Origin of the sequence: Arthrobacter sp. FX8 (assembly GCF_026723805.1) — a bacterium.
Lineage (GTDB): Bacteria > Actinomycetota > Actinomycetes > Actinomycetales > Micrococcaceae > Arthrobacter.
This window is the reverse complement of sequence record NZ_CP113505.1, coordinates 173,015-229,876: the sequence shown is the minus strand read 5'-3', so window position 1 is coordinate 229,876 and position 56,862 is coordinate 173,015. Positions and strand designations below refer to the sequence as shown.

The following is a 56,862-nucleotide window of genomic DNA, read 5'->3' as shown; positions in this document are numbered from 1 at the left end:
TCCACCCTGCTGAGGAAACCCTTTGTCAGGCCGGTGGCATCGGCAACCTGCTCGATGGTGAGCCGCTGGGACTGCCGGGCGGCCCGGATCCTTGAGCCGATGGCAACAGGGACGTTACTGGGCTCAACTGGCAGTGCCTTCATCTACGAACCTTTCATGGCCGGCAGTCCGGCTCCACTCTCGAGCCATACTAATCTGCGGCGCTTTTGTGACACGCGCATGCCACACGGGAGCGGCACCGGCGTTCCGATCCTTGACTGTTGCAGCCGTCACACTCTAGTCTTTGGAAACTCCTGTTGCCTATAAGGCAATACCAGGAACCCCTCTCCGTTCGTCCGCGGCGGTGCCGGGCGCCGTCGCCCCCGGCACCACACCCGGCCCACAGCTCCAAGGAGCCAACTATGGATGCAAGTGCCATCAACATCGCCATCGTGGTGGTGTATCTGCTCGCAATGCTGGCCTTCGGCTGGTGGGGCAAATCCCGCACCAGGAACAACAGCGACTTCCTCGTTGCCGGCCGTCGCCTGGGACCGTTCCTGTACACCGGGACCATGGCCGCCGTCGTCCTCGGCGGGGCGTCCACGGTGGGCGGCGTGGGCCTTGGCTACAAGTTCGGCATCTCCGGCATGTGGCTGGTGGTGGCCATTGGCGCCGGCGTCCTGCTGCTGAGCCTTCTCTTCGCCGGGACCATCCAGAAACTGAAGATCTACACCGTGTCCCAGATGCTCACCCTCCGCTACGGGAGCAAGGCCACCCAAGCCTCCGGCATCGTCATGCTCGCGTACACGTTGATGCTCTGCGCCACGTCAACCGGCGCCTATGCCACCATCTTCGTCGTGCTGTTCAACCTGGACCGGGCGCTGGCCATCGCCATCGGCGGCGCGATCGTCCTGGTGTACTCCACCATCGGCGGCATGTGGTCCATCACCCTTGCGGACCAGGTCCAGTTCGTGATCAAGACGGTGGGCATCTTCTTCCTCATGCTCCCCTTCACCCTGAACGCCGCGGGCGGCCTCGACGGGATCCGCAGCCGCGTGGATGCCAGCTTCTTCCAGATGGACGGCATCGGCGTCCAGACGATCATCACCTACTTCGTCGTCTACACCCTGGGCCTGCTGATCGGCCAGGACATCTGGCAGCGCGTGTTCACCGCCAAGACCCCAAGGGTGGCCCGTTGGGGCGGCGCCACCGCCGGCATCTACTGCATCCTCTACGGCGTGGCCGGTGCGCTGATCGGCATGGCCGCCAACGTGGCCCTGGCCAACGTCAAGATCGCGGCGAAGGACGACGTCTACGCCGAGGTGGCCCAGAACCTGCTCCCCGTCGGCATCGGGGGACTGGTCCTGGCCGCCGCCGTGGCTGCCATGATGTCCACCGCGTCCGGCGCCCTCATCGCCGCCGCCACCGTTGCCCGTGCCGACGTCCTGCCGTTCGTTGCCGGCTGGTTCGGCAAGGACGTCAACACCGGCGACACCGAAAACCCGGAGCACGACGTCAAGGCCAACCGCATCTGGGTCCTGGCGCTGGGCATTGTGGCCATCGTCATCGCCATCATCACCAAGGACGTGGTAGCGGCCCTGACCATTGCCTACGACATCCTGGTGGGCGGCCTGCTGGTGGCCATCCTGGGCGGCCTGGTGTGGAAGCGAGGCACCGGCGTGGCTGCCGCCGCGTCCATGGCTGTCGGTTCGGTCATCACCCTCGGCACCATGATCATCCTGGAAGTGAACGCCAACGCCCCGCTGGACGGGATATACGCCAACGAGCCCATCTACTACGGCCTGATCGCCTCCGCGGTTGTCTACATCACGGCTTCGCTGCTCACCCGCCCCACGGACCCCGCCGTCATGCGTGCCTGGCAGCTTCGTGTTGCCGGCCAGGAGCCGGAAGAAGCGCCCGAGGAAGTCCTCGCCGGCCGCTGACCTGACCAAGCATTAAGCACGACGGCGGCGCCTCCTTTCGCATTCACGCGCAAGGAGGCGCCGCCGTCGTAAGTCCTACCCTCCTGGGTCCCTACCCCTCAGTGTCGCGGGGCTCGTCGTCATCCAGCGGGACCTCGCGGTCCTCGGCGTCGATGACTATCGGTGGCGGCTGGACCACCGGTTCCCCTTCATCAAGGACCCCGTCCTCCGCGTCCGCATCGTCTACCGGTGCATCCTCGGCGTAATCGTAGGCGGGGTCCGCTTCCACGGCGTCCAGGTGCGGCATGTCCGGGTGCTGTCCGGTGGTGCTCATGATTCAACCTCCGTTATTCGCCTGACGTGCTCTTTAGGGTAGGGCGCAGGCTGCGCCACACCTTCATCACAGCACCCGCCGGGCGGACGGGTCAATAGTCGTGGCGGCGCCCGGAAGAGTGGCCAACGGGGGCGGTATCGGCCCCGGTTTTAAGGCAACCCGAAACTTCCCAGCGAGGTTTGCCAGCCAAAAAACCGCGGAAATACGCAGTACGCTGGCAAGGCAAAGGCGCGATAAACATGCCCTTTCCAGCCCAGGAGTTACCAGTGTCGCAGCACGCCCAGTCCAACAACGTCGGGTCCAATTCCCGGACCCCGCACCCGGAGGCCGCCGGCACCCCGCAAAGCCAGCCCTCGCCGTCGAACATCAAACGGTGGCGCCAATACCTGGCGGACGAGCGCGCGGAAGCAGCCGTCTACCGGGACCTCGCCCAGAACCGCGAGGGGGAGGAACGGGACATCCTCCTGGCCCTGGCCGAGGCCGAAGGCCGGCACGAGGCCCACTGGCTGGCCCTCCTGGGAGAGCACGCGGGCAAACCAAAGAGGGCCTCGGCGCGAAGCCGGTTCCTGGGGTTCCTGGCGCGGCACTTTGGCTCGGTGTTTGTGCTGGCCCTCGCCCAGCGCGCCGAGGGCCGCTCCCCTACGCCAAGGACCCCAACGCCACTCCGGCCATGGCTGCCGATGAGCAGATCCATGAGGAAGTGGTGCGCGGCCTGGCCACCCGCGGCCGCAACCGCCTGGCCGGCACGTTCCGGGCAGCGGTCTTCGGCGCGAACGACGGCCTGGTCAGCAACCTCTCCCTGGTGATGGGCATGGCGGCGTCCGGCGTGGCCAGCACCGTGGTGCTGCTGAGCGGCATCGCCGGGCTGCTGGCCGGTGCCATGTCCATGGGCGCCGGGGAATTCATCTCCGTGCGTTCCCAGCGCGAGCTGCTGGCGGCCACCCGCCCCACGCAGATCACGCTGGCGGCCGCGCCCCAGCTGGACCTTGAACACAACGAACTCCTCCTGGTGTACCTGGCCCGCGGGATGTCCCGCGAGGCGGCGGAACACCGGGTGGCCGAGCGCATGGGGCTGCTGTCCTGCGACTGCGACCCCAGCCTGTCCCTGCAGCCGGACCTGCCGGAGGAAGAGGACCAGCACGAGGCCGTGGGGACGGCCTGGGGTGCGGCGCTGTCCAGCTTCTGCTTCTTCGCCTCCGGCGCCATCGTGCCCATCCTGCCGTTCCTGTTCGGCCTGACCGGGGTCGCCGCATTGGTGGTGGCCGGGGTGCTGGTGGGCATCGCCCTGCTGGCCACCGGTGCCGCCGTCGGCCTGCTGTCCGGCACCTCCCCGCTGACCCGCGGCCTGCGCCAGCTCGCCATCGGCCTCGGCGCCGCCGGCATCACCTACCTGCTGGGCCTGCTCTTCGGCACGGCGGTCGGATAGGGCTCAGCCCCGGAGGACCTCCACGGCCTGATCCACCGTATCCACCAGGTGAATGTAGTCCGCCATGGGCCGCCCGGCGGCCAGGCTGCGCAGCATGGGCCAGGCCGGGTACTCCTGCTCCCAGTGGCGCCGCCCCACCAGCACCATGGGCGCCACTTTCTCGCGGGCGCCATAGTAGTTTTCGCAGGCGTCCTGGAAGATCTCCTGGACGGTCCCGGCTGCTCCGGGCAGGAAGACGATTCCGCCGTGGCACAGTTCCAGCAGGATGGCCTCCCGGATGGCGTTGGCGAAGTATTTGGCGATGTGCGTGGCAAAGTAGTTGGGCGGTTCGTGCCCGTAGAACCAGGTGGGGATCCCCAGGGATGCAGTCCCGCCCGGATGGCGTTCGACGACGGCCGCCGCCGCGCGTGCCCACGCCGACACCGAGGGACGGAAACCGGGGACCGCGGCAAGCGTGCCTAGCGCTGCGTCCAGGTCGCCGTCGGACGCCTGGCTCAGGTAAGCGCCCAGGTTGGCCGCCTCCATGGCGCCGGGCCCGCCGCCGGTAGCCACCGAATACCCCTGGAGGGCCAGGAGCCTGCCCAGCCGCGCCGCCTCCGCGAACTCCAGGCTGCCGCGCGGCGCAGCATGGCCGCCCATGACCCCGACGATGGAGCGGCGGGTCCAGGCCGCCGACCCCGTCAGCTCTTCCAGCGCGTCCCCGATGGCATGGTCGTGCAGGGCAGAGGCCAGGGTCGCATCCACGCGGCGCCGCTGGCCGGACTGGATGCTCCAGTGGTAGATGCGGGCGTCCGGCAGTTCCTCGTAGGGAGACGATGCCAGTCCGGCATACAGTTCAGCCGGGGAGTACAGCGATGCCCGGTAGGGGTCGAAGGGGACGCCTTCCAGCCGGGGAAAAATCAGGGCACCGCGGCTGCGCAGGTTGCCTTCCATGCCGTCGTCGAACAGGCAGCCGAGGAACATGGCACCTTCGACGGTGACGCTCTTCAGGGCGGCCGACCGGCCCCGCAGGTCCAGCGACTGCGCGTGCCAGCCATGCAGGTTAACTGCGCCGCCGGCCACCAGGCGGTCGAAGCTGGCCAGATCCTGGACCTCGAGGTTGCGGGGACGGGGACCAAGGCTTCCGGCGAAATTCACGGCTGCCGCCTTCCAGTCCACATCATGGAGTTAGCCTAGGCCACGCAACGCAACGCTGGCCGGACCTTGTTGCCTCTCAAATTCTCCCGGGGACCGGAAGCCTGCCACCCCGCCTGCTTCTGCCTGCCTCCCTTGACCCGGGAGTAGCGCCTGTTACGATCGTGGAAGAAGAGTATGTCCTATCAAGCGAACATATGGTGGCAGTGCGCCACTGGCGCAGGCGCCGGTCGGGCGGACGCGCAGACATGAACATGAGGGAACGCACCGTGGCGAACAATCTGGGACTCAGCATCGACCGCTCTTCTCCCGTGCCCCTGTACCACCAGGTGGTCCAGGGCATCGAAGCGGCCATCTACAGCGGGGTGCTGGAACCCGGAAGCCGGCTGGAGAACGAAATCGACCTGGCCGCCCAGCTCAACCTGTCCCGGCCCACCATGCGCAAGGCCATGGACGAGCTGGTCCGCTCCGGACTCCTGGTCCGTAAACGCGGCGTGGGAACCCAGGTGGTCTCCAGCCAGGTGCGCCGTCCGCTCGAGCTTTCCAGCCTCTACGACGACCTCACCAACGACGGCAAGAAACCCACCACCGAAGTCCTGAGCTTCTCCCACGTTGAAGCCGACGACGCCACCCGGGCAACACTGCAGCTTCCGGCAGGCTCAAAGGTCTATCACTTCACCCGGCTCCGGAAGGTAGGCGGCAATCCGCTGGCCCTCATGGAGAACTGGGTTCGGGACGACATCGCGGAAATGGATGAGGCCATGCTCGCCGCTGAAGGTCTGTATTCGATCCTCCGGCGCGGCGGGGTCAACTTCCGCCTGGCCAACCAGCGCATCGGCGCCGTCAATGCCAACGACTACCAGGCCTCCATGCTGGACACGACGCCGGGATCCGCGCTGGTCACCATGGAACGTACGGCCGTCGACGACACCGGGCGGCGCGTGGAAACGGGCCACCACGTGTACCGCGCCGATTCCTACAGTTTTGAAATGACTCTCGTACAGCGATAATCCAAGGAGCCAACTCCATGACCAACTGGGTTTACCCCCGGGGCACCGCCGCTGACGGCAAATGGGACATTTCGATCGGAACCTCCGACTCCTCCCTCGCCGTGGACGGCTGGGCGCACACCGGCCTGAAGGTAGCCACGGTGCCGGCCGGTGCCGCCGTCGAACTCTCCGCCGCGGACGAGGAACGGATCGTGGTGCCCCTCAACGGGGCCTTCACCGTGACGGTTGACGGCACCGACTATCCCCTGGCGGGCCGGCCCTCGGTCTTCTCCGGGCCCAGCGACGTCCTTTATTCCGGCGCCGGACGCGCCGTGCGGATCAAATCCGCCGACGGCGGCAGGGTGGCAGTGGCCACGGCCCCCGCGAAAGCCTCCTACCCCACCCGGCTGGTCCATGCCGCGGAGACCCCCGTGGAACTGCGCGGCGCCGGCAACTGCTCGCGCCAGGTCCACAACTTCGGCACCCCGGCAGCGCTGGAGGCCGACCGGTTCATCGTCTGCGAGGTCCTCACCCCCGCAGGGAACTGGTCTTCCTACCCTCCCCACAAGCATGACGAGGAAAAGGACGGCGAGACCCAGCTCGAAGAGATCTACTACTTCGAAACCCAGGTGGCGTCCGGCTCGGCAGCGCCACCAGACGCCGACGCCATCGGGTACCAGCGCGTCTACGCCTCCGATGAGCGGCCCATCGATGTGTCGGCCGAGGTGCGCACCGGCGACGTGGTCCTGGTCCCCTACGGCTGGCACGGCCCGGCGATGGCCGCGCCCGGCTACGACCTCTACTACCTCAACGTCATGGCAGGTCCGGGCCCGGTGCGGGAATGGCTGATCAGCGACGATCCCCACCATGGCTGGGTGCGTCAGACCTGGGAGACCCAAAACATCGACCCGCGGCTTCCGTTCGGTGCCTAAGGAACCCCGCCGCCTAGCGGCTGGCCAGCTCCTCGACAGGCACCGGCACCTGGCCTTCAAGCTGCCGTTCCCGCTTGGCCGCGGCGGCGGCGAACGCCATGACGGCCAGGCCGGCAACGGTGATCACGGCGCCCGCCCAGATGGGTGAGGTGTAGCCGAGGCCTGCGGTGATGGTGACCCCTCCCAGCCAGGCACCCAGGGCGTTGCCCACATTGAAGGCACCGATATTGGCGCCGGAGGCCAGGGTGGGAGCCCCGGAGGCATACTTCATCACGCGCATTTGCAGGCCCGGCACGGTGGCGAAGCCGAAGCCGCCCATCAGGACCAGCGACATGACCGTCAGGACAGGGCTGGCGGCCGTCAGAGCGAACACCACCATGACCACGGCCAGCGCGGCGAGCACCACCAGGAGCGTCCGGTCCACGTTGCGGTCTGCGGCTTTGCCGCCAAGGGTGTTCCCGGCGAAGAGGCCCGCCCCGAAGACAATGAGCAGCCATGGCACGGTGGAGGCCGCAAATCCGGACACCTCGGTGAGGGTGTACGCAATGTAGGTGAACGCGCCGAACATGCCGCCGAAGCCGAGGATGGTCACAAGGATGGAAAGCCACACCTGGCCGGAGCGGAAGGCCCGAAGCTCGGAGCGGAGGCTTCCCGCCTGCCCCGCTTCACGGGCCGGCTTGGGAACCAGGGCCAGGATGCCGGCGAGCGCAGCCACGCCAATGACCGTGATGGCCCAGAAGGTGGCACGCCAGCCGGCCGCCTGGCCCAGCAACGTCCCGAACGGCACGCCAAGGACGTTGGCCGCGGTCAGTCCCGTGAACATGAGCGCGATGGCGCCTGCCTTCTTGCTGGGCGGGACCATGCCGGCCGCCACCACTGCTCCGATGCCAAAGAAGGCGCCGTGCGAGAGGGCGGCAACAACGCGGCCCAGCATCATTGGCCAGTAACCGTCAGCAGTGGCGGAAAGCAGGTTTCCGGCAATGAACAGGACCAGCAGTGCGGCCAGTACGGGCTTGCGCTGGAATCGCGTCACGGCTGCCGTCAGGCCCAGCGCGCCCACCACCACGGAGAGTGCGTAGCCGGAGATGAACCAGCCGGCCTCCGCTTCGGTGACGCCAAAGTCGGTTGCCACCTGCGGGAGGAGGCCGGCGATGACGAATTCCGTGAGTCCTATGCCAAACCCGCCCAGGGCGAGTGCTATCAGGCCAACAGGCATGCGAATGCTCCTTTGAGCTGTACGTGTGGTTGTTCCGTGAAGTGGAAGGCGCCTAAGATAGTTGCAGGCGCGGTATTTATTGTTGCACATGCAAATATGCCGCGCAAGCAACTATCTCTACCCGCGGCTGCCGGAGGGCTCTCCCGCCGGGCCAATTCGTAAAGGAGCAACCATGGGCATCAAGGACGACGCCGTCGAGGTCCGCGCCCAGGGCTGGCGCACCCTGGCGGCCCTGCATGGGCTGATCGAAGGCGAGCTGGAGCGCTCCCTCCAGGCAGAGTCGAAGCTCTCCGTGGTGGAGTACACAGTGCTGGACGCCCTCAGCCGGCAGGACGGCTGGCACATGCGGATGCAGCAGTTGGCGCGTGCCACGGCGCTCAGCCCCAGCGCCACCACCCGGCTGGTGAACCGGCTTGAGGACCGCGGCCTCCTGACCAGGATCCTGTGCGACGACGACCGCCGTGGAATTTATACGGAACTGACGCCCACCGGCCTGAGCCTCCTTGAGGAAGCACGGCCCGTCCACGATGCCACGCTTGAGCGGGCCCTCGGCCGCGCGATGGCCATGCCGGAACTCGCACCGCTGGTTGACGCACTGCCCGGGCTGCATGCGCGCGCATAGGACAGCAGAGCCCCTTTGAGGATCCTCATAGGGGCTTTGCAAGGAGCAGCGGGGCGCTGGTCCGGTCAGGGAACCTTCGCCGCGGCGGCCCCGGCCTTGCTGCCGGCCACATTCTTTAAGTAGTGCTCCAGGTCCTCCAGGCTTTTGTCCTTGGTCTCGGGCACGTATTTGGCGGCAAAGGCGATGGCGCCAACACCCAGCACGGCGAACACGAAGAACGTGCTGGAGATCCCGATGGCCGCAAGCAGCTGCGGGAAGCCGAAGCCGATCAGGAAGTTCACGATCCACAGCAGGAAGGCCGACGCGCCCATGCCCAGCCCACGGATCTTCAACGGGGTGGAGGCCAGCCAGCGTGGACTCTCGGGCATGACGTTCATCCCGATCCACAGCGCGATGGCCGGCAGGGTGGCGATGACCAGCATCCAGCGCCAGATGCCGTGCGATTCGCCGAAGGAGTTGCCCAGGTAGGCGTTGAAAATGAAGGCCAGCAACTGCCCGGTGACGATCATGAGTTCGTTCTGGGTGACGATCCGGCCGCGCCGGTCGCGCGGCGATATCTCGGCCAGGTAGACCGGAACGGTAACGGATGCCCCGCCCACGGCAAGCCCCAGGATAAACCGCGCGGCGATTAACACTTCGGTGTTCGGCGCGAAGGTGCAGCCCAGGGTGCCCAGCAGGAAGACGACTGCCAGGACCATGATCATCCCGCGCCTGCCGTTGCGGTCTGCCAGGCGGCCGCCGAACAGGGCGCCAAACGCGGCGCCGAACAACAGGGACGAGGTCACCAGGCCCTCGGTCAGCGGGGTGAGGCCCAGATCCTGCTGCATATAGGGCAGCGCGCCGTTGATTACGCCGGTGTCGTAGCCAAACAGCAGGCCGCCAAAGGTGGAGATGATCGTGGCGGTCCGCAGGGCGCGCTGGTGGTTGCCGGGCTGCTGTATGGTCGTTTTCCCCTCCGTCCCCTTCTCCTGTCCTACTTGTAGAGGTCGGGCTTCGCAGCCAGCTTCACGGCGACCTTTTCGCCGTTCTTCTGCGCCTCGACGCCTGCCTCGCAGCATGCCGCGGTGGCGTACCCGTCCCAGGCGGAGGGGCCACCGATTTCGCCCCTCAGTGCAGCGTCCACCCATGACTGGATTTCGACGTCGTACGCGGCGCCGAAACGCTCTTCGAAGCCTGGGGTGACGCTGCCGCCCCAGCGGCCGGAACTGCGGGTGTAGGGACCCTTGTCGCCGCCGATGCTGACGATGCCGTCCTCGAAGGAGGCCTGGGTGGCCACCTCGTAACCGAATTTGGCGTTGACGTAGATCTCGACGTCCGCCAGGACGCCGGACTCGGTCTCGATCAGGACGTGCTGGGGGTCGTGCTGGCCGTTGGGAGCATTGCGGGTGGGCTTGCCCAGCCGGACCTGGATGCTGGTGATTTCCTCGCCGGTGAAGAACCGGATGGCGTCGAATTCGTGGACCACGGAGTCATTGATGAGCATCTCGTTGGTGAAGCCCTCAGGGGTGTTGGGGTTGCGGTGCTGGTGGTGCAGCATCAGCAGTTCGCCCAGCTCATGGTTGCGGATGATGGAGCGGAGCGCTGCGTATTCGGCGTCGAAGCGGCGCATGAAGCCCACCTGGATGCGCTGGTGGCCCAGCGCCACTTCGGCTTCGACAATCTTCCAGGAGGATTCGGCGTCCGGGGTCAGCGGCTTTTCGCAGAGGATCGGAATGTCCCTGGCGATGGCCTTGAGCAGGATGTCCTGATGCAGGAAGCCCGGGGTGGCGATGAGAACGGCGTTGACGTCGCCGTTGTTGAGGGCTTCGTCAGCGTCGGCCAGGGCGACTGCGCCGGGGATGTCTTCGACGGCGGCCTCGGCGCGGGCGAGGTCGACGTCGACGACGGCGGCCACTTCGGCGCCATGGATCCGCTTGTTGAGGCGCTGGATGTGGTCGGCGCCCATGCGGCCGGCGCCGATGACGGCGACGCGGAGGGTTTCAGTCATTGTTTGGTCCTTTTGGCGTTAGCAGGAAGAGGTCAGTTGACGGCGGTGCGGGAGCCGCAGGTCAGCAGGTAGTTGCGGGTGCGCTTGGCGATCGGCATCGGGACGTCGAAGGCCACCGGGTACATGTCCTGTTCCACGATCCCGAAGATGGGGCGGTTCAGGGCTTCCACGGCCTCGATGACGGCGCGGAGGTCGGGCAGCCCGCTCGGCGGTTCGGTCATGACGCCGGCGAGGTTGGCCGCGGCCCATGTCATGTTTTCCTCGTTGACTCGCCTGAGGATGTCCGGATTGATCTGCTTCAAATGCAGGTAGCCGATGCGGTCAGGGTAGTTCTTGATGAGCTCCAGGCTGGAGGCGCCGCAGTATTCCGCGTGGCCGGTGTCCAGGCAGAGGTTCAGGTACTGCGGATCGGTAGCTCCCAGCAGCGTTTCGATGTCCTCCTGCGCGCCAACGTGGGAGTCAGCGTGGGAGTGGAACTGCTGCTTCAGGCCGAAGTCCTCCAGCAGGGTCTTGCCCAGGCGGTTGTGGCCGGCGAACAGGTCGCTCCAGGCCTTGTCGCTTAGCGTGCCGCTTTCCACGGCCTCGCCGGTGACGTCGTCGCGCCACATGGCCGGAATGACCACGATGTGCCCGCCGCCCATTGCCGCGGTGAGTTCGGCGACCTTGCGGGCCGGCTCCCAGGCGGTCTCCCACTGGTCCACGCCGCGGTGGAAGGCGGTGAACACGGTGCCGGCTGTGACTTTCAGGTCGCGCTGCTTGAGTTCCTCCGCCAGGCGGGCCGGGTCGGTGGGAAGGTAGCCGTACGGGCCAAGTTCGATCCACTTGTAGCCGGACTCGGCCACTTCGTCGAGGAAGCGTTCCCACGGGGTCTGCTTCGGATCGTCCGCAAACCAGACGCCCCAGGAGTCCGGCGCCGTGCCGATGATCAGCTTGTTCTCAGTCATGACAGCGTTGTCTCTCTGGGTGTTAGTTGGACGGGAAGTTGTAGGAGGCTTCGGAGGCGTGGTGGGTTTCGGGCCAGCGGGAGGTGACGACTTTGCCGCGGGTGTAGAAGGAGACGCCTTCGGGGCCGTAGATGTGTTTGTCGCCGAAGAGGGATGCTTTCCAGCCGCCGAAGGAGTGGTAGGCCACGGGGACCGGGAGGGGCACGTTGATGCCGATCATGCCGACGGTGACGGAGCGCTGGAACTTGCGGGCGGCGGCGCCGGAGGAGGTGAAGATGGCGGTGCCGTTGCCGTAGGGGTTGGCGTTGATCAGCTTGATGCCGTCTTCGAGGGTGTCGACGCGGACCACGACGAGGACGGGTCCGAAGATCTCTTCCGTGTAAGCCGTCATTTCGGTCTTGACGTGGTCGATCACGGTAGGCCCCACCCAGAAGCCGTCTTCGTGGCCCGGGACCACCAGGTCGCGGCCGTCCACCACCATGGCGGCGCCGGCGGCCTCGGCTTCGGTGACGATCCGTACGATGCGTTCCTTGGAGGCCGGGGTGATGACCGGGCCCATTTCGGCGTCGGGGGCGGTGCCGTTGTTGACCTTCACGGCCAGGGCGCGTTCTTCGACTTTCTTGACCAGCAGGTCGGCGGCGTCCCCGACGGCGACGGCGACGGAGATCGCCATGCAGCGTTCGCCGGCGGAGCCGAAGGCGGCGGCAGCGAGGTGGTCGGCGGCGTTGTCCAGGTCGGCGTCGGGCAGGATGATGGCGTGGTTCTTCGCCCCGCCCAGGGCCTGGACGCGCTTGCCGTGTTTGGTGGCGGTTTCGTGGACGTACTGCGCGATCGGGGTGGACCCGACGAAGGAGATGCCGTCCACGTCCGGGTGGGTCAGGAGCCCGTCGACGGTTTCCTTGTCGCCGTGCAGGACCTGGAACACGCCGTCGGGCAGGCCGGCTTCCTTCCAGAGCTTGGCCAGCAGCAGGGACGCGGAGGGGTCGCGCTCGGAGGGCTTGAGGATGAAGGCGTTGCCGGTGGCGATCGCCATCGGGGCCATCCACAGCGGCACCATGACCGGGAAGTTGAACGGGGTGATGCCGGCGACCACGCCGAGGGGCTCGCGGAAGTTGAACACGTCGATACCGGTGGAGACCTGGTCCGAGTAGTCGCCCTTGAGCAGGGTGGGGATGCCGCAGGCGTACTCGATGACTTCCAGGCCGCGGCCGATTTCGCCCTTGGCGTCGGAGAGGACCTTGCCGTGCTCGGTCGTGATTAGTTCAGCGAGGTCGTCCACGTGGGCGGCGACGAGTTCGCGGAACTTGAACAAGACGGCGGTGCGCTTGGCCAGGGAGATGTCACCCCAGCTGTCGGCAGCCTTCCGGGCGGCGGCGACGGCGGCGTCAAGGTCGGCGCGGTTGGCCAGGCGCAGCTCGCCGGTCACGGCCCCAGTGGCCGGGTTGTACACGGGGGTGGTGCGGTCGCCAGCGCCGGCGGTTTCGGCGCCGTTGATGAAGTGGTTGATCACGGTGGTCTGGGTATCGGTGGTCTGGGTGGTGGCAGTCATGGGGACTCTTCCTTGAGGGGGTGGTGTCTGGAGGAGGGTTAGCCGAGCAGTTTGCGCTGGCGGGACTTGTGGTCGACGTAGGTATGGAAGGCCTGCTTGGTGGAATCCAGTTCGGAGACCTGGGAGACGGGGACGTCCCACCAGGACTCGGAGGATGGTGCGTCCAGGAGCGGGTCGGACTCGACATGGATGAGGATGGGCCCGCTGCCCTCGGGGGCGGCCTTGGCGTCGCGGATGGCCTGTTCCAGTTCGGCGATGACTTTCTCGCCGGGTTCGATCCGGATGACCTTCACGCCCAGGGACTCGGCGTTCAGGGCAAGGTCCACCGGCAGGGTGTCCCCTTCGTCGAAGCTGTGCTGTTCTTCGTCCAGGGCCCGGTAGCGGGTGCCGAAGCGCTGCGAGCCCAGGGATTCGGACAGGGAGCCGATGGAGGCGTATCCATGGTTCTGGATCAGGACCACGATCAGTTTGATGCGTTCGGCGACGGCGGTGACCAGTTCGGTGTGCATCATCAGGTAGGAGCCATCCCCCACCATCACCACGACGTCCCGCTGCTCGCCGCCGCGCGCGGCTTCGGCCAGGGCTGCGCGCTTGACCCCGAGGCCTCCGGGGATTTCGTAGCCCATGCAGGAGTAGGCATATTCGACGTGGTAGCCGAACGGGTCCCGGACACGCCACATCTTGTGCAGGTCCCCGGGCAGGGACCCGGCCGCGCAAATCACCACATCCGCAGCGTCCATGGCCCGGTTGGCGGCGCCGATGATTTCGTTCTGTGCCGGCAGCGGGGTGTAGCGGGTGTCAAAGGCCTCGTCCACAGTGGCGTTCCAGCGCTTTTTCTCGGCGGCGACCTTCTGCTCCAGGTCGGCGCCTACCCGGTAGCCGCCCAGTGCTGCGTTGAGCTTGACGAGTGCCTTGCGGGCGTCGGCGACGATCGGCAGCGTGGTGCCGTGCTTGTAGGCGTCGATCGGGGCAACGTTGATGTTGATGAAGCGCACGTCCGGGTTCTGGAACGCTGTGCGTGACGCGGTGGTGAAGTCCTCGTAGCGGGTGCCGATGCCGATGATCAGGTCGGCGTCGGCAGCGATGGCGTTGGCCGCCGTCGTACCGGTGGAGCCGATGGCACCCAGGCTGAACTGGTGGTCCCACGGCAGGACGCCGACGCCGGCCTGGGTGTTGCCTACCGGGATGCCCGTCAGCTGGGCGAGCTTTGCGAGCTCGTCGTTGGCGTAGGCGTAGAGGACGCCGCCGCCGGCGATGATCAGCGGGCGCTTCGCGGCACGGATGGCCGCGGCGGCACGGGCGATGTCGTCGTCGTCCGCGTCGGGGCGGCGGATCCGCCACTCCCGCTCGGCCAGGAACTCCTCGGGGACATCGAACGCCTCGGCCTGGACATCCTGAGGCAGCGAGATGGTTACGGCGCCGGTCTCCGCCGGATCCGTCAGGACACGCAGGCCGTGGTGGAACGCGGAGAACAGCTGTTCCGGGCGGGTGACGCGGTCGAAGAACTTGGACAGTGGCCGGAAGGCGTCATTAACGGTGATGTCGTAGGCGTAGGGCTGTTCGAGCTGCTGCAGCACGGGGTCTGCCGCGCGGGTGGCGAACGTGTCGCTGGGCAGCAGCAGCACCGGCAGCCGGTTCGTCGTGGCCAAAGCGGCACCGGTCAGCAGGTTGGAGGACCCCGGGCCGATCGAGGTGCTGATGGCGAAGGTCTGGCGGCGGCGGGTATGCCGGGCATACCCCACGGCCTGGTGCGCCTGGGCCTGTTCGTTCCGGCCCTGGTAGTACGGCATGATGGCCGGGTCCAGCTGCTGGTACTGCTTCAGGGCCTGCCCCACACCGGCAACGTTACCGTGCCCGAAGATACCGAACGTGCCGGGGATGAGCCGCTCCCGGTAGTCCACACCGCCCACCTTGTCGACGGTGTATTGCTTGGACAGGTATTCGACGACGGCCTGGGCCACCGTCATCCTGCGCGTTCCTGTTGTGTCCATGGGGAGGCTACTCCGATACTTCCGTGGTGTGGTTCAGCAGTGAGGCGGCCGTGGCCACGGCACCGGCAACATCGCCGTCGGCCGGGTACAGGAGCGTCCGGCCAACAGTGAGGCCCTGGACGCCCGGGAGCGCCAGTGCCGCCTGCCAGGACGCAAAGACCTCGTCCTGGGACCCATCCGGGTCTCCGCCCAGCAGGACGGTGGGCATGGTGGTGGCGGCCATGACGCGTTCCATCTCCGCCACGACGGGAAGCTTCATCCAGGTGTAGGCGCTGGTGGAGCCCAGCCCCTCTGCGATGGCGATGGACTTGATCACGGCGTTGGTGGACAGATCGTTGCGGACGCGGCCGTTTTCCCGGACCGACAGGAACGGTTCCACCATGGCAATCAGCTTGCGCTCCGCCAGCGAATCGATGGCCTTCGCGGTCGCTTCCAGGGTGGCCACGGTGTCGGGGTCGCCCAGGCAGATGCGGGTGAGCATCTTGCCGCCGTCAGCACCCAGGGCCTCCAGAGCGGCGGCGGTGTGGCCGGTGAAGCGGTCATCGAACTCGTTGACCAGCCCGGAGAGGCCGCCGCGGTTCATGGAACCGAAGACCAGCTTGCCGTCCAGGGCGCCCAGCAGCAGCAGGTCGTCCATGATGTCCGGGGACGCCAGGACACCGTCGACGGCGGGGTTGGCCAGGGCGATCTGCAGCCGGTCCAGCAGCTGACGCCGGTCAGCCATGGCCACGGGGTCGCTGCCGACGGCAAGGGCGCCGCGGGCGGGGTGGTCGGCGGCGACGATGAAGTTCTGCCGCCCCGACTTCAGGCCGGGGTGGCGCCGGCGGGACTTGGCCGCCCGGGCCACGGCACCAGGGTCTTCCAGCCGTATAGTGCTCAGGTGCTCATAGCGGCGCGGATCGTCGTCCACAGCGTTGTTGGAAGCAAGAGAGGTGAGGGTCACAGTGCTGCTCCTTCGGGAATCGAGGCGCCCGGAACCGCGCGGCCGCGTTCGGCCAGCAGCGAGGTGACCTCCTCCGGCGTCGGCATGGCGTCGGCGCAGGAAAGGCGTGAGGCGACGATGGCGCCGGCGGCGTTGGCGTAGTCCAGGACCTGTGCCAGCGGCCAGCCGGAGAGGAGTCCGTGGCAGAAGGCGCCGCCAAAGGAGTCGCCGGCACCCAAGCCGTTGAGGGTTTCCACCGGGACGGGCGCGGAGACCACGCGTTCGGTGCGGGTCTTGGCCATCACGCCTTCCGCGCCAAGCTTGACGACGGCGATTTCCACGCCGGCAGCGAGCAGGCGGTCCGCCTGCTCATCGGGAGTCCCCTCGCCGACTGCCACGGCACATTCCTTGTCGTTGCCGATCGCGACCGTGACGTGCGGCAGGACCTTGGCAACCTCGGCCCGGGCCTCCTCCTCGGAAGCCCAGAACATCGGCCGGTAATCCAGGTCCAGGATGGTGAACTGGCCCTCAGCCAGCCCGGTCCGCGGCCGCGCCTCATGCGCGGCAATGTGCGCTGATCGCGAGGGCTCCTGGCACAGGCCGGTCACCGTGGACCAAAAGATCCCGGCCTCACGGATGGCGTCCAGGTCCAGCTCTTCAGCCTTGATCTGCAGGTCCGGCGCCGTGGGGAACCGGCCGTAGAAGTACAGCGGGAACTCGTCCGTGGCCGGCTTGATCGCGCAGAAGGTCACCGCCGTGGGCCAATCCTTCACCGGGGTAACAAAGGCGTCATCGACGTTGAACTTTTGCAGTTCGCGGTGCAGGTAGGCGCCGAACGGATCATCCCCGGTCCGGGTAATGACCCCGGTGCGGCGTCCGTGGCGGGCGGCGGCAACCGCGACGTTGGACGGTGAACCGCCAAGGTATTTGCCGAAGGAATCAACGTCCTCCAGGCCAACCCCGATGTCGTTCGGGTAGATATCAACGCTGATGCGCCCGATCGTAAGAAGCTCGTGGGTCACGGGAATCGTGGACCTTTCTGGTGTGGAACGCGGATCCTTCGAGGGGCAGGAGTTCCGGGACTGGCAGGCCGTGGCGTGGGCCACAGGCACTACTTTGCCTTAGATCCAATGTCCTGTCAAAGGTTTGTACTGACATACTTACAACTGAAGCTGCCGGGCGCCGCGGTCCCAATATTTCGGGTGCCGGAACTACTTTTTAGCGACGGCCAACTCTCCCGTGCGTACTGCGCGCAGCCGAAGTCGAAGGACCAGCCACCGGGCACTGTTTTCCACGTAACCGGAATCCCTGAAGACCCGGGTCTTGAATCGTCACCCTGGGACTCTTATGCTTAAACAACCTAAAGGTTGATAAACCTGGAGGTTGATTAGAAACGGGCAGGCAATGAACCCTGAAAGTGCGGCATTGGACTCGGCCTTCATGGCCCTGGCAGATCCCGTGCGGAGAAGCATCATCGCCCGGCTCAGCCGGGGCCCGGCAACAGTGAACGAATTGGCAGAACCGTTCGAGATCTCCAAGCAGGCGGTCTCGAAACACATCCAGGTACTCGAGCAGGCCGCGCTGGTGACCCGAAGCAGGGATGCACAGCGCAGGCCCGTCCACCTGAACCCGGCGCGGCTCGAGGAGCTGACCGCCTGGATTGACCGGTACCGGTTGGTCCGCGAAGGCCAGTTCCGCAGCCTCGACGCCGTTCTTAGGTCAAACGCTGCGGACAGCGGCGAAAAATCCTCCAAGGAGTCATGATGAGCAATTCCCTGAAACTCAGCGTTCCTGAGGGCGTCCCCTTCATCGATTACGAGCGCGAGTTTGATTTCCCGGTGGCGGACGTGTTCCGCGCCCACAAAGAACCGGACCTGATTGTCCAGTGGCTGGGCCCGCGGGGCTTGAAAATGGAGATCGACCACTACGATTTCCGCACCGGCGGCAGCTACCGCTACCTGCACACAGGACCGGACGGTGTGGCCTACGAGTTCAAGGGCATCTTCCACACCGTCCGGGACAACGAATTCGCCATCCAGACCTTTGAGTTCGGCGGATACCCGGATGTGGTCAGCCTGGACTTCATGACGTTTGAGGACCTGGGCAACGGAAGGACCCGGTTGCGGGGCCACTCCGTCTACCCAAGCCAGGAGGCGCGCGACGGCATGGCCCAGTCCGGGATGGAGGGCGGCCTGAGCGAGGGCTACGAGCGGCTGGAGGAATTGCTGGCCGGGGCGCGGGTCTGAGCCAGGGCGAGGGCTTCGTCCAGCACGCGGCCAAGGTTGGCGGCGTCGTGCGCAAAACGGCCCAGGAAGAGTCCGTCCGCTGCGGGAAGCTGCGGCAGCAGCCCTGGCCCGGCACTGCCGCCATAAATCAGGGGGCAGTCCGGGCCCAGTGCGGCCCGGAGCAGGGTCAACACGGAGTTGATGTGCTGCGGCGGGGCGGGTGCAGGAGCACCGATAGCCCATACGGGTTCATAGGCCAGGACCAGGCAGCTTAGGAGGCTGGCGTCACCGCCAGTAGCGGCGTGGACCTGCCGCACGCAAAAGTCGGCGGCAGCACCGGCGTCGAGCCTGTCCGGCTCACCGATGCAAAGCAGCGGGGTAAGGGAACTGTCGACGGCGGCACGCACCTTGCGTGCCACCACGGCGTCGTCCTCGGCGAACAGGCTGCGGCGTTCCGCGTGGCCGATCTCGACGAGCTGGACGCCCAGTTCGGCCAGCATGCCGGGGCTGACTTCCCCGGTGAGGGGCCCGTCCCCCCAGGCGCAGTTCTGGGCGCCGAGCAGGACGGGTGAGCCGGCCAGGATCCGTGTGGCCGGCTCCAGGACGGGGAAGGAAGGGATGACGAAGACCCGGACCGGTGCGTCCTTGGCGGAATGCGCACCCAGCCCGGGCCTTTCGTCCACAACGGAGCGCACCTCCGACAGCCAGCGCAGGCTTGCCTGGTAACCCAGGTACATTTTGGTGCTGACGCCGATGTGGACGGTGCCGTTGCCTGTGCTGCTGCCGGAGGTGCGCATGAAGTTCCTTGCGGTGTGTTGTGACGGGCTCAGTCGAGCAGGTCGTCGGCCTTGTTCTTGAACCGCTTGGTGGCGTACATCATTGCGGCGGCCACGAAGGGCAGGACGCCCAGGGCGTACACACCCATGGATCCGGTGGGCGAGTGCGTGGCCTCGTTGACGGCGGTCCGCAGGATCGGGGCCACAAAGCCGCCCAGGTTGCCCAGCGAGTTGATCAGGCCGATGCCGGCAGCTGCTGCGGATCCGGCGAGGAACGCGGTTGGGTAGGACCAGACCACCGGACCGACGGCGAGGAAGCTGCAGACTGCCAGGGTTATGAAGATCATGCCCAGGACCGGCTGGTGGTTGGTTCCCGCCCAGGCCGAGCCGAAGATGCACAGGCCGGTGGAGAGAAACAGGATGGTGCCGAACTTCCGCCGCTTGGCAACGGTGTTAGCCGCCCGGCCGATGAAGTAGCAGGAGAAGATGCCGAAGAACCACGGGACCGCGATCAGCAGGCCGACGGCGAGGCCCACTTTCTGCCCGGTCAGGGACGACACCTGCTGCGGCAGGAAGAACGTCACGCCGTAGACGGCGATCTGCAGGCAGAAGTAGATGGCGGTGAAGTACCAGACCCGGCCGTTGCGCATGGCGGCGAGGATGCCGCGGGGGCCGGTCTGGTCCTTGATGTTGTCTTCCAGTGCCATGACTTCTTTGAGCGCGTACTTCTCCTCCCGGCTGAGGAACTTGGCCTTTTCAGGACCGTTGATCAGGAAGAAGAAGGCGGCGATGCCGGCCAGGACTGCGAGCAGGCCCTCGACGAAGAACATGACCTGCCAGCCGCGCAGGCCCGGCACCTGGTCGCCGATGTTGATCAGCCAGCCGGAGAGGGGGTTGCCGATCATCTGGGAGAACGGCTGGGCCAGGTAGAAGATGGCGAACATCTGGACGCGCACCTTGTTGGGGAACCATTCGGCCAGGTACATGATCACGCCGGGGAACAGGCCGGCCTCGGTCACGCCGAGGAGGAAACGCAGGATCACGAACGAGGTCTCGCCCTGGACGAAGGCGAAGCACGCCGAAACGATGCCCCAGGTGATGGCGATGCGCGCCAGCCAGATCTTGGCGCCGACCTTCTTGAGCAGCAGGTTGCTGGGGATCTCGAAGATCGCGTAGCCAATGAAGAAGATGCCGGCGCCCAGGGCGAAGGCTGCGGCGGACACTCCTTTGTCCGCCCCGAGGGCCGCCTCGGCAAAGCCGACGTTGGTGCGGTCCAGGAACGAAACGACGTACAGGATGACCAGCATCGGCATGAGCCGGCGGGCCGCCTTGAAGATCGCGGACTTCAGGACCGGACGGGCCAGAAGTTCCTTGGATGTTGCGGTGGTTTCGGACACAACACTCTCCTTCGAGTGGTGACGTGGTGGTTTCCGCGGGCCGGCGGCCCGCATGTTGGTGGTGGCTCCGGTCTTCGTGATGCGAAGGGAAACGGAGGCCGTCAGTGCATGTACAGTCCGCCGTCGACGTTCAGCGTCTGGCCGGAGATATACCCGGCGTCCTCGCCAATCAGGAAATGGATGGCGGCAGCGATGTCGCGCGTGTTGCCCACGCGGTTCACCACCAGGTCCTTGACCAGCTCGTCCTTGCGTTCCTCGCTCAGGGTGCCGCCCATGATGTCGGTGTCGATCGGCCCGGGCGAGATGGCGTTGACAGTGATGTCGTACTCCCCCAGTTCACGGGCGGTGGCGCGGGTCAGGCCGATGACGCCGGCCTTGGCCACGGAGTACGGGGTCTTGCTGAAGGTTCCGCCACCGCGCTGGGCGGAGACGGAGGAAATGTTCACAATCCGGCCCAGCTGGTTCTTGACCATCGATTCGGCGGCACGGCGGGTGGCGTAGTGGACGCCGTTCAAGTTGATGCTGAGTACCCGGTCCCATTCGGCGGCGTCCAGTTCCAGGTACGGCACCGGGGAGCTGACGCCCGCGATGTTGGCCAGGGCCACCAGCTGCGGAAGTTCGGCCTCGATCTCGTCGATGGCCGCCCGGACCGACGCTTCGTTGCTGACGTCTGCGCCTGCTCCGTGGGCCTTGATTCCGTACTTTTCGGCCAGCTCCTTGGCCACGGCCTTGGTGGCGGCGTCATCGATGTCGATCACGCCGATGTTCCAGCCGCGCTCTGCCAGGTAGTCTGCGGTGGCCCGGCCGATGCCGCGTTCGGAGACAGCGCCGGTAACGATCACCGTGCGGTCTGTGGGAAATGCTGTCATGGAGGTGTTCCTTCGGATCAGGAAAGCGGGGCAGGGCCCAGCTCTTCGATGAGCTTCTGCATGGCGACGTACGCCTTGTTCCGGTAGGCAACCAGGGCTGCGGTCCGGTCTGCGGGGACGTCAAGGAAGCCGGAACCGGTCTTGGTGCCCAGCTGGCCGGCGTCGACCTTTTCCTGCAGGATCTTGGGGGTGGCGAACCGCTCCGGGAACCCGGTCTGGAGGGACTTGTAGCAGAACGCATATACGTCCAGGCCCGCCATGTCGGCGATCGCAAACGGCCCGAAGAACGGCAGCCGGAAGCCGAAGGTGGTGCGCACCAGGGTGTCCACGTCCTCCGCGGTGGCGATGCCTTCCTCCACCACTTGGGCTGCCTCGTGGAACAGGGCGTACTGGAGCCGGTTGAGCACGAAGCCGGTCACGTCCTTGACGGTGGCTGTTTCCTTGCCGGTCTCCCCCACGATGGTGCGGGCCGCCTGGATGGTGGCCTCGGAGGTGCCCTCGTGCGGGATGACTTCCACGCCGGGAATGAATGGTGCCGGGTTGGAGAAGTGGACGCCCAGGAAGCGCTCCGGGTTGTCCACCACCTCGGCCAGCTTGGCGATGGAAATGGTGGAGGTGTTGGAACCAATGATGGCCTCGGGGCGGGCGGCGGCGCTGATCCTGCCCAGGGTGGCGTGCTTGATCTCCAGGATTTCCGGCACTGCCTCCTCGATGTACTCGGCGCCGGCCACGGCTTCTTCGATGTCCTTGGCTGCCCAGAGGTTTTCCTTGAGCAGGTCGGTGGCGTTGTCCGGGAACAGGCCGGCGGCGACGAACTCGTCGGACTCCTTCAGGAGCCGCTCGTAGTTGCTTTGCGCGATTTCAGCGGAGACGTCGGCGAGTGCCACGCGGGCTCCTGCGAGTGCCAGGACCTGGGCGATCCCGCCGCCCATATAGCCTGAGCCGACGACGGCGATGTTGCGGTTGCTCATTTGTCTTCAAGTCCTTCCGACGCGTCCTCGTAGGAGGAGATTGCGTCTACTTTGGCCGCGGATGCGGAGTTTTCATCGAAGCGGTGGTCAAGCCACTCGCCCACAAGTTTCTTGGCCAGTTCCAGGCCGATGACGCGCTGGCCCATGGTCAGCACCTGGGCATTGTTGGACAGCACGGAACGCTCCACGGAGTAGCTGTCGTGTGCGGTGACGGCCCGGATGCCGGGAACCTTGTTGGCCGAGATGGCCACGCCGAGGCCGGTTCCGCAGATCAGCAGGGCACGGTCCGCCTCTCCGGCTGCGACCTTGCGGGCTGCGGCGACGGCAAGGTGCGGATAGGCAGTAGCGTCGTCGGCGCCCACGCCCACGTCCTCCACCGAGGCGACCCGGGGTCTGCCTCCAGCATCTCGCGCAGCGCGTTCTTGTATTCGACGCCGGCTTCGTCATTGCCGACGACGATGCGCCAGCCTTGCTGGGTGTGTTCGGTCATGCGATTCTCCTTAGTGGCTTTCGATGGTGGCGGCGTACTCGGCCACCCTGCGGGCAATGAGGCCGAACGAAACGGCGCCGGGATCCGGGTGGCCCAGGCTCTTCTCGGCCAACGGGCGCGCCCGGCCTTTCCTGGGGCTGAGTCCGGCAGTCGCGTCAGCGGCCTCGGCGGCGGCCTCCGCTGCCGCACGAAGGCTGCCGGCCAGGCTGCCGCCGTCGTCAATTGCTTTGGTGAAGGTCTCGGCGAACGGAAGGAGCGCGTCCACCATGGTCTTGTCTCCCGCCTCGGCCTTGCCCAAGGTGACAATGGCGTCGCGGAGGGCATTGACGGCCGCCGCTGCGTCGGCCGCGGTGTAGGCGTCCTTGCTGCCCAGGGTCCTGCCTACGGCGGTGACCGCCGCGCCCCAAAGGGCCCCGGAGGTACCGCCGGCACGCTCGGCCCACTGCTCCCCGCCGCCGCGAGCACTTCCTCCAGGCCGGCACCGCCGGCATGGGACTTCTCCGCGGCGGCAACGGCAGCATCCACTCCGCGGCGCATTCCGATGCCGTGGTCGCCGTCCCCGGCGATGGCATCCAGCTTCCCGAGTGCCTCCTCGTGTTCGACGACGACGGACCGGGCTTCCTTCAACACTCCCACCGCCGTGGCAGCCAGCGCGGTGGACGCCGGCGTGGCGGCCAGCCCCGGCATCGTGGCCGCCTCGGCCAGGGACTCGACGGCCCGGGCCCGGCGCGGGGCCAGGTTGCCCTTGCGGAAGGCGGGGGTGTCAGCCGGCGCGGCCCAGAACTTCTCCAGTTCCGCATCCAGCCAGAACAGCGTCAATGACAGGCCGGACATGTCCAGGCTGGTCACCAGTTCACCGCACTCCGGCTCAACGATCTCGAGTCCGGCAGCGGTGAGCAGGGCCTCGATCTTGCCGAACAACAGGAAGAGTTCGTCGTACTTGACTGTTCCCAGTCCGTTGAGGATGGGCACTACCCGGTGGCCTGCGGTTTCCGGCTTGTCCTTCAAAAGCCCGTCCACCAGCAGCTTGGCCAGTTCACTGGCACTGGGCAGGGGCAGGTCTGAAATCCCCGGTTCGCCGTGAATGCCCAGTCCCACGGACATCATGCCTTCCGGCACGGTGAAGAGGGGCTCGGATGCTCCGGGGAGGGTGCAGCCGGCGAACGCCACGCCCAGCGAACGGGTGTGGTGGTTGGCCTTGATGGCAAGCCGCTCCACCTCATCCAGGTCCAGCCCGGCCTCTGCCGCCGCGCCGGCAACCTTGAAGACCGTCAGGTCGCCGGCGATGCCGCGGCGCTTGCCGATCTCCTCGAGGGGCGCGCTGGCGATGTCGTCAGTCACCAGGACGGTGCGGGTTTCGATGCCCTCAGCGTTCAGCTTCTCCTGGGCCTGGCCGAAGTGGAGCACATCGCCGGCGTAGTTGCCGTAGCTCAGGAGGACGCCGCCGCCGGTCTGGGATGCCTTGGCCACGCGGTACACCTGCCCGGCGGAGGGGAAGCGAACATGTTGCCGCAGGCGCTTCCGGCGGCGAGCCCTGCCCCCACCAGGCCGGCGAAGGCGGGGTAATGGCCGGAACCGCCGCCAATGACCACTGCCACCTGGCCCTCTGGTGTTTCGGTGGAACGGACAACGCCGCCGTCGACTCGCGCCACATACTTGCGGTTGGCGGCCACGAAACCGTCGAGGGCGTCGTCTGCGAACTGCGCTGGATCGTCAAATATCTTTGTCATGATTCCTCGTTGAACCGGTTGGATCGGTTGGGAAGCCTGCCGTGGCTTAGCGTGCGGGGACAGCCGCCGGGGCCTGCCGGCCCTGCGCTACCATGCTGGTGCCCAGGGTGTAGCCATCGCGCTTGGGCAGGACCTGGCGGCGCAGGTAGTCCTGGTTGGCGGCGGTGACGCTCAGGCCGTCGCCGCCGTAGTGCTCGGTGCAGATGATGCCCTGGAAGCCCACCGAGATGGCGAACTGGAAGGCCTCGCGGTAGCTGATGAGGCCGGATTCCATGGGCGCCGGCATGGCGACGTAGTGGTTCCGGGCCTGGTCCTCGTCGCGGATGTAGTTCTTGACGTGCCAGTAGTTGGAGTAGGGCAGCGTCTTGTGCACCAGTTCGCGCCAGTCTTCGATGGGGCGGTGCAGGCGGATCAGGTTGCCCAGGTCGGGGTTCAGTCCAACGTTGGGCAGGTCGACGTCCTGGACGAGCTGCACGGAGGAGTCAGCAGTGCCGAGGTACGTGTCCTCGTACATCTCCAGGGACACCAGGAGGCCGAGTTCAGCGGCGTGCTTGCCGACCTCCCGGATGCGGGTGACGGCGTTGTTCCAGGTTTCCTTGTCCGCTACCGGGTCCTTGTGGCCTTCAACGGTCCAGAACCAGAGCTGTTTCTGCTGCTCCGGGGTGATGGCCTGGTGCAGGCCGATGGAGACGACCTCGCAACCGAGCTGCGCAGCGGCGTCGATGGTCCGGTGGGTGTAGGCCAGGTTTTCCTCCCACTTGCCTTCCTCAATCACGCTGCGGCGGATGGCGGAGATGGAGGGAAGCCCGAGGCCGGCGGCACTGGCCGCGGCCTTCAGTTCGTCCAGACGGGCGCTTGAGAGATCGCCCGGGCGCACCCAGCTGTCGGTGAGGTCGGCGTTGCTGAAGCCGGCGTCTGCGACTTCTTCAAAGACCTGCTGCCAGTCGCTGGCGGGGGCCTCCTGGGCGGTGGTCCCGTCCGGCCTTGTTCCCGGGAACTGCAGCAGGGCAGCAGCGATGGGCCAGTTTTCAGCGGTGTACGGCATTGTCACTCCAAATTTAGGATCGCATTTCCTATAGGATCTACGCTATTCGAGACCCTGTCAAGGGCCTCTCTGTTCCTCCCGGGCGGAGGTTGGTGAAAAAGTCGGGCCATCTTGGGCCCATGGGCGTGCGTGCTAGCTGCGCACTTCGCTGTCGTGCTGCGAGCGCTGCTTGACGCCTTCGATGTGGTCGATCATTTTCTGCCGGGCAAGATCGGCGTCGCCGGTCTCGAAGGCTTTGAGGATCTCGGTGTGCTCGGCAATGGCGTAGTCGGCATCGGTCACGCCCAGGCCGCCAAAGAAGCGGAAGCGCTGCACCTGCCCGCCCAGGGCGTTGTATGCGGACAGCAGGAACTGGTTGTCAGCGGACTCGGCGATGAGCCGGTGGAACCGTTCATCGGCTTCCCAGTAGGCGCGGAACTCCGTGAAGGATGGACCGCGCGGGGCTGCCTTGAGGTCCTCGATGGCCTGCTCCAGCTGCCCGGTCAGTTCCGGGTCAGCATGCTTGCAGGCCATGAAGGCATTGGCCGGTTCGATCACCAGGCGGGCGTCCATCAGGTCGGCCAGTTCTTCCGGGGAGAACAGCGGCGCCACACGGTAGCCGCGCAGGGCCATCCTCCGCACCATCCCGGTCGCTTCCAGCCGGGCGAGCGCTTCGCGCACCGGCGTCGGGGAAACGTCCAGCTCCCTGGCCATCCCGTCGATGCTGACCGGGGTTCCCGCCTCCAGCCGGCCGTCCATCAGGGCAACAAGAAGCGCTTCGTAAACGTGGTCGGCGAGGACCTGCCTGCTCACGCCGCCGGAGGCCTGGTTCTTGGTTGCCATGTAGAAATCCTATAGCCGGAAAATGTGCGGGAGCGCGTGGGATGGGGTGTCCCCGGACACGTCCCGCTGGTGCCGTACGGCCGGCAGGCAGCACTGCACCAGCGGAAACCGGTGGTCAGGAAACCTGCAGGCCGCCGTTGATGTCGTAGGTGGCGGCAGTAATGTAGCCGGCGTCCTCGCTGAGCAGGAATGCGATCAGCGCCGCCACTTCCTCCCGGGTTCCCACCCGGCCCATCATGATGCCCTCGGACATCTGGGCCTTGCGCTCGTCCGTCAACGTTCCGCCCATGATGTCAGTGTCGATCGGACCGGGGGCGATGGCGTTCACGGTGATGTTGTGTTCACCCACTTCACGGGCCAGCGCACGGGTGAAACCGAGGATGCCGGCTTTCGAGGCGCTGTAGGCCACCTTGGAGTAGGTGCCGCCGCCACGCTGGGCCGAGATGGAGGAGATGCTGACGATCCTCCCGAGTTCGCGCTCGATCATGCCCCTGAGGACCCGCTGGGAAACAAGGAAGGTGCCGCGCATGTTGATGGCGAAGACCTTGTCCCATTCCGCCACCGTGGTCTCCATGAAGGGGGTGGGTGAGCTGATTCCGGCCAGGTTGACCAGTCCGACGATGGGCGGAAGCGCCTCCTCAATTTCCGTGATGGCGCGGTCAACCGATGCCTCGTCGGAGACGTCGGCGCCCACGCCGATGGCCTTGACGGCACGGCTGGAGCCGATTTCGGCAGCCGCGGCCTTCGCGTCTTCGGCATTGATGTCCAGGATGGCGATGGACCAGCCCTCGCTGGCCAGCCGGTCAGCGGTTGCCCGGCCAATGCCGCGGGCAGATGCTGCCCCGGTGAGGACAGCGGTGCGCTCTGCGGGGAAGGTGTGCTGTGTAGTCATTGATGCGTCCTAGTGGGTTTCGGCGGCAGGAACTGTGACCCCGGGGGCGGAGACACCCTCCGGCCGCTTGCGTGCGTAAAGGTAGGTGGCGGCGGCGGTCACGGCGAGGCAGGCGGCCAGGAAGACCAGCCCGCTCTGGCTGTTTCCGGTGGCGTCCTTGAGGATGCCCACGATGTAGGGCGCCACGAAGCCGCCCAGGTTGCCAAGGGAGTTGACCATGGCGAGGCCGGCGGCGGCTGCAGCACCGGTGAGGGCTGCGGAGGGCATGGCAAGGAACGGCGCGATGGCGGAGTAGATGCCCATGGCCGCGAGGGTCAGGAACACCATGGCGAGCACGGCATTGACCGGCAGCAGGTAGCCTGCGCCCAGGAGGCCGACGGCGGCGAGCACCATGCTCATGCTGGCATGCCATACCCGGTTGCCGGTGCGGTCCGAGCGCTTGCTCCAGAAGTAGACGAAGACGGCAGCGATGGCGTACGGGATAAAGACGATGAAGCCCACCTGGGTCGAGTCGAACTTGCCCAGCGCCTTGACGATGGTGGGCAGCCAGAGGCCCAGGCCGTAGATGCCGCATACCAGGCCGAAGTACAGGGCCGAGTATGCGATGGTGCGGGGTCCTTCAATCCGGCAAGGAAGTTGTGGTTGCCGGACTTCTGCTTGTGGGCCAGTTCGTCGCTCATGGTGTTGGAGAGCCACTCACGCTCTTCCGGCTTGAGCCACTTGGCGTGTTCGGGCCGGTCCGTCATGACGAAGGGGGTGATGATGCCCAACAGGATGGCGGGAATGCCTTCCAGGATGTAGAGCCACTGCCAGCCGTGCAGGCCTGCCTCGCCCTCCAGGTTCAGGAGCATGCCGGACACCGGGGCGCCGAGGGCGTTGGAGATGGGCTGGGCCAGGATGAAGATGCCCAGCACCGTCACGCGCTGCGCCGCGGGGAACCACAGGGTCAGGTAGAAGAGGATGGCCGGGAAGAAGCCCGCCTCGGCGGCTCCGAGGAGGAAGCGGATGATGTAGAACGTCGCTTCACCGTTCACCAGGAACATGGCGGTGGCAAAGATGCCCCAGCTGATGAGGATGCGGGCGATCCACTTGCGGGCGCCATAGCGGTACATGCCGCCGTTCGACGGGATCTCAAGCAGTGCGTAGCCGAGGAAGAAGATGCCGGCGCCCAGGCCGTAGGCGGCCTCGGTCAGTCCGATGTCCCCCTGCATGCCGAGCTTGGCGAAACCAACGTTGTTCCGGTCCAGGTAGGCAATGAAGTACAGGAGGACGATCAGGGGCATGAGCCTCCGACGAACCTTGCGGAGGGTGGTCTCGCCCAGCTCGCTGAGAGCGGGGGCAGCAGCACGGGAGGTCATCGCAGGCCTCCCAGGGTGGTGTGGGGACCCTCGAAAAGGGAATGCGCGCGCATGACGACTCCTTTGGCTGGCGGCATTTTTTGGGGGTGATATCAGATGTCTGATGTCTGCATGAGATTCTAATCACAGGGGACGGGAGCGTCAACACGGCTGCGGACGCGGCCTGGTGGGGATGCCGCTGACAGGGAATACCCCGATGGGACGGGCCCGGACAGGCGGCTAGCGGGCCGCGGCTCCGCTGCGGCTGGACACGGCAAGGTAGTGCTCGTAATCCTCGAAAGTCTGGGTGATATGTGCATCCATGGTGGAGCGGGCGGTGGCCGGGTCTCCGGCGGCGATGGCGGCCAGGACCATCTTGTGGTGGTGGATGGCGTGCCGCTGCACGTCGGGGAACGCCGAGGTTTCGCGCCGCATGGCGTAGAGCAGGGTGGACAGCTGGCCCAGCAGGGCCGGCACGAACGGGTTGCCGGACGCGCGCAGAACGGTGTCGTGGAAGGCGATGTCTGCCACGGTCAGCGCGTCCACGTCGCCGGCATGGTGGGCCGCTTCCATCTGCTCCACGCTGTCCTGCAGCGCGGCGAGGTCAGCCGGCCGGTGCCGGGAGGCAGCGAGTTCGGCCGCGCCGGTCTCCACCATGCGGCGGACCTCGAGCAAACGGAGTGCCACCTGGTCCGAGGCCACTCCCCTGGAGGCTGCGCGCATGATGGCGTCCAGTCCGGTCCAGCGCTCGGGCGGGTTGACGAAGGTGCCCAGGCCGCGCCGGACGTACACCACGTCCTGCGCTTTCAATACCTTCATGGCCTCGCGGGCCGTCAGCCTGCTGACACCGGACTCCTTGGCGATATCCGCTTCAGGCGGCAGGGCGTCGTCGGCCTTGATCTCTCCGCTGAGGATGTGCTCAAGGACTTTGTCGACGACGGCGTCGACCAGGGTCGGTCGCTTCTCTGCCATCCGTCATCCCCTGCCTGCGCGCGCAAGGCGCCCTGATTTTCCTTCCTCAACATTACTCGACGCACTCGGGCGCGCGCTGCCCGCCGTCGTCGTGCGTCAAACAGTCAGGTGGGTTAAACAGCAAACGCGGGGCCGCCCTGCCGGCCCCCAAAGGGGAACCGGGCCGGGTGGCCCCGCGTTGTGCAGGACTGCTAGAGGGCTGCGTAGACCTCACGGAGCAGCTTGGCTGTCTCGGACGGCGTCTTGCCGACCTTGACACCGGCAGCCTCGAGGGCTTCCTTCTTGGCCTGGGCGGTACCGGCGGAACCGGAGACGATGGCACCTGCGTGGCCCATGGTCTTGCCTTCGGGCGCGGTGAAGCCGGCCACATAGCCGACGACCGGCTTGGTGACGTTGGCCTTGATGAAGTCGGCTGCACGCTCTTCGGCGTCGCCGCCGATTTCGCCGATCATCACGATGGCCTTGGTCTCGGGGTCAGCCTCGAACGCGGCCAGGGCGTCGATGTGCGTGGTGCCGATGATGGGGTCGCCGCCGATGCCGATGGCGGTGGAGAAGCCCAGGTCGCGCAGTTCGTACATCATCTGGTAGGTCAGGGTACCCGACTTGGAAACCAGGCCGATGGGGCCCTTACCGGTGATGTTGGCCGGGGTGATGCCAACCAGCGCTTCGCCGGGGGTGATGATGCCGGGGCAGTTCGGGCCGATGATGCGGGTGACCTGGTTGCCGTCGGCATCCACCTTGGACTGGGCCAGAGCCCAGAATTCGGCGGAGTCCTGGACGGGGACGCCTTCGGTGATGACCACGACCAGGCCGATGCCGGCCTCGATGGCTTCCACAACGGCGTTCTTGGTGAATGCCGGCGGCACGAAGACGATGGAGACGTCGGCGCCGGTTTCCGCCATGGCTTCCTTGACGGTGCCGTAGACGTTGATTTCCTTGTCGCCGTGCAGGACCGTGGTGCCGGCCTTGCGGGCGTTGACGCCGCCGACGATGTTGGTGCCCGCCTTGAGCATCAGCGCGGTGTGCTTGGTGCCTTCGCCGCCGGTGATGCCCTGGACGATGACCTTGGAGTCCTTGTTCAGATAGATAGACATGGTGCGTCCCTTTACTTAGCTGCGTTGGCGAGCTCGGCGGCCTTGTCGGCGCCCTCGTCCATGGTGGCGGCCAGGGTTACCAGCGGGTGGTTGGCCTCGGTGAGGATGCGGCGGCCTTCCTCGACGTTGTTGCCGTCAAGGCGGACTACCAGCGGCTTGTTGGCGGAGTGGCCCAGCTCGGCCAGCGCGCCAACGATGCCCTTGGCGACGGCGTCGCATGCGGTGATGCCACCGAAGACGTTGACGAACACGGACTTGACCTGCTCGTCACCCAGGATGACGTCCAGGCCTGCGGCCATGACCTCTGCGGAGGCTCCGCCGCCGATGTCCAGGAAGTTGGCGGGCTTGACGTTGCCGTGGTTCTCGCCGGCGTAGGCCACGACGTCGAGGGTGGACATGACCAGGCCGGCGCCGTTGCCAATGATGCCTACTTCGCCGTCGAGCTTGACGTAGTTGAGGTCCTGCGCCTTTGCCTTGGCCTCAAGCGGGTCCGCTGCGTCCTTGTCCTCGAGCTGCGCGTGCTTCGGGTGGCGGAAGTCGGCGTTCTCGTCGAGGGAAACCTTGCCATCGAGGGCCAGGATGTCACCGTTGCCGGTCTTGACCAGCGGGTTGACCTCCACCAGGGTGGCGTCTTCCTTCTTGAAGACGTCCCAGAGCTTCAGGATGACGCCTGCCACCTGGCCGCGGAGTTCCTCGGCGAAGCCTGCAGCCGCGACGATCTCGTCCGCCTTGGCCTGGTCGATGCCCACGGCGGGGTCGATGGCAATCTTGGCCAGCGCTTCGGGGCGTTCGACGGCGAGCTGTTCGATTTCCATGCCGCCCTCAACCGAGCACATGGCCAGGTAGTTGCGGTTGGCCCGGTCCAGCAGGACGGAGAAGTAGTATTCCTCGGCGATGTCCGCACCCTGGGCAATCATCACCTTGTTAACGGTGTGGCCCTTGATGTCCATGCCCAGGATGTTGGTGGCGTGCTCAAACGCTTCGTCGGCGGACTTTGCCACCTTGACGCCGCCGGCCTTGCCGCGGCCGCCTACCTTGACCTGTGCCTTGACAACGGTCACGCCGCCGATCTTCTCGGCGGCTGCCTTTGCTTCTTCTGGGGTGTACGCCACGATGCCGGCAAGCACGGGTACACCGTGCGCCTCGAACATATCGCGCGCCTGGTATTCAAACAGGTCCACGGTTTAGTGTCCTTCTACGTCGAAGTAGTTTCTGTACAGTCGGACACCATCCGAAGAGACGATGACCGGGCTGCGGATTGCACGCACCGGCGGCCTGTCTGGAAACGAGCCACGCGGCGTAATGCTCCATGGGGAACTCTAGTCCTTTGGAGGGACCGGGCCGTCCCAGACTACCTCTTATGTGAGTAAGCACACTATTCTATGGAGCGTAGAAAAACCGCGGATTTACGGGGTTTTTGGGCCCTCTGCCTGCGGGGATGCACTGCTTTTGGCGGGGCCCGGGACCAGTTCGTAACGTTCGGGGGAGATGAAGAATCCGACGCCGGCGGAGACGTTTCCGCACGCCACGCCGCCGTTGTAGGCGGAACAGCGCAGCCCGTTCCGTTCGAGGTTCTGACCGTCCGCAAGCACAGGCAGCTGGGCCAGCGGGCCGGCCTTGGTCCCCTTGGGTCCGTAGGCCGCTTCCATCGACGTGACGCCGGAGCGGCACTCGCCGTAGCGTGCACTGTCCGGGGCCAGCAGGGCCACGCCGCCCAGGTAGCCCAGGTGGGTTCCGGCGCAGTCATCCCTAACGTCCCCGGGTTGGGGAGGCTGATAGGTGGCCAGCTCGCAGTGGGCCACCGGGACAATGGGCAGCTTGTTGTTGGCAGCGTCGCCGTAGCGGTTCTGCTGGTACGGCAGGTTCACGTGGTCCCCGCGCGCGGACGTCAATGAACAGGCGATGGTGCGGTCCGCGGTGATGAAGGAGAGGACGTCGCCACCGCTGGAGTATGTCTTGGCGTCGGCCAAGGGCGCCTTTTCCAGTTGTTCCATGGGCGGCAGCGGGGCCGGTGGAACGTAGGAGGGGTCCTTGGTGGTCACGCTGCATCCCGTGGCGGTGACAGCAATGAGGAGGAGAAGGGCGGCGAGCATCCCCCAGACATTCCGTCGCATGGGCTCCATTATGCCCGGCCGGGGGCGGCTTAGGCGTCGAGCTTGGTCAGCGGCGCGTACCGCAGCAACAGGCGCTTCTCGCCGACGTCGAACTTCACCTTGGCCACGGTCTTGTCCCCCGCTCCTTCAAGCGCCAGGACCGTGCCGTTGCCGAAGCTGGTGTGGTTGACCTTGTCTCCCACGCTGACGGCGATGATTTCCTTTTGCGGCTGCACCCGGTTCTTGGCGATGAACGCCGGAACGTCGGCGTTGAATCCCGCCGAGGAGTCCGCTGCCGCGCCACGGGCAGTGCCGGCGCCCCAGAAGGACCCGCTGTACCGGCCGGACCCGATGGAACCGCCGCCCCAGCCGCCGGCCTGCCTGCTGGTTCCTTCACGCTTCCATTCCAGGAGCTCCGCCGGGATTTCCTCGAGGAACTGGCTGGCGGGGTTGTACTGGCTCTGGCCCCACATGCTGCGCACCTCGGACCGGGTCACGTAGAGCCGCTTGCGGGCACGGGTCAGTCCCACGTACGCCAGGCGTCGTTCCTCGGCCAGTTCCTTGGGGTCGGTGGCGGAGCGCTGGTGCGGGAAGAGGCCGTGCTCCATGCCGGTCAGGAAGACCACGGGGAATTCCAGGCCCTTGGCCGTGTGCAGGGTCATGAGGGTCACCACGCCCAGCCGTTTGGCCTCGGCGACGGCGGCGTCGATGTCCGCGCCGGGAGCATCCGGGATCTGGTCGGCGTCCGCTACCAGGGAGACCTGTTCCAGGAACGCGCCAAGGCTTCCTTCCGGGTTCTCCTGCTCGTACTCGCGAACTACGGCCACGAGTTCAGCCAGGTTCTCCACGCGGGACTCGTCCTGCGGATCGGTGCTGGATCGCAGCGCGGCGAGGTAGCCCGTCTGTTCCAGGACGGCTTCCAGGGCGGCGGCCGCTCCGGATCCGGAGGCAACCTCGGCCAGGTCGTCCAGCATCTTCACGAAGCCCAGGACGGCGTTGACGGACCGGGTGGCCATGCCGGGCGCCTGGTCGGCGCGGCGGGCCGCCTCCATGAACGACGTCCGCTCACGCTGGGCCAGGGCCGCGACGGCGCCTTCGGCGCGGTCGCCGATGCCGCGTTTGGGCTCATTCAATACACGGCGGAGGTTGACGTCGTCATCCGGGTTGACCAGGACGCGCAGGTACGCCAGGGCGTCCTTGATTTCCTTTCGCTCGTAGAAGCGGGTGCCGCCCACCACCTTGTACGGCAGGCCCACGCGCACCAGGACGTCTTCGATGGAGCGGGACTGGGCGTTGGTCCGGTAGAAGATGGCAACATCGCCGGGGCGCAGGTTCTCCTCGTCCTGGAGCCGGTCGATCTCCTTGGCGATGAACTGCGCTTCGTCGTGTTCATTTTCGCCGACGTAGCCGATGATCTTGTGGCCTTCGCCCTCGGCGGTCCACAACCGTTTTTCCGGACGGTTGGGGTTGCGGGAGATGACCGAGTTCGCCGCGCTCAGGATGTTTTGGGTGGAGCGGTAGTTCTGCTCCAGCTTGATGGTGCGGGCCTCCGGGTAGTCCTTTTCGAACTCCACGATGTTCCGGATGTCCGCCCCGCGGAAGGCGTAGATGGACTGGTCCGAGTCACCTACCACGGTGAGTTCCGACGCGCCCGGGCCCTCCCCCACGATTTCCCGCACCAGGGCGTACTGGGCGTGGTTGGTGTCCTGGTATTCGTCCACCAGCACGTGGCGGAACCGGCGGCGGTAGGACTCGGCGAGCGCGGGGAAGGCACGGAACATGTAGACGGTCTCGGCGATCAGGTCGTCGAAGTCCATGGCGTTGGCCTGCCGGAGGCGCTGGGTGTAGCCCTTGTAAACGTCCGCGACCGCATGTTCGAAGGGGTCGTTGTAATTGGCTGCCGAGGCAAAGGAATCGGCGTCGATGAGCTCGTTCTTCAACGCCGAGATCTTGTGCTGGATGGCCTTGGGCGCAAACTTTTTGGGGTCCAGGTCCAGGGCCTTGGAGACCTGGGTGACCAGCCGCAGGGAGTCGGCGGAGTCGTAGATGGAGAAATTGGATTTCAGGCCGACGTTGGCCGCTTCCTGCCGCAGGATCCGCACGCAGGAGGAATGGAACGTGGAGATCCACATGATCTTGGCGCGTCCACCCACCAGCGCCTCAATGCGCTCCCGCATTTCCGCGGCGGCCTTGTTGGTGAAGGTGATGGCCAGGATTTCGCCGTGGTGGGCACGGCCGGTGGCGATCAGGTACGCGATCCTGTTGCTGAGCACCCGGGTCTTTCCGGATCCGGCACCGGCGACGATCAGCAGCGCCGGCCCGGCATGCTTGACCGCTTCCTCCTGCTGGGGGTTCAGCCCCTCCAGCAGCTGGGAAGCGTCCGGGCGGTGGCTGCCTTGGTGCCGGCCGCCGTCGTGCCTGTCCGCGCTGTTCCGGTCCGGGTGGTGCCGGTCCCCGTTGTTCTGCTGCCAGCCGGCCTGGCTGCCCGGCATTCCGCCGGGCCCGGCCGTGGTGGCAACGCCTTCCGGCCCCGTCCTGGTGCGGGCGGTGGCGGCAGGAGCGGCCTTGAACGGTCCGTCAGAGTACGGGTCAAACAACATATCCATGGTGCATACAAGTCTAGGCGGTGGGACCGACAACGCCTTCCAGCCTGTGGATTACTGCCGCTGACCCGTGAACCAGTGCCGGCAACCGCCTCAGGCCACCGAGCCTGACTGAAGGGCTGCACGCAACTCCTGAACCGCCGTCGTTCCTCCTGCCAGGAACCACTCCAGCCCGTTGACGCGGACTGTGTCCACGGCGCCCCCCGCCGCCCGGACGATCGCCTTGCCCGGCAGCCAGTCCCATTCCGGGCAGCTGTGCTGGAACCAGCACCCCAGCTGCCCGTCTGCGACACGGCCCAGGTCGCAGGACCCGGATCCCAGCATGCGGAGGGACGCGGCGGAGGTGGCGGCCGCGTGCCAGGGCATGGCGCACATGGGATCCATCAGCCAGGTGGGGTGGATGTAGGTGGCGGCCCCAAGTTCGGCGACGCTGGTGGCGTTGCGTTTGCCGCCGTCGTCGCTGAAACCGGTGAGGAGGCCACCGTTCAGGGTGGCGGGCCGGTCACGGCCGCCGAGCCACAGTTTGTCCTCCTCCGGCTGGAAGACGGCGCCCAGCAGCACATCATCGCGGTCCTTCAGGGCAATGGCGGAACACCAGTAGGTGGATCCGTGCAGGAAGTTGTAGGTGCCGTCCACGGGGTCGATCACCCAGGTACGGCCGCTGGTTCCCTGGACGGAGGCGCCTTCCTCGCCCAGGATGCCGTCATTCGGCCGGCAACGTTGGAGCTGCTCCAGCACGTAGGCCTCGGCGGCGTGGTCCGCCGCCGTCACCACGTCCGAGACGGAGGTCTTTTGTTCCGACTGCAGGCCGGCCATGCGCATGAGGAGCGCCAGTTGCCCGGCTTCGCGGACCAGCGCGGCCGCCAGTTCGTAGTCGTCCAGTGCGGGATCAAGAACAGCTGCGCTGTGTCGGCCAGTGGTCATGGCTTCAGTTTATGGGGCGGGATAATGGTGCCATGGCCAAAACCCCTGCCCAGAGGATCAAGAAGCACGGCGACAAAGCGGTTGTGCCGCAGCACCACCTTCCACCTGTGGTGGACCCCACCACAGCGCGGACGCCGCAGAAGGCTCAGGGCAACAGCAACCTGATTGTGGTTGCCGGCGTGGTGGCAAGCCTGTTCCTGTTCTGGTACCTGCACCTGCTGACCCTGGACCAGCTCACCCAGCTCACCAAGGGCCTGGCTATGCCCGATTCGCTGGTGGGCGGGTTCGATCCCGGCTACATCGGCCGCCTGCAGGCATCGATGGACGGCGATGCCCTGGGCCAGCTGAACTATGTCCACAAGACCGCGGGGACCCTCTTCCCGCTGATCTTCGGCTTCACGTGGCTGCTGCTCATCGGGACCAATGTGGCACGGAAGGGGTTGCGCTGGGCGTTGTGGGCCTTGCCCATGCTGTTCGTTGTGGTCCGGTTGTGGGGGAACGTGGCCATTGACGCCATGATGGCCTCGGAAGGTCCCGACGCCGGCCAGGTGGCTTTGGCGTCGGGCCTCACGGTTGCCGGGTGGGTGCTTTTGGTGTTGAGCCTCCTGGCCGGGGCCGCGGCTGTGTTCCTGAACAGCCGGGAACGGAACGAGACCTAGCCGGCAGTTACCCGGGCCGCCGCAGCCGCCGCCCGCTGTTCCTTCCGGTGCCGGTGCACCCGCTGTGCAATGACCAGCCCGGCGGCGGCCATGCCCACTGTCACGGGGTACCCCATGAGCCGTTCCAGCGTCCCGGGCTCGGGAACCATCATGCGGGTAAGCCCGCCGGTTGCCACCGCGGCCAGTGACACGCCGCCGCAGGCCACCAGGAACCACGCCATCCCGGTCTTCCGGAGCCACAGGAGTCCCAGGACCAGGAGGGCCGCACCACCCGTCACGAAGTACGTGACGGCGCCGGCATAATGCCAGGGTGAGCCGGCATCCTCCGGGACCAGGCCCACAACCACCGTTCCTGCCCCGGCAGCTCCGGTGAGCAGGCGGACCGCGGCGGCCGCGAGCCAGGGTACCCTGCGGCCCCAGCCGACCCTGGTCCAGGGGCGGGCAGCCACGCGCAGCAGCCCGGACGTCAGCATCACCGCCCCCACCAGCAGGCCAAGGCCCTGGACCACGAACGAGGCATTCATCAGCCAGTTCAGGGGTGAGCAGACGTCCCGGCCTGAGAACGTCCCGCAGTGGAGGGCACCGAGGTCACTGATGTACCCGGTCCGCAGGTCGTAGGGACGGGGTCCGGCCCACGCCATGGCCACGGCTGCCTCCGCGGCGAAATACTGCAGCACGCTCAGGATTGCCCAGGCCCCGATGTACTGCCGGGTGGACGCAACGTTCGGAATGAAGGCGGCGGCGGGAGCGGCAGTGGGGGCTGGACTCATGCCATGAGCGTAGTACGGCCCGGCACCTTGTATGCTTGTAACCGTGTCCGGACGGACCGGCCCCGCCGAACCACCGGATGCGCGCCCTCGTAGCTCAGTGGATAGAGCACGGCTCTCCTAAAGCCGGTGTCGTTGGTTCGATTCCAATCGAGGGCACTTGAACACCCGTGTCCCGGAGCCCAGCCTCCGCGCCTACCTCCTGGGCAACCAGCCGGCCGGCGCCGCAAGCCACGACACCCACCCGGGCCGCTGGCTGGTGGAGCGCGACCTGCTGGACAGGTCGGAGGGCACCCGCGGAACCTTTACCGGCGTCGTCCTTTTCATCCCCACGGACGACGGCGGCCTGGCCCTTCGCGAGGAAGGCACCATGCGCTGGCCTGCTTTTTCCGGCCCCGCCTCACGCGAGTACCTGCTGCGGACCACCGGGCGCCCTGACGCGCTGGACTTCTTCTTCCCCGACGGCCGCCCCTTCCACCGGATGAGCTTCACGCCGGAAGCCAACCTGGACAGCCACTGGTGTGATCCCGATACCTACCGGGTGACCTACACCTTGGAGGACCCTGACCACTTCAGCTACAGCTGGGATGTCACCGGTCCGCGCAAGGACCTGCTGCTGACTTCACACCTGGTGCGGTCGCAGGCACCGGCATGAAACACCGCATCGTGGTTTCCGCCGTCTGCGTGTTCGACCACACCGGCCGCCTGCTGACCGTGCGGAAGCGCGGCACCACCATGTTCATGCACCCGGGCGGCAAGCCGGAACCGGGCGAGACAGCTGTGCAGGCCGCAGCCCGGGAGCTTGAGGAAGAAGTGGGCATCACCATCGACCCGCGCGAACTGGTGTTGATGGGCGTGTGGATCGCCGACGCAGCCAACGAGGCCGCCACTGACATTGAAGCCACCGTCTTTACCGCTCCGGGCACCTGGTCAGCACACCCTTCAGCTGAGATTGCCGAGATCCGCTGGCTGGACCTGGACGTCCTGGCTTCCGGCGCCGGACAGGCCCGGGACCTGGCGCCACTGCTGACGGACCACATCCTGCCCCTGCTGGCCGCCCGGGCAGTCCCGGGAGCCGCGCAGGCTTAGCTGATCAACCCTAGAACTCGGGGACGGACTCCTGGGCCACGGCGGTGGCCTCCGCGAACTGCGTCCGGTAGAGCTCGGCGTAGCGGCCGCCGGCGGCCAGGAGCTCCGTGTGGGTTCCGCGTTCCACAATTTGGCCGCCCTCGACCACCAGGATGGCGTCGGCCGCGCGGACGGTGGACAGCCGGTGGGCAATCACGACGGCGGTCCGCCCCTCGAGTGCGGCGCCCAGGGCTGCCTGCACGGCGGCTTCATTCGTGGAGTCCAGGGCAGCGGTGGCCTCGTCGAGGATGACGACGCGGGGCTGCGCGATCAGGAGCCGGGCAATGGTCAGCCGCTGGCGTTCGCCGCCGGAAAGCCGGTAGCCGCGCTCCCCCACCACCGTTTCCAGCCCGTCCGGCAGGGACCTGATCATGGTCTCGAGGCGTGCCTGGCGCAGGACGTCCCACATTTCCTCTTCGGTTGCGTCGGGCTTGGCCAGCCGAAGGTTGGACGCGATGGTTTCATGGAACAGGTGGCCGTCCTGGGTCACCATGCCCAGGGTGTCCCGCAGCGAATCGAAGGTGGCGTCCCGCACGTCCAGCCCGGTGCCCCGCGCAGTGCCGCCGAGACGCACTGCGCCGGAGTCGACGTCGTACAACCGCGACAGCAGCTGGGCGATGGTGGACTTGCCGGCGCCGGAGGAACCCACCAGCGCCACCGTCTGGCCCGGTTCCACCCGGAAGCTCACGCCGTGCAGCACTTCCTCGCCGCCGCGGGTGTCCAGGGTGGAGACTTCCTCCAGCGAGGCCAGCGAGACCTTGTCCGCGGACGGGTAGGCGAAGCGGACGTTGTCGAATTCGACGGACACGGGGCCGGCAGGAACGGGCTTCGCGTCCGGCTTCTGCTGGATCAGCGGCTGCAGGTCCAGGATCTCGAAGACGCGTTCAAAGCTGACCAGGGCGCTCATGACTTCCACCCGGGCGTTGGACAGGGCCGTGAGCGGAGCGTAGAGCCGGGTCAGCAGCAGTGCCAGCACCACCACATCCCCGGGTGCCAGCTGGCCGCCCAGGGCAAGCCAGCCGCCCAGGCCATACACCAGTGCCAGGGCAAGCGCGGACACCAGGGTCAGGGCCGTGACGAAGGTGAACTGCAGCATCGCCATGCGGACGCCGATGTCCCGGACGCGGCCCGCGCGGGCGGCGAATTCGCGGGATTCCTCGTCAGGACGTCCGAACAATTTGACCAGGGTTGCGCCCGGCGCCGAGAACCGCTCGGTCATTTGGGTGCCCATGGCGGCGTTGTGAGCGGCAGCTTCCCGGCGCAGGTCAGCCAGCTTGGAGCCCATGCGCCGGGCCGGAATCAGGAAGATCGGCAGCAGCACCATGGCAAGGACGGTCACCAGCCACGACGTATTGAGCATCACGGCCAGCGTCAGGGCCAGCGCCACCGAGTTGCTCACCACCCCGGAAAGGGTTCCGGCGAAGGCGGACTGGGCGCCGATGACATCGTTGTTGAGGCGGCTGACCAGCGCGCCCGTGCGGGTCCGCGTGAAGAAGGCAATGGGCATCCGCTGCACGTGGTCGAACACCCGCGTGCGCAGGTCCACGATGACGCCTTCGCCAATGGTCGAGGACAGCCAGCGGGTCAAGAGCCCCACCCCGGCCTCACCGACGGCCACGATGGCGATCAGCACTGCCAGCCAGATGACCGTGTCAACGCCGGTCTTGGCGATGATGGCGTCAACCACCTTGCCGGCAAGCACCGGGGTGGCGACGGCCAGGAAGGCAGCCGCAATGGAGGAGAGCACAAAGGCGATGAGCTTGCCCTTGTGGGGGGCGGCAAAGGCCAGCACCCGCTTCAGGGTCTCTTTGGAAAATGGCTTCGAAGCGCTCTTTGCGGTGCTGATGTTGTAGAGCGAACTCCAGGCTACGCGGTCCATGCTCATGGCTGTTTCTCCTGGGTTGCAGTGTGGTGGAGTTCCTGGACCGTGCCGTTTTCCAGGTGCCACCGGTAGTCGAGTCGAACGTTTTCCAGCAGCCGGCGGTCGTGGGTGACCAGCAGCAGCGCTCCGTCGTAGCTTTCAAGGGCCTCTTCCAGCTGTTCTATGGCCGGCAGGTCGAGGTGGTTGGTGGGTTCGTCCAGCACCAGCAGGTTCACGCCGCGGGCCTGGAGCAGCGCGAGGGCAGCCCGCGTCCGCTCACCCGGTGACAGGGAATCCACGGTCCTCGACGTGTGGTCCGCCTTGAGGCCGAACTTGGCCAGGAGCGTGCGAACGTCGGCACTGTTCCAGTCCGCCAGCACCGCTTCGACAGCGCCGCCCAGCGGCAGTGCGCCGTCCAGCAGCCCGCGGGCCTGGTCTATTTCGCCGACGGCGACGGAGGCACCCATGGAGGCATCGCCGTCGTCCGGCGCCTGGGTGCCCAGCAGCAGGCGCAGGAGGGTGGATTTGCCGGCGCCGTTGGGGCCGGTGATGCCCACGCGCTCGCCGCCGTTGAGCTGGAGGCTGACCGGTCCCAGCGTGAAGTCGCCCTGGCGTGCCACGGCCTTGCGCAAGGTGGCGACGACGGCGCTGGAGCGCGGTGCCTGGCCGATGCTGAACTGGAGCTGCCATTCCTTCCGGGGCTCCTCCACCGCGTCCAGACGGGCGATCCGGGATTCCATCTGCCGGACCTTCTGGGCCTGCTTTTCGGAGGATTCAGTACTGGCGGCGCGCCGGATCTTGTCGTTGTCGGGGTTCTTCTTCATGGCATTGCGAACGCCCTGCGAACTCCACTCCCGCTGCGTCCGTGCCCGCGAGACCAGGTCTGCCTTGGTGGCGGCAAACTCCTCGTACTTCTCGCGGGCGTGCCGCCGCATCACCGCGCGCTCCTCGAGGAAGGCGTCGTAGCCGCCGTCGTAGACAGCCACACTGTTCTGTGCCAGGTCAAGTTCGACGACGCGGGTCACACAGCGCGCCAGGAACTCGCGGTCATGGCTGACCAGCACCACGCCGCCGCGCAGCCCCGTTACGAAGTTCTCCAAGGTGGCCAGCCCCGCGAGGTCGAGGTCGTTGGTGGGCTCGTCCAGGAGCACTACATCGAAGCGGCTCAGCAGGAGGGCCGCCAGGGCCACCCGGGCGGCCTGGCCGCCCGAAAGACCCGTCATCAGCGCATCGGCGCCGGCGTCCAGTCCGAGGTCTGCCAGCACCGCCGGTACACGGTCGTCCAGGTCAGCGGCGCCGGAGGCCATCCAGCGGTCAAAGGCACGGGCGTAGGCGTCATCCGCCCCCGGAGCGCCGGAACCGAGTGCTTCCGCGGTGGACTCCATGTCGGCGGTCGCCTCCGCGCAGCCGGTGCGGCGGGCAATGTAGGCCGCCACTGTTTCGCCGGCAATGCGCTCGTGCTCCTGAGGGAGCCATCCAACGAAGGCATCGGACGGCGCAAGGTTGACCGAGCCCTGCTGGGGCTGGTCGACACCGGCCAGGAGGCGCAGCAGCGTCGATTTACCGGCACCGTTGGCACCCACCACGCCCACCACGTCGCCGGGGGCAACCGTCAGCGAGAGCCCGGAAAGAGCACCCGGTGGCCGTGGCCACCGGAGATGTCCTTCGCAACAAGGGTTGCAGTCATCGAATCGTCCTTTCGCCGCTGCCCGGACAGCCGCCGACGGCCGGCAGAGGCGGCGAAAACCGGGCCGCGGCGCCGCTGAGGCTGCAGGACATAGAAGAACCCGCTGGTCCGGACTTGGGGGGTGTACGGACCAGCGGGCTCGACCATCAACTATAGGCGAAGGTGGACCATGGGCAAAATCGGCGGCACGGCCGGGGCGGGCACGGCACGGTAAAATCGTCCTCACCACCCGTTCTGCAGAGAGCACTCCATGACCCTTCCTGCCAAGGCGTTCCAGCGCTGGCTGCAAGGCATCGCGCCAGATGCCAGCACTGCAGACGTCTGCAGGGTCTCCGGAATCAAGCGGACCACGCTGGCCCAGCAGCTGGTCCGGGGCAAAGTCTCCGTGAGCACGGTGGTCAGCATCAGCCGCGCGTACAACATCAACCCCGTCGACGCACTGTCCGGGTTTGACGCCTACAGCGCCCTGGGAAGCCCGCCGCGTCCACCCACCCGCAGCGAGCTGGTCAGCCAGATTTCCACGCCGGACCTCCTGCGGGCGCTCCTGGCCCGCCCCGCAATGGACGCGGCCCGGGGAGCAGCCTCTCCCGCCCTCACTCCTGCCCCGCACGCCACCTCCGTGAAGAACTGGGTCGATGCCGTAGACGACGGCGAGGTCCGGCACCGCGTGTCCGCCTCCACGGGAGTGGCGCCGCAAAACTACTCCGCCCAGTTGACCGCCAACCGGCTGTCCCCGGAGCTCGCCTTAGCGACGGCAATGGCGGCCGGAGTGGGACCCGCCGGCGGACTGGTGGCCACGGGAATCATTACGGAGGAGGAGGCCGGCTGGCCTCCCGGTGCCCGGCAGGCGGCGCTGGACAGCCTCACCGACGGAGAACTCACAGCCCTTGCTGGAGACCGGCTTCAGGCAATGGGCAAAGTACTGCGCCGCCAGGAGCAGGACCAAGCGCAGACAGAAAAAATTTGGGAGAACCTGGGATGATCGAAACCCTTCAATGGAGCACGCTGGCCATTTGCGCCCTTATTGCGGTGGCCCGCGTCCCCAGCACACTCAGAGGAGAAAACCGCTCCCTTTTCGGCATCTTTGCCTTGATGACCCTGGCCATCCTGTTGAGCATCCAGGGGCCGTACATCGTCATCGACCAGGCGCTGGGCGGGATCAACCTGGCCAACCTGTTGCTGCGCTTCGTCATTTTCGGCGCCATTTTCTTCATGGGTATCCGCATTTCCAGGGGCTTCGGTGCAAGGGATGCGTACAGGCTCATAACCGGAAGGGCCGGGGTTTCGGTCCTTGCGGTCATTTCCGTTGTCATGGTGACGCTGTTCTTCATGATGGGCACCAGCGGGTCGTCGGCCGGGCTGACAGGGGTTGTGGGTACGGATCCCTGGAACTCTGCCTTACTGGAGTATTACGGGGCCGCCGGCCGGGCTTACCCCGCCTACATCACGTTGGCTTTGCTGCCGGCAATGGTGCGTGCAGTCTTCGGCCGGCTTCCCGCCCTGGTCCGGGTTGCCGCGGGGCTGCTGGGTCTTGGCGCCGTAGCCACGGGCCTGAGTTTGTCTTTCCCTCTTATCCCGCCCACCCTTGGCCAGATAGAGTTCCTTATTAACTACACGGCCGTGCTGTGCTTCGTCGTCGGGCTGGCATTAATCTGGGTCGCCAAAATGGTCAATGCGCGCGGCGCGGCACGGCGCAGGACATCTACCGAAATGTAACCTTCGTGCACTTTCACAAAATCATTAGAATGTGAAACAATCATGAATGTGTGAAGGCGGGGCTGCCAAGCGTTTTCGAACGGGGATAAATTCCAAAGCGCCGGCCGCCCCGGGGGCCTTTGCACGCATTGGGGGGATGAGTGGTGGCGGATCGTTGGGGACCGCCCCCACTCAGCCTATTTAAGGACCCTGGCCCCCAAGGGACACTGATCCTATTTCCTGGCAAACCTCAATGTCACCAACTGGAACGGCCGGAGCGCGAGCTCGGCACCGGTATCTGCCGGAACAATTCCGGGCGCCTCGGCGGCACGCTCCAGGAGATCCGTCGGCACCACGCCATTGACAGGGAAGTTGGCTGTGAGAGTCCCCACGGACCGCTGCCCCAACGACTCATAGAGCCGGACCACCACATCGCCCGATCCGTCCTGGGCCAGCTTCACCGCTTCAATGACCAGGGCCGGATTGCTGACGGAGAAGAGCGGCTCCACCGCGGTGCCGCCGCTGACCAGCCGGGGCGCCAGATTGGTGCGGTACCCTTCCTGGACGGCGGCCGCAATGTCAGCACCTGGGCGGACGGTCACCGTCAACTCCTGGTGTCCGCGGTCGGCGTCGGGGTCGGGGAACTTAGGAGCCCGCAGCAGGGACAGGCGCACCGTAGTGGTGGTTCCGCCGTCGGATTCCCTGATGCTCCTGCCCACGTCGTGGCCGTACGTGGAGGAGTTGGCCACCGCCACCCCGTAACCGGGCTCCCCCACGTGGATCCACCGGTGGGCACAGATTTCGAACTTCGCGGCTTCCCAGGAGGTGTTGGTGTGGGTGGGCCTGAAGACGTGGCCGAACTGTGTTTCGGCAGCTGACCGGTCTGCCCGCACGTCGAGGGCAAAGCCGAGTTTCAGCAGCTTTTCGCGCTCCTGCCAGTCCACGGCCGTGGTGATTTCCAGTGACGGGCTGCCGGGGGCCAATGTGATGCGCTGGGTCAGCGGCGAGCTCCCTGCCAGCCGTTCCACCACCACCACGGCGCTGCCGTCTTCATTGGCCAGCCGGACCGACTCCGCGTGGACCAGCGGAGTGACATTGCGGCGGTAGAACTCGTCGATGTCCCAGGCGTCCCATTCGTTGGGGGTGTCGCGGTGCAGTTCCAGCAGGTTGCCGCGCTGGCCAGGGGCGATGGCCTCTCGTCCGGTGGCGTAGTCACGCAGGGACGCGAGGAGTCCATCGGCGTCCACCTCGACCCGGATAATCCCGTTGTCCAGGATGTAGCCGCCGTGGTGTGGCGTGGCGAGCACCGGCCCAGGGAGCGGCGTTGGTTCCGCTGCCGCAAGGGCGGGCACTCCATTCCTTGCGTGCGGCGCAGCGTTAAGCAGGAACTGCCGGTCCCCGGAGCCCAGCATGGCGGCAGCTGCCTGGCTGATGATTGCTTCAAGCGCCTTTTCGATGGCCTGGTAGTTACGCTCGGCGTCCTGGTGGACCCAGGCAATGGAGCTGCCGGGAAGGATGTCGTGGAACTGCTGCAGCAGTACCAGTTGCCAGAGCCGCTTGAGCTCGGCATCCGGATAGTCGTATGCGCCGGCCGACCGGACTGCAGCCGTGGAACACCACAGTTCCGCCTCACGCAGCAGGTGCTCGCTGCGCCGGTTGCCCTTCTTGGTCCGCGCCTGGCTGGTGTACGTGCCGCGGTGCAACTCCAGGTACATTTCGCCCACCCAGACAGGCAGTGCCGGGTAGTCTTCCTCGGCCTGCCGGAAGAAACTCTCCGCTGAGCCGATCCTGACCCTGGGTGATCCCTCCAGATTCGCGGTTCGGGCAGCCGCCGCAAGCATTTCGCGGGTGGGTCCGCCGCCGCCGTCGCCATAGCCGAAGGGCACCAACGACACCGTCCCGCGGCCGTGGTCCCGGTAGTTGCGCTCGGCGTGGGCAAGGTCCCTGCCGCTGAGGTCCGAGTTGTAGCTGTCCACCGGGGGAAAGTGGGTGAACAGCCGGGTGCCGTCGATTCCCTCCCAATTAAAGGTGTGGTGCGGCATCCTGTTTGTCTGGTTCCAGGAGATCTTTTGGGTAAGGAACCAGCGGCTGCCCGCGGCTTTTACGATCTGGGGCAGGGCCGCACTGTATCCAAACGAGTCCGGGAGCCACGCCTCCCTGCACTCAATGCCGAACTCCGCCAGGAAGAAGCCCTTGCCCTCCACGAACTGCCGCGCCATGGCTTCGCCGCCGGGCATGTTGGTATCCGATTCCACCCACATGCCGCCGACGGGCACAAACTGGCCTGCCCGTACCTTTTCCCGGATCCGGCTGTACAGCTCCGGGTACAGCTCCTTGATCCATGCCAGCTGCTGCGCGGACGAACAGGAGAAGACGAAAGTCGGGTCTTCATCCATGAGTGCCACCACGTTGGAGAACGTCCGGGCGCATTTGCGGATGGTTTCACGGACCGGCCAGAGCCAGGCCGAGTCGATGTGGGCATGGCCCGTGGCAACCAGTTGATGCGCGGATGCGTAGGCGGGGCGGGCAAGGACTTCGGCGAGCTCCTGCCGTCCTGCCGGCGCGGTCCCGGCAACATCGTCAGGGTCCATCACGTCCATCATGCGTTCGAAGGCCCGGAGGATCTCATGGCGGCGGGGAAGCTCCAGGGGAGTTGTTCCATGAGGCCGGCCAGCGTCCACACGTCCTGCTGGAGTTCCCACACGCACTGGTTGAGTTCAGCGATGGCGATGTTGCCCAGCCGGTACTGGGGTGCTCCCCCGGCGGTCGCCTTGTCTCCCAGCGGGGTGGCGGCAAAGGTCCAGCCTTGCGCCATGTCCGGGTTCGCGGCCGCCTCCACGTAGAAGTCCACGGCCATGCCGCCGCCCAGCAGCTTCAGGGGAATGTACTGGTTGCGGGGTGAGATGGCCTTGATGATGGTCCCGTCAGGCCGCCAGGCGATGCCCTCGCACTGAAACCCGGGCGCTTCGGTGGTGAACCCAAGATCCACCACCACCTCCACGGTGGTTTCCGGGCCGCCGCCCCAGGATTCCGGCACCTCCCCTTGCAGCCGGAGCCAGGTGGTCCCCCACGGCCGGCCCCAGGCGGCGCCGTGCTCCTGCGGCTGGAACTCCTGCCGCATCGCTTCGAGCGCGGGGACCGGTTCACCGGGGGCCTCCCAACTGCTCAGGGCAAGCGGGACCGTCCGGCTGTAGACGGCAGGGGCGATGCGCTCGCGCACAAACCTGGCCAAGCGGACTTCCGTGATCCTGCGGTCGTCATGCAAAATAAGTCCTCTTTAGGCTCGGGGCTGGATCATCGCGTCCATTCGATGGACAAATCTACCCTCCGGCAGCATTGCAACCAACCCCCTTGCCCGGGCAGCCACGTCCCAGCCGTGCATTGGCCCTCCTAGACACTGGGCACGGCTGGTGCAGGGCGCAGGATCCGCGAGTCCCCGGCGTAGACGTTAAAACTGGTGTGCCGGCTGAAACCCGCCAGCGTCAAGCCGTTCGCCTCGGCCAGTTCCACGGCAAGACTGGAAGGGGCACTCACGGCAGCCAGGACGGGAATGCCCGCAAGGGATGCTTTCTGGACCAGCTCGAAGGACGCCCTGCCAGATACCTGGAGGACGGTTCTGGTAAGAGGCAGGAGGCCCTCGCGCAGTGCCCAGCCCACCACCTTGTCTACGGCATTGTGGCGTCCCACGTCCTCGCGCAGGCACAGGAGCTGCGGCTCGCCGTCGTCATCGATCCTGAACAGGCCTGCCGCGTGAACGCCGCCGGTGTCCTCGAAGACACGCTGGGACTTCCGCAGCATCCCCGGCAGGGCGGCCAGGACTTCCGCGTCCACAGTCAACGGGTCCGTCCGGGGGCTGAAGTGGGAGGACTTTTGGACAGCTTCGATGGAGTCCGTTCCACAGATGCCGCAGGAGCTGGACGTGTAGACGTTGCGGCCGGTGTCGGGAAGTGGCACATCCGGCCGCAGCTGGGCCTCCACCACGTTGAATGTCTGGACACCGTTCTCGTCCTCGCCGGCACAGAATCGCAGCGAAACCAGCTGTTCGGGGGCCCATATGACCCCCTCGGACACCAGGAATCCAGCCACCAGGTCAAAGTCGTCCCCCGGGGTTCGCATGGTGACCGAATAGGAAAGCTTTCCCAGCCGGATCTCCAGCGGTTCCTCGACGGCGAGGACGTCTTCGCGGTGGCGGACCGGGTACTCCAGGGCTCCCGGCGAACCGTCCAGGACATACTTGTGCACCTTGCGGCGCTGGATTACGCGTCCCATGTTCCACCCTGCTTGTCCATTACTCCATCATGGCACCAACAGGGGCCGCCTCAGCCCAGGAGGGCGCTCCAGTCCACGGGTCCGCTGGGTGCCGGCTTACCCTTGGGCTGGCCTGTCCGTGCGGCACTTCTTGGCTTGGCTTTGGCCGGGCCGTCCTGGGTAGGAGGTATTGGCGGCCCCCATGGCAGGGCGAACGCGGGCACCGGCTCGCCGAGCTGCACGCCGTGCGGTGGCACTACCAGCACACCGTCCGCGGCGGCGAGCCCGCGCATCATCCCTGGCCCCGTATGCTGCGCCGGGGACGCCATGCCGTACAGCAGCCGGAACGGCATCAGCCGGGTACGCCCGGGGTCCGGCTCGATCATGGTCCCGCACGGCACCTCCTCCACCGCCGGCATGGGACGGTGCCCCAGTGCGGCCAGCAGCGGGGCCCCCACAGTGGAAAGGGCCATCATGGCCGCGAGCGGGTTGCCGGGAAGCCCCAAAACGAAGCGTCCGTCGGGCAGTTCGGCGAGCACGGCGGGGTGGCCGGGCCGCATGGCCACGCCATCGATGATGAGCCGGCCGCCGAGTTCGGCCACTGCCCTGCGGAGGTGGTCCGTTCCCGAGCGCCCGGTGCCACCGGTAGTAATGACGACGTCGGCCGGCAGGTCCGGCGCGTCCGGCACGTCCGGCAGTACGTCTTCGAGCGCCGAAAGCCATTCGTCATAGGAGTCGCCGATTCGCTGCTGCCCGCCGGGTATGCCGCCCAGCATGGCGACGACGTCCGGCAGCTGCGGGCCGAAGGTGTCGCGGACCTGGCCCGGGGCCGGCGTGCCGCGTTCCACCACTTCGGACCCTGTCAGGACCAGGCGCACCACGGGCTTTCCCTGGACCTGCACATCGTCGTAGCCTGCCAGCGCGGCAAGTGCCAGGTGGGCGGGATTGAGCTCCACCCCCGCCTTGACCAGGATGTCCCCTTCCAGAGCTTCCTCCCCGGCTTTCCTGATGTGCTCTCCCGCGCGGGGCTCGCCCGGGCGGGCCTTGCCTCCGGTCATCAGGAGTGGGAGTCCTTCATCGTCCTGGCCAAGGACTGCGCTCTCGGTGCGAAGAACTGCCTTGCCGCCTGCAGGAATCAGGCCGCCGGTGGCGATGGGGCTGGCCTGGTGCGGTGCCAGCCGGGTGCCGGGTTCCACCGGGATCCAGGGGCCGCTTCCGTTGACTACCCAGCCGTCCATGGCCGAGGACGCATAGTGGGGCATGTCCTGGAGGGCCACAATGTCCTGGTCCAGTTTGCGGTCCAACGCGATACGCAGTGCCACTGGTCCGGGAGGAATGGGGGTTGCGGCGTCGAACGCCGCCTGCCGGGCCTCTTCCCACGTGTGGGCGGCATGGTGCTGGCCCGCATGCCCTGCTTCCGCCGTCCCGGCTTGGACTGCGCCGGAGTCAGTGGTTCCGGGTTCAGTGGGTCCGGGTTCAGTGGGTCCGGGTTCAGTGGGTCCGGGTCCAGCTATGCCGGCTGGCCCTTCCGCTTCGCTGCCAGGTGGCGCTTCCGGATCGCTTTGGGGTTCCGCGGTCATTCGCCGGGAGTCCCGGCGGCAGCCTCGGCCTCGTAGTCCTTTGCCAGTGTGCGGGCAACGGCCAGGGCCGCATCCATTGATTCAGCGTCCATCTCCCTGCCGGGAGCCGCAGCCAGGCCCGCAGCGAACCCGGCGATGAAAGTGGTGAGCGGAGCGGCTGGCCGGACCACAGCATGGGCGGCGACGCCCGCAAGCGCCAGCACCGCGTTGACGTCCACCTGGACGTCCTCAAGCTTGTACGCTTGGAGAAGTGCCCTGCACCACTCTTCCAGTGTTTCGTCCTGGCTCTTCACGAATTGCCTCCCACGTTTGCTCCGCCCGTCTGCCGGTCCTGGCGTTCGCTCTGGTTCCCGGCGGCAATCCCCAGCGCGGCAGCGTCATCCCAGGTATCCACATCGGAGGTGGACCCGGCAGGGACTGTGACAAGCTGCACGTCCAGATTAGCAAGGAGCGACCTGACAGAGCCGTTGACCAGCGCCCCGCGGGCAGCGAGGTCCCTGCACGCCTTTGTTAACTCAGGCGTGCGGTAAAAACCCACCAGTGGCTGTGGGCGGTTGCCTTCGGCAGCCATGACATTTGCCGGGTCCGCCGCCGTGGACATCTGCAAAGCTTCCTGAAGCGCTGCCACCGCTTGGGATGCCAGCGGCATGTCGCAGGCCAGTACCAGGAGGTAGGGCGCATCCTCGCCGATGTCCGCCAGCGCATCCAGCCCGGCCGCTATGGCTGCCGCCGGGCCCGCGAAGTGCGGCTGCTCCCTGCAGCTCAGCAGGTTGGGAGGCCAGATTGGCAGGGAAGCCATCTCGCCCACAACTGCCACATGCCGGGCCCCCGCGGCGGCAGCGACAGCGCGTTCGAGGAGGGATTGGCCTTGGAAGACGAGCGACTGCTTGGGTACGCCGCCCAGCCGCGATGACCTCCCCCGGCCAGGATCACGGCATCAAAAGCAAGCCCGTTCACTTCCACTCCCCCAGCCTAGCGACCGGCAGCGTAGGGGCCGCACTGCGGGTCAGAACGTCCGGCGCACCGGAGCATCACGGCAACTCAGGCAGCGCGGGGTGTCAGGCAGCGCGTTCCGGAAGCAGGAAGGGGTCCCAGGCCGGCGTGGGCTTCTCCAGTTCCTTGATCTGCCAGATGGTTCCGTGCGGCGGTTCGGGCACGAACCGCAGGGTCCATCCCATCTCGGCTGGAGTGTGGTCGCCCTTGACGTTGTTGCAGCGCAGGCAGGCGGCCACCAGGTTCTCCCACGAATCGGCACCGCCCCGGGACTTGGGGTGAACATGGTCAATGGTGTGCGCCGCTTTCCCGCAGTAGGCGCATTTATGCCCGTCGCGCCGGAGTACGCCCCTGCGGCTGACGGCCGTGGAGTGGTTGTACCGGGGCCGGATGTAGCGGTTGAGGAGGATCACGGACGGGCGGCCCAGAATGTCAGTAGGGCCCACCACGGGGTCGTCACCTTCGGCAACCACACTTGCCTTGCCCGTGAGCACAAGCACCAGCGCCCGGCGGAAAGTAATAACCGCCAGCGGTTCATATCCAGCATTCAGAACGAGAGTGCGCATGCACTTACCTCTTCACGGCCGCACCCGTCAGGGGCACGAGGGCCGGCTGCCCTCGGCATGTCCGGGCTATGGATCGACATCACAAGAGTAAACAAAGAAGTGCAGAATCGGGTAATCGCCACTCTGGAGCAGGACAACGGCTGGACACCGCGGGAGGGTCGGCCGCGGGCGGCGCGGGCCGATTAAGCGCGAAGGACCCCCGCCGGGATGGCGGGGGTCCTTGGGGGCATTGCCAGGCCTGCGGCCGTTCAGGCCTGCCTTGGGATGCTTAGTTGACGCGGATGAACACGGGGCCGGAACCCACGTTTGCGCTGAAGACCACAGTCTGGTTTCCGTTGTAGCCGCCGTGGACTGCCATGCCGTTTCCGGCGTAGACAGCAATGTGGGCCATGCCCGCGCCGCCGTCAGCGTAGTAGATCAGGTCGCCCGGCTGCGCTTCGGCTGCACTCACGGTGCGGCCCAGGGACAGGTAGCCGGCGGGCCAGTCATGGAAGTGGATGCCGACGGCGGCCAGGGAGTTGGTGACCAGCATGGTGCAGTCCTGCATAACGCCGAGCTGGGCGTAGGCGGCCGAGAGGATTGCAGCGCCCTTGCCGCTGGCGGAAGCCTGGGCAGCGGAAGCGGCCGGAGCAGCAGCGGTGGCAACCTTGGCGGTGACCTTGGGAGCCGCAACGGGCTCGGCGGCAGGAGCAGCTTCCTGCACCTCGACCTGGGGCTCAGGCTCGGCGACGGGAGCCGGCGTGGTGGTGACAGCGGGCTTCTCGTAGCTGATGGCGATGGTGGAAGCCGCGGAAATCGGGGCGTCGATTGCGGATTCAACTTCCAGTGCGGACGCCGGAGCGGAATCACGCTTGACGTTGGCGTCGGCAGCGTTGGCCGCGATGCCGCTGGTCAGGACCAGGCCGGAAGCGGCAGCGATAACCGCAGCCTGGCGGCCCATGCCGCTTGCGTTGTCGCTGACGGCCTTTGCAATAACAGCGATCGAGTTGGTTTTGGTGACCTCGGCGCGATGCCGTGCGGTGGCACGAGTCGTCATCAGTTCTCTCTTTCGTTTTTCCCTCAAACCGCTTGTAGGCAGGCGAAGGTTGTTGGACGCGCCGGCATCTTGGGGGTACGTCGGCGCGTCCCGAACGGGGATGTGGTTTCTAGCGAAAAAGCCTTGGGCAAAGAAATAGCCCTTGGAGCGTTAAGCCCAAGAACTAGTTGCCGTAGTGGTAGTACGAGGAGGTGCCAGTGGCTGCAGGCGAGTGGAGCAGCGTGCCCTGGGAGGGGTTGAGTGCGCTGATCATCATGCCGTTGCCGACGTAGATGCCGACGTGCGCGCCACCGTTCTGGACAACCAGGTCACCCGGCTGCGGGGTGGAGGTGGGAGTCATGATGCTCCACGCATTGGTGCGGGGGATGCTGATTCCGGCCTGGGCGTAAACCCACTGCACGAACCCGGAGCAGTCCCAGCCGGTGACCGGGCTGGTGCCGCCCCACACGTAGGAGTGGCCGATGCCGGTGTAGGCGATGGCAGCGATGCCCGAGGTTGCCGCAGCGGATACGGTCTCCGCCGTCTTGGCGGCCGGAGACGCCTCCTGGCCTGCAGTGGTGGCGCGGTTCGCCGAGGCCGTGGACTGGGTACGCACCGCTTCCACCTTCGGAGCAGCGGTGGTCTTGACGACCGGACGCTCGAAGGACACCGTGGCCGTGGGTGCGGCCGTGACAGCGAGGGCTGCCTGGGACGAGCCGGACTCGGTGGAGGCAGAGACACCGGCCGTGGTGTCAGCTGCCGTGGCGGGCAGGCCCATGCTCAGGATGAGGCCGGAAGCCGCTGCCACAACGGCAGCCTGGCGGCCTACGGTCCCGGCATTTGCACTGACGGCCTTGGACATGGCGTCCAGGGGGTTGGTGCGAACCGTTTGCGCACGGTGGCGCGCAGAATGATGGCGTGAAGACACGAAGGTAGCCTCTCCCAATGCCTGCGAGGTGAGCTGTCGGATTCGGATGGGAGTCACCCGGCCACGCTGCTTCCTGGGAAGCTTGTGACTTAACCCCAAGGCCTTCTGAACATGAAGGCCAAAATTGGTTCCCCCGCCCCTGCCAGACGATGAAATGCGAACGGACCTTGAGCGGTGGCAGAGTTAGGCAATCCACTCAAGAGCGTCAACTTCGGAAAAGTTGACGCGAATTAGACGGTACAGCAGTTTTGCTTCAATGTCACATTCAGGTCACGGCGCGTCGCGGACATGTGAGAGCGGGCAACCATTTGGTTACAGCCAGCCCATGGGATCGACAACTTCGCCATTGACCTGCACCTCGAAGTGGAGGTGGCAGCCGGTGGATGCGCCCGTGGTACCGCTCAGTGCCACCACGTCCCCGCGGGAGACGGTCTGGCCCACCTTGACGTTGAAGGACGAGAGATGGTTGTAGGTGGTCTCCAGCCCGTTGCCGTGGTCAATGACCACGCGGTTTCCGCCACCGAACTGGTGCCAGCCGGCAAAGGTCACGGTACCTGTCGCGGCGGCCAGGACCGAAGTCCCGCACTGCGCCACGAAGTCCTGGCCCCGGTGGAAGTCTCCGGAGCCTCCGGTGATCGGACTGACCCGGTAGCCGAAGGGGGAAGCGGTGGTGAGGGAGGCGAGGGGTGCAGCCAGGGTGCCGGCCGAAGCGGCACGCGTGACAGAGCCGGCGGACTGGGCGCTCAGGAGTTGCTTCAGCTTCCCGTCCGGGTCGGCCTGGGTCACCACGGCCGACCGGCTGAAGTCGATCTGTGCTCCGACATCGGCCGAGATCTGGGGCTGGGGGCTGACGGCGGACGCGGCCATGGGGGCACTGCCGGCGGCATCCGTGGCCATGACGGGACTCGTGGCGGGCACCGTGACCGTCAGCACCAGGCCTGTGGCGGCAAGGGCAATGCCGGCTTTTTGGCCAATACCGCTGGCGGCGGCAAACTCCGTCATCTGCCGGAAGGGACCCCGGCGGCGGCGCGCGTCACGATGCAGGTCGCGGGGGCGCTCCGCTGCGACAACTTCGGCAACCCGGGGTGCCGAAGGGGGCCGGCCGCGCGGCGGCGGCCCCGGGAGGTCTGCATGGTCAAGAAGGGTTCCTCTCTGGAAGAAGCCTGCGGAGTTAGCTGTCGGATTCGGGTCAGAGAGATCAAAGACCCGGTCCGCCTTAGGCAAGCTTCTGCACAGGGGGTATTCCCGGAAGAATCCTTCACTGGAGAGGGCTTGCTGCTGACGGACTTCACCCCAAGGCAGTCCCCCGCTGCCGCTTGTGGTTCCCCCGCCTCTGCCAGTAACGACTCGTGCACCTGACCCGCTGGCAGAGCTCGGCTCCGGATCAGGTAACGCTTATGTATCAACGCTTGGTTCCACTATAGGGGCTTAAGACCCTAGGTAACAATTCCGTTACCTTTGCGTGGTTGCCCCTCTGCGGGGTATGGGCGCCCCGATCAGGGCTGGCTGATGGCCACAAAGACGTGGGCGGCAACCTCGGGCGGCAGCTCCAATGCGCCTTCGATTCCAGGGACCCGCACGGAGATGTATTCGCCCACGCGTTCCAGCGCCACGGCGGCACCCGGCCGGATACCGCCCTCGTCCAGCTGCGCCAGCAGTTCCGGTTCCACCTGGATCGGCTCCGCCAGGCGGCTGATGGTCACTCCGGAGGCGGGCCCGTAATTCTTCATCGCTTCCACCAGGCTGATGGCGCCGTCGGCAAAGCCGGGCCCCGCCTGGCCGCCCAGCGCCGCAAGGCCAGGGATGGGGTTGCCGTACGGCGACTCGGTGGGGTGGTCCAGCATCTCGTAGATGCGGCGCTCAACGCGCTCGCTCATGACATGTTCCCAGCGGCAGGCTTCGTCGTGGACGTAGGCCCAGTCCAGGCCAATGACGTCTGCCAGCAGGCGTTCGGCCAGCCGGTGCTTCCGCATGACCTCCGTGGCGCGCTTGCGGCCCGTGTCCGTGAGTTCCAGGTGCCGGTCGCCGGATACGACCACCAGCCCGTCCCGCTCCATGCGGCCGATGGTCTGGGAAACGGTGGGACCGGAGTGGCGCAGACGCTCGGCGATACGGGCCCGAAGGGCAACGATGTTTTCTTCCTCAAGCTCCAGAATGGTCCTGAGGTACATCTCCGTAGTGTCGATCAGATCCGTCATCCAGCTCAGCTCCTCGAGCGCAGTACCTTGCGTTGTCCCACCGTATCGCCTCTTCGCGCAAAGTAGTCCGGGGAAAGCTTAGCCTATTTTGACTTTGTCCGAATAGCCGCGCCCCGAGGGGCTGCGCGGGGACGGCACGTCTCACTGTCCGGACTATGACGGGCCTGGCTCCCGCCCCCGGCGGCGGTTCAGGCAGAATGGGAATGGCCCGCAGCGCAGCCACCGGCGCTGCCGGCCACCGACCGCCCGCCCTTCCGGACCAAACTTTTGTCCCCGCCGAATTGGAGCACCTGTGAGCGACACCAGCATCACGATCCCCGCCGACCTCCTGCCCCAGGACGGGCGGTTCGGAGCCGGCCCGTCAAAGGTCCGGCAGGAGCAGATCGACGCGCTGGCAGCAGCTTCCAAGACGATCCTTGGCACATCGCACCGGCAGGCCCCGGTCAAGAACCTGGTCGGAGCGGTCCGTGAAGGGCTGAGCCAGTTCTTCCGCGCCCCGGAAGGCTACGAGGTGGTCCTCGGCGTCGGCGGCTCCACGGCTTTCTGGGACATCGCGAGCTTCGGCCTCGTGGAGAAGAAGGCCCAGCACCTGTCCTTCGGTGAGTTCGGGTCCAAGTTCGCCGCCGCCACCAACAAGGCGCCCTTCCTGGAAGCCTCCTCCATCATCAAGTCCGAGCCCGGCACCCGGCCCGCAGCCAAGGCCGAGGCCGGCGTGGACGTCTACGCCTGGCCGCAGAACGAGACCTCCACCGGCGTCGCCGCCCCCGTCAAGCGGGTAGCCGGAGCCGACGAGGGATCACTGGTCCTCGTGGACGCCACATCGGCGGCCGGCGGACTGGACGTGGACGTTGCCGAGAGCGATGTCTACTACTTCGCCCCGCAGAAGAACTTTGCCTCCGACGGCGGCCTCTGGCTTGGCCTGTTCTCCCCCGCAGCGCTGGAACGCGCCGCGCGCATCACGGCCAGCGGCCGCTGGATCCCGGATTTCCTGGACCTGCAGACCGCGATCGATAACTCCCGCCTGAACCAGACCTACAACACCCCGTCGCTGTCCACGCTGGTGACGCTGAATGCCCAGGTCCAGTGGCTGAACTCCAACGGCGGCCTGGACTTCGCGGCTGCACGGACGGCCGATTCAGCCGGCCGCATCTACAGCTGGGCGGAAGCGTCCGGCTTCGCCACCCCGTTCGTGGCCAAGCCCGAGGAACGCTCCAACGTGATCGCCACGATCGACTTCGACGAATCGATTGATGCCGCCACCGTGGCCAAGGTCCTGCGCGCCAACGGCATCGTGGACACCGAGCCTTACCGGAAGCTGGGCCGCAACCAGCTGCGCATCGCCACCTTCGT

The 56,862-nt window shown here is 66.5% G+C and carries 47 protein-coding genes, 1 tRNA gene, 7 pseudogenes and 2 riboswitches (2 of these 57 only partly in view); of the genes and pseudogenes, 14 read left to right on the top strand and 41 right to left on the bottom strand.

Features of this window, described 5'->3' with window-relative positions:
- Window positions 1–143, bottom strand: the start of a protein-coding gene (locus OUO20_RS01020) for a helix-turn-helix domain-containing protein (RefSeq protein WP_018769601.1). The gene continues 433 nt to the left of window position 1, outside the view; only the first 143 of its 576 coding nucleotides appear in the window; the start codon lies at window positions 141–143; the stop codon falls past the left edge of the window.
- Between the two features lie 258 nt (window positions 144–401).
- Here OUO20_RS01020 and OUO20_RS01015 point away from each other — a divergent pair, with 258 nt between their 5' ends.
- On the top strand, window positions 402–1,922 hold the full coding sequence (locus tag OUO20_RS01015) for a sodium:solute symporter (RefSeq protein ID WP_268002640.1): 1,521 nt from the start codon (window positions 402–404) through the stop codon (window positions 1,920–1,922).
- A gap of 91 nt (window positions 1,923–2,013) precedes the next feature.
- Here the strand turns inward: OUO20_RS01015 and OUO20_RS01010 are convergent, their stop codons facing one another.
- Complete coding sequence (locus OUO20_RS01010; protein WP_018769599.1) at window positions 2,014–2,235, bottom strand: hypothetical protein; 222 nt, start codon at window positions 2,233–2,235, stop codon at window positions 2,014–2,016.
- Between the two features lie 266 nt (window positions 2,236–2,501).
- On the opposite strand from OUO20_RS01010, the pseudogene OUO20_RS01005 reads away from it, so the two are divergent.
- Window positions 2,502–3,661, top strand: a pseudogene (locus OUO20_RS01005) (VIT1/CCC1 transporter family protein).
- Between the two features lie 3 nt (window positions 3,662–3,664).
- Here OUO20_RS01005 and OUO20_RS01000 read toward each other — a convergent pair.
- Entirely contained in the window at window positions 3,665–4,798 is a 1,134-nt protein-coding gene (locus OUO20_RS01000) for an LOG family protein (RefSeq protein ID WP_134165621.1), read from the bottom strand.
- A 266-nt stretch (window positions 4,799–5,064) separates the two neighbouring features.
- Between OUO20_RS01000 and OUO20_RS00995 the strand changes: the two genes are divergently transcribed.
- Together OUO20_RS00995 and iolB are read left to right on the top strand one after the other, a co-directional pair.
- Window positions 5,065–5,805 (top strand): GntR family transcriptional regulator, encoded by a 741-nt coding sequence (locus OUO20_RS00995; RefSeq protein ID WP_056389192.1) that lies wholly within the window; start codon window positions 5,065–5,067, stop codon window positions 5,803–5,805.
- Window positions 5,806–5,822: 17 nt separating this feature from the next.
- Window positions 5,823–6,716 carry a 5-deoxy-glucuronate isomerase gene (gene iolB, locus OUO20_RS00990; protein ID WP_134165622.1) on the top strand — a complete coding sequence of 298 codons (894 nt, stop codon included), beginning with the start codon at window positions 5,823–5,825 and terminating at the stop codon, window positions 6,714–6,716.
- 13 nt (window positions 6,717–6,729) lie between these two features.
- On the opposite strand, the gene OUO20_RS00985 is transcribed toward iolB, so the two are convergent.
- The gene (locus tag OUO20_RS00985; RefSeq protein WP_018769594.1) at window positions 6,730–7,932 is read right to left on the bottom strand and encodes an MFS transporter; all 1,203 of its coding nucleotides are present in this window, start codon (window positions 7,930–7,932) and stop codon (window positions 6,730–6,732) included.
- A gap of 172 nt (window positions 7,933–8,104) precedes the next feature.
- On the opposite strand from OUO20_RS00985, the gene OUO20_RS00980 reads away from it, so the two are divergent.
- Window positions 8,105–8,554 carry a MarR family winged helix-turn-helix transcriptional regulator gene (locus OUO20_RS00980; RefSeq protein WP_134165624.1) on the top strand — a complete coding sequence of 150 codons (450 nt, stop codon included), beginning with the start codon at window positions 8,105–8,107 and terminating at the stop codon, window positions 8,552–8,554.
- Window positions 8,555–8,619: 65 nt separating this feature from the next.
- Here OUO20_RS00980 and OUO20_RS00975 read toward each other — a convergent pair whose 3' ends face one another.
- Genes OUO20_RS00975 through iolC form a run of 7 tightly spaced genes read right to left on the bottom strand, consistent with a single transcriptional unit; the run spans window position 8,620 to window position 16,969 of the window.
- Window positions 8,620–9,495 (bottom strand): MFS transporter, encoded by an 876-nt coding sequence (locus OUO20_RS00975; protein WP_268003351.1) that lies wholly within the window; start codon window positions 9,493–9,495, stop codon window positions 8,620–8,622.
- A 32-nt stretch (window positions 9,496–9,527) separates the two neighbouring features.
- Complete coding sequence (locus OUO20_RS00970; RefSeq protein WP_018769591.1) at window positions 9,528–10,541, bottom strand: Gfo/Idh/MocA family protein; 1,014 nt, start codon at window positions 10,539–10,541, stop codon at window positions 9,528–9,530.
- A gap of 32 nt (window positions 10,542–10,573) precedes the next feature.
- A complete protein-coding gene (locus OUO20_RS00965) occupies window positions 10,574–11,485 on the bottom strand; it encodes a sugar phosphate isomerase/epimerase family protein (RefSeq protein ID WP_223993925.1) in 912 nt (303 codons plus the stop codon).
- Between the two features lie 22 nt (window positions 11,486–11,507).
- Window positions 11,508–13,034 (bottom strand): CoA-acylating methylmalonate-semialdehyde dehydrogenase, encoded by a 1,527-nt coding sequence (locus OUO20_RS00960; RefSeq protein ID WP_268002639.1) that lies wholly within the window; start codon window positions 13,032–13,034, stop codon window positions 11,508–11,510.
- Between the two features lie 38 nt (window positions 13,035–13,072).
- Window positions 13,073–15,001, bottom strand: coding sequence for a 3D-(3,5/4)-trihydroxycyclohexane-1,2-dione acylhydrolase (decyclizing) (gene iolD, locus OUO20_RS00955; protein ID WP_268003350.1), 1,929 nt, complete (start codon window positions 14,999–15,001; stop codon window positions 13,073–13,075).
- Between the two features lie 31 nt (window positions 15,002–15,032).
- Complete coding sequence (locus OUO20_RS00950) at window positions 15,033–15,968, bottom strand: Cgl0159 family (beta/alpha)8-fold protein (RefSeq protein ID WP_268002637.1); 936 nt, start codon at window positions 15,966–15,968, stop codon at window positions 15,033–15,035.
- A complete protein-coding gene (gene iolC, locus OUO20_RS00945; RefSeq protein WP_268002635.1) occupies window positions 15,965–16,969 on the bottom strand; it encodes a 5-dehydro-2-deoxygluconokinase in 1,005 nt (334 codons plus the stop codon). The genes OUO20_RS00950 and iolC overlap by 4 nt, the downstream gene beginning before the upstream one ends.
- Window positions 16,970–17,351: 382 nt before the next feature.
- On the opposite strand from iolC, the gene OUO20_RS00940 reads away from it, so the two are divergent.
- On the top strand, window positions 17,352–17,711 hold the full coding sequence (locus tag OUO20_RS00940) for an ArsR/SmtB family transcription factor (RefSeq protein ID WP_056389079.1): 360 nt from the start codon (window positions 17,352–17,354) through the stop codon (window positions 17,709–17,711).
- The gene (locus OUO20_RS00935; RefSeq protein WP_018769584.1) at window positions 17,711–18,193 is read left to right on the top strand and encodes an SRPBCC family protein; all 483 of its coding nucleotides are present in this window, start codon (window positions 17,711–17,713) and stop codon (window positions 18,191–18,193) included. Before OUO20_RS00940 ends, OUO20_RS00935 begins: the two co-directional genes overlap by 1 nt.
- On the opposite strand, the gene OUO20_RS00930 is transcribed toward OUO20_RS00935, so the two are convergent.
- The 17 genes and pseudogenes from OUO20_RS00930 to OUO20_RS00850 form a co-directional block, all read right to left on the bottom strand.
- On the bottom strand, window positions 18,151–18,969 hold the full coding sequence (locus OUO20_RS00930) for a triose-phosphate isomerase family protein (protein WP_134165628.1): 819 nt from the start codon (window positions 18,967–18,969) through the stop codon (window positions 18,151–18,153). The genes OUO20_RS00935 and OUO20_RS00930 overlap by 43 nt on opposite strands.
- Window positions 18,970–18,998: 29 nt before the next feature.
- Window positions 18,999–20,345: an MFS transporter gene (locus OUO20_RS00925; RefSeq protein WP_018769582.1), complete on the bottom strand. Its 1,347-nt coding sequence runs from the start codon at window positions 20,343–20,345 to the stop codon at window positions 18,999–19,001.
- A gap of 101 nt (window positions 20,346–20,446) precedes the next feature.
- Window positions 20,447–21,214, bottom strand: a complete 768-nt coding sequence (locus OUO20_RS00920; RefSeq protein ID WP_018769581.1) for an SDR family NAD(P)-dependent oxidoreductase — start codon at window positions 21,212–21,214, stop codon at window positions 20,447–20,449.
- Window positions 21,215–21,231: 17 nt separating this feature from the next.
- A complete protein-coding gene (locus OUO20_RS00915) occupies window positions 21,232–22,185 on the bottom strand; it encodes a 3-hydroxyacyl-CoA dehydrogenase family protein (RefSeq protein WP_056389088.1) in 954 nt (317 codons plus the stop codon).
- Window positions 22,182–22,675: pseudogene (locus OUO20_RS00910) on the bottom strand (ribose-5-phosphate isomerase). The gene OUO20_RS00915 and the pseudogene OUO20_RS00910 overlap by 4 nt, the downstream one beginning before the upstream one ends.
- 10 nt (window positions 22,676–22,685) lie before the next feature.
- Window positions 22,686–24,405, bottom strand: a pseudogene (gene dhaL, locus OUO20_RS00905) (dihydroxyacetone kinase subunit DhaL).
- Between the two features lie 46 nt (window positions 24,406–24,451).
- Window positions 24,452–25,450 carry a sugar phosphate isomerase/epimerase family protein gene (locus OUO20_RS00900; protein ID WP_018769577.1) on the bottom strand — a complete coding sequence of 333 codons (999 nt, stop codon included), beginning with the start codon at window positions 25,448–25,450 and terminating at the stop codon, window positions 24,452–24,454.
- Window positions 25,451–25,582: 132 nt separating this feature from the next.
- Entirely contained in the window at window positions 25,583–26,272 is a 690-nt protein-coding gene (locus OUO20_RS00895) for a GntR family transcriptional regulator (protein WP_018769576.1), read from the bottom strand.
- Window positions 26,273–26,387: 115 nt separating this feature from the next.
- On the bottom strand, window positions 26,388–27,164 hold the full coding sequence (locus OUO20_RS00890) for an SDR family NAD(P)-dependent oxidoreductase (protein WP_018769575.1): 777 nt from the start codon (window positions 27,162–27,164) through the stop codon (window positions 26,388–26,390).
- Window positions 27,165–27,173: 9 nt separating this feature from the next.
- Complete coding sequence (locus tag OUO20_RS00885) at window positions 27,174–27,860, bottom strand: MFS transporter (RefSeq protein ID WP_268002634.1); 687 nt, start codon at window positions 27,858–27,860, stop codon at window positions 27,174–27,176.
- 8 nt (window positions 27,861–27,868) lie between these two features.
- A pseudogene (locus OUO20_RS00880) lies at window positions 27,869–28,375 on the bottom strand (MFS transporter); the annotation flags it as partial.
- 366 nt (window positions 28,376–28,741) lie between these two features.
- On the bottom strand, window positions 28,742–29,473 hold the full coding sequence (locus tag OUO20_RS00875) for a FadR/GntR family transcriptional regulator (protein WP_018769573.1): 732 nt from the start codon (window positions 29,471–29,473) through the stop codon (window positions 28,742–28,744).
- A 191-nt stretch (window positions 29,474–29,664) separates the two neighbouring features.
- Entirely contained in the window at window positions 29,665–30,567 is a 903-nt protein-coding gene (gene sucD / locus OUO20_RS00870; RefSeq protein WP_018769572.1) for a succinate--CoA ligase subunit alpha, read from the bottom strand.
- Between the two features lie 11 nt (window positions 30,568–30,578).
- Window positions 30,579–31,748, bottom strand: coding sequence for an ADP-forming succinate--CoA ligase subunit beta (sucC, locus tag OUO20_RS00865; RefSeq protein ID WP_018769571.1), 1,170 nt, complete (start codon window positions 31,746–31,748; stop codon window positions 30,579–30,581).
- Between the two features lie 225 nt (window positions 31,749–31,973).
- Window positions 31,974–32,690: a hypothetical protein gene (locus tag OUO20_RS00860; protein ID WP_026265816.1), complete on the bottom strand. Its 717-nt coding sequence runs from the start codon at window positions 32,688–32,690 to the stop codon at window positions 31,974–31,976.
- Between the two features lie 20 nt (window positions 32,691–32,710).
- The gene (gene pcrA, locus OUO20_RS00855; protein ID WP_268002633.1) at window positions 32,711–35,266 is read right to left on the bottom strand and encodes a DNA helicase PcrA; all 2,556 of its coding nucleotides are present in this window, start codon (window positions 35,264–35,266) and stop codon (window positions 32,711–32,713) included.
- Between the two features lie 90 nt (window positions 35,267–35,356).
- Window positions 35,357–36,187 carry an inositol monophosphatase family protein gene (locus OUO20_RS00850; RefSeq protein ID WP_268002632.1) on the bottom strand — a complete coding sequence of 277 codons (831 nt, stop codon included), beginning with the start codon at window positions 36,185–36,187 and terminating at the stop codon, window positions 35,357–35,359.
- Between the two features lie 32 nt (window positions 36,188–36,219).
- Here OUO20_RS00850 and OUO20_RS00845 point away from each other — a divergent pair, with 32 nt between their 5' ends.
- Entirely contained in the window at window positions 36,220–36,846 is a 627-nt protein-coding gene (locus tag OUO20_RS00845) for a hypothetical protein (protein ID WP_268002631.1), read from the top strand.
- Here the strand turns inward: OUO20_RS00845 and OUO20_RS00840 are convergent.
- A complete protein-coding gene (locus tag OUO20_RS00840) occupies window positions 36,843–37,616 on the bottom strand; it encodes a DUF998 domain-containing protein (protein WP_268002630.1) in 774 nt (257 codons plus the stop codon). The two genes, OUO20_RS00845 and OUO20_RS00840, sit on opposite strands and share 4 nt — an antisense overlap.
- A gap of 83 nt (window positions 37,617–37,699) precedes the next feature.
- On the opposite strand from OUO20_RS00840, the gene OUO20_RS00835 reads away from it, so the two are divergent.
- The 3 genes from OUO20_RS00835 to OUO20_RS00825 all read left to right on the top strand — a co-directional run bounded on the left by OUO20_RS00835 (window position 37,700) and on the right by OUO20_RS00825 (window position 38,702).
- Window positions 37,700–37,772 (top strand) — tRNA-Arg (locus OUO20_RS00835).
- Window position 37,773: 1 nt separating this feature from the next.
- On the top strand, window positions 37,774–38,268 hold the full coding sequence (locus OUO20_RS00830) for a DUF6314 family protein (protein WP_268002629.1): 495 nt from the start codon (window positions 37,774–37,776) through the stop codon (window positions 38,266–38,268).
- The gene (locus OUO20_RS00825) at window positions 38,265–38,702 is read left to right on the top strand and encodes an NUDIX hydrolase (protein ID WP_142068542.1); all 438 of its coding nucleotides are present in this window, start codon (window positions 38,265–38,267) and stop codon (window positions 38,700–38,702) included. The genes OUO20_RS00830 and OUO20_RS00825 overlap by 4 nt, the downstream gene beginning before the upstream one ends.
- A 10-nt stretch (window positions 38,703–38,712) precedes the next feature.
- Here the strand turns inward: OUO20_RS00825 and OUO20_RS00820 are convergent, their stop codons facing one another.
- Both OUO20_RS00820 and OUO20_RS00815 read right to left on the bottom strand, forming a co-directional pair.
- Window positions 38,713–40,626 (bottom strand): ABC transporter ATP-binding protein, encoded by a 1,914-nt coding sequence (locus OUO20_RS00820; RefSeq protein WP_223993902.1) that lies wholly within the window; start codon window positions 40,624–40,626, stop codon window positions 38,713–38,715.
- Window positions 40,623–42,289 (bottom strand): annotated as a pseudogene (locus tag OUO20_RS00815) (ABC-F family ATP-binding cassette domain-containing protein). The gene OUO20_RS00820 and the pseudogene OUO20_RS00815 overlap by 4 nt, the downstream one beginning before the upstream one ends.
- 250 nt (window positions 42,290–42,539) lie before the next feature.
- On the opposite strand from OUO20_RS00815, the gene OUO20_RS00810 reads away from it, so the two are divergent.
- Together OUO20_RS00810 and OUO20_RS00805 are read left to right on the top strand one after the other, a co-directional pair.
- Window positions 42,540–43,271: a hypothetical protein gene (locus tag OUO20_RS00810; protein WP_268002628.1), complete on the top strand. Its 732-nt coding sequence runs from the start codon at window positions 42,540–42,542 to the stop codon at window positions 43,269–43,271.
- Window positions 43,268–44,005 carry a hypothetical protein gene (locus tag OUO20_RS00805; RefSeq protein WP_144601282.1) on the top strand — a complete coding sequence of 246 codons (738 nt, stop codon included), beginning with the start codon at window positions 43,268–43,270 and terminating at the stop codon, window positions 44,003–44,005. Before OUO20_RS00810 ends, OUO20_RS00805 begins: the two co-directional genes overlap by 4 nt.
- A gap of 212 nt (window positions 44,006–44,217) precedes the next feature.
- Here OUO20_RS00805 and OUO20_RS00800 read toward each other — a convergent pair.
- The 10 genes and pseudogenes from OUO20_RS00800 to OUO20_RS00755 form a co-directional block, all read right to left on the bottom strand.
- Window positions 44,218–47,249 (bottom strand): annotated as a pseudogene (locus OUO20_RS00800) (alpha-mannosidase).
- 125 nt (window positions 47,250–47,374) lie between these two features.
- Window positions 47,375–48,253: a formate dehydrogenase accessory sulfurtransferase FdhD gene (gene fdhD / locus OUO20_RS00795; RefSeq protein ID WP_134165640.1), complete on the bottom strand. Its 879-nt coding sequence runs from the start codon at window positions 48,251–48,253 to the stop codon at window positions 47,375–47,377.
- A gap of 50 nt (window positions 48,254–48,303) precedes the next feature.
- A complete protein-coding gene (locus tag OUO20_RS00790) occupies window positions 48,304–49,812 on the bottom strand; it encodes a molybdopterin molybdotransferase MoeA (RefSeq protein ID WP_268002627.1) in 1,509 nt (502 codons plus the stop codon).
- A complete protein-coding gene (locus OUO20_RS00785) occupies window positions 49,809–50,105 on the bottom strand; it encodes a DUF6457 domain-containing protein (protein WP_056331155.1) in 297 nt (98 codons plus the stop codon). Before OUO20_RS00785 ends, OUO20_RS00790 begins: the two co-directional genes overlap by 4 nt.
- Window positions 50,102–50,716 (bottom strand): molybdenum cofactor guanylyltransferase, encoded by a 615-nt coding sequence (mobA, locus tag OUO20_RS00780; RefSeq protein WP_268003349.1) that lies wholly within the window; start codon window positions 50,714–50,716, stop codon window positions 50,102–50,104. The genes OUO20_RS00785 and mobA overlap by 4 nt, the downstream gene beginning before the upstream one ends.
- A 154-nt stretch (window positions 50,717–50,870) precedes the next feature.
- Window positions 50,871–51,371 carry an HNH endonuclease gene (locus OUO20_RS00775; protein WP_018769554.1) on the bottom strand — a complete coding sequence of 167 codons (501 nt, stop codon included), beginning with the start codon at window positions 51,369–51,371 and terminating at the stop codon, window positions 50,871–50,873.
- 268 nt (window positions 51,372–51,639) lie between these two features.
- Window positions 51,640–52,407 carry an NlpC/P60 family protein gene (locus OUO20_RS00770; RefSeq protein WP_268002626.1) on the bottom strand — a complete coding sequence of 256 codons (768 nt, stop codon included), beginning with the start codon at window positions 52,405–52,407 and terminating at the stop codon, window positions 51,640–51,642.
- 163 nt (window positions 52,408–52,570) lie between these two features.
- On the bottom strand, window positions 52,571–53,248 hold the full coding sequence (locus tag OUO20_RS00765; protein ID WP_134165666.1) for a C40 family peptidase: 678 nt from the start codon (window positions 53,246–53,248) through the stop codon (window positions 52,571–52,573).
- Between the two features lie 70 nt (window positions 53,249–53,318).
- Window positions 53,319–53,498, bottom strand: a riboswitch (cyclic di-AMP (ydaO/yuaA leader).
- Between the two features lie 128 nt (window positions 53,499–53,626).
- A pseudogene (locus OUO20_RS00760) lies at window positions 53,627–54,447 on the bottom strand (M23 family metallopeptidase).
- A 12-nt stretch (window positions 54,448–54,459) separates the two neighbouring features.
- Window positions 54,460–54,672, bottom strand: a riboswitch (cyclic di-AMP (ydaO/yuaA leader).
- Between the two features lie 138 nt (window positions 54,673–54,810).
- Window positions 54,811–55,512, bottom strand: coding sequence for a metal-dependent transcriptional regulator (locus OUO20_RS00755; RefSeq protein WP_018769550.1), 702 nt, complete (start codon window positions 55,510–55,512; stop codon window positions 54,811–54,813).
- 292 nt (window positions 55,513–55,804) lie between these two features.
- Between OUO20_RS00755 and serC the strand changes: the two genes are divergently transcribed.
- Window positions 55,805–56,862, top strand: partial view of a phosphoserine transaminase gene (gene serC, locus OUO20_RS00750; protein WP_268002624.1) — the 5' portion only. Its footprint extends 73 nt past the window's final position; only the first 1,058 of its 1,131 coding nucleotides appear in the window; it begins with the start codon at window positions 55,805–55,807; the stop codon falls past the right edge of the window.

Coding starts and splice junctions, on each gene's coding strand:
- OUO20_RS01015 (WP_268002640.1), top strand. CDS start 402: ATGGATGCAAGTGCCATCAACATCGCCATCGTGGTGGTGTATCTGCTC.
- OUO20_RS01010 (WP_018769599.1), bottom strand. CDS start 2,235: ATGAGCACCACCGGACAGCACCCGGACATGCCGCACCTGGACGCCGTG.
- iolB (WP_134165622.1), top strand. CDS start 5,823: ATGACCAACTGGGTTTACCCCCGGGGCACCGCCGCTGACGGCAAATGG.
- OUO20_RS00985 (WP_018769594.1), bottom strand. CDS start 7,932: ATGCCTGTTGGCCTGATAGCACTCGCCCTGGGCGGGTTTGGCATAGGA.
- OUO20_RS00980 (WP_134165624.1), top strand. CDS start 8,105: ATGGGCATCAAGGACGACGCCGTCGAGGTCCGCGCCCAGGGCTGGCGC.
- OUO20_RS00970 (WP_018769591.1), bottom strand. CDS start 10,541: ATGACTGAAACCCTCCGCGTCGCCGTCATCGGCGCCGGCCGCATGGGC.
- OUO20_RS00965 (WP_223993925.1), bottom strand. CDS start 11,485: ATGACTGAGAACAAGCTGATCATCGGCACGGCGCCGGACTCCTGGGGC.
- OUO20_RS00960 (WP_268002639.1), bottom strand. CDS start 13,034: ATGACTGCCACCACCCAGACCACCGATACCCAGACCACCGTGATCAAC.
- iolD (WP_268003350.1), bottom strand. CDS start 15,001: ATGACGGTGGCCCAGGCCGTCGTCGAATACCTGTCCAAGCAATACACC.
- OUO20_RS00940 (WP_056389079.1), top strand. CDS start 17,352: ATGAACCCTGAAAGTGCGGCATTGGACTCGGCCTTCATGGCCCTGGCA.
- OUO20_RS00935 (WP_018769584.1), top strand. CDS start 17,711: ATGAGCAATTCCCTGAAACTCAGCGTTCCTGAGGGCGTCCCCTTCATC.
- OUO20_RS00930 (WP_134165628.1), bottom strand. CDS start 18,969: ATGCGCACCTCCGGCAGCAGCACAGGCAACGGCACCGTCCACATCGGC.
- OUO20_RS00920 (WP_018769581.1), bottom strand. CDS start 21,214: ATGACAGCATTTCCCACAGACCGCACGGTGATCGTTACCGGCGCTGTC.
- OUO20_RS00915 (WP_056389088.1), bottom strand. CDS start 22,185: ATGAGCAACCGCAACATCGCCGTCGTCGGCTCAGGCTATATGGGCGGC.
- OUO20_RS00900 (WP_018769577.1), bottom strand. CDS start 25,450: ATGCCGTACACCGCTGAAAACTGGCCCATCGCTGCTGCCCTGCTGCAG.
- OUO20_RS00895 (WP_018769576.1), bottom strand. CDS start 26,272: ATGGCAACCAAGAACCAGGCCTCCGGCGGCGTGAGCAGGCAGGTCCTC.
- OUO20_RS00890 (WP_018769575.1), bottom strand. CDS start 27,164: ATGACTACACAGCACACCTTCCCCGCAGAGCGCACCGCTGTCCTCACC.
- OUO20_RS00875 (WP_018769573.1), bottom strand. CDS start 29,473: ATGGCAGAGAAGCGACCGACCCTGGTCGACGCCGTCGTCGACAAAGTC.
- sucD (WP_018769572.1), bottom strand. CDS start 30,567: ATGTCTATCTATCTGAACAAGGACTCCAAGGTCATCGTCCAGGGCATC.
- OUO20_RS00860 (WP_026265816.1), bottom strand. CDS start 32,690: ATGGAGCCCATGCGACGGAATGTCTGGGGGATGCTCGCCGCCCTTCTC.
- pcrA (WP_268002633.1), bottom strand. CDS start 35,266: ATGGATATGTTGTTTGACCCGTACTCTGACGGACCGTTCAAGGCCGCT.
- OUO20_RS00850 (WP_268002632.1), bottom strand. CDS start 36,187: ATGACCACTGGCCGACACAGCGCAGCTGTTCTTGATCCCGCACTGGAC.
- OUO20_RS00845 (WP_268002631.1), top strand. CDS start 36,220: ATGGCCAAAACCCCTGCCCAGAGGATCAAGAAGCACGGCGACAAAGCG.
- OUO20_RS00840 (WP_268002630.1), bottom strand. CDS start 37,616: ATGAGTCCAGCCCCCACTGCCGCTCCCGCCGCCGCCTTCATTCCGAAC.
- OUO20_RS00825 (WP_142068542.1), top strand. CDS start 38,265: ATGAAACACCGCATCGTGGTTTCCGCCGTCTGCGTGTTCGACCACACC.
- OUO20_RS00820 (WP_223993902.1), bottom strand. CDS start 40,626: ATGAGCATGGACCGCGTAGCCTGGAGTTCGCTCTACAACATCAGCACC.
- OUO20_RS00810 (WP_268002628.1), top strand. CDS start 42,540: ATGACCCTTCCTGCCAAGGCGTTCCAGCGCTGGCTGCAAGGCATCGCG.
- OUO20_RS00805 (WP_144601282.1), top strand. CDS start 43,268: ATGATCGAAACCCTTCAATGGAGCACGCTGGCCATTTGCGCCCTTATT.
- fdhD (WP_134165640.1), bottom strand. CDS start 48,253: ATGGGACGCGTAATCCAGCGCCGCAAGGTGCACAAGTATGTCCTGGAC.
- OUO20_RS00790 (WP_268002627.1), bottom strand. CDS start 49,812: ATGACCGCGGAACCCCAAAGCGATCCGGAAGCGCCACCTGGCAGCGAA.
- OUO20_RS00775 (WP_018769554.1), bottom strand. CDS start 51,371: ATGCGCACTCTCGTTCTGAATGCTGGATATGAACCGCTGGCGGTTATT.
- OUO20_RS00770 (WP_268002626.1), bottom strand. CDS start 52,407: ATGACGACTCGTGCCACCGCACGGCATCGCGCCGAGGTCACCAAAACC.
- OUO20_RS00765 (WP_134165666.1), bottom strand. CDS start 53,248: ATGTCCAAGGCCGTCAGTGCAAATGCCGGGACCGTAGGCCGCCAGGCT.
- OUO20_RS00755 (WP_018769550.1), bottom strand. CDS start 55,512: ATGACGGATCTGATCGACACTACGGAGATGTACCTCAGGACCATTCTG.